Genomic DNA, 57,671 nt, shown 5'->3' on the forward strand with positions numbered 1-57,671 from the left:
TTATAGATGTAGTTTACAACTATTGCGATCATAAAAAGTATTAGTATTGCCGCTAGAGGAATACTATATTTTCTTATTTTACTGTATATTTTTTGTTGTTGCGGTATGATTTGTTCTTCTTGAATAGCAGTTAATTTAAATTTCTGCTTAGATTTTTCATATTGCGTCTCGATCGATATTATTTTTTCGGTAGAAGTAGGTTTACTGTTCGTAAGGAAAAGGTATAGATCGATTCTGCTTTCATCTTCAGCCATCAGACGATATAGATCATCTAGTTGTGGACCCGTGATAGTTTGGTCCAAAACTTTATGAATCAATTGTAGATATTGCTGATCTGTTGATGACATATTTTTAGGGTTTATCATGAAGACACATGAAAAGATCAATATCCCCAATATGAAATCTTATTTTTTTGATTTTAATAGATAATACAATTTTTCAATCGCGATCTGGATATGTCGATCTACTGTTTTTACCGCAATGCCCATCGTTTCTGCAGCTTGTTTATAAGTCATTTGGCAATCTTTTACCAATAGAAAAGCTTCTTTGGTTTTAGGCGAAAGTTGATCTATAGCTCGTTCTATCTCTCGAGTTTTTTCTTTCGATATGAGTAGAGCTTCTGGTGATAAGTCGTCCACTAGAGTGTCACAATACACTTCTGCAGGTTGGTATTGAATGATTTTGTTTCGCAATAGATTGAGACATTTATTCTTCGTCGCTCTGTATGTATAGGCAGATAGTGATTTGATCTGAACAAGTTTTGGACCCATATTCCAAATTTCCCAAAGAACTTCACATGCTACATCTTCAGCATGATATCCGTCTTTTATAATAGATGATGCATAGCCTTTTAGAACTTCAAAATTTTGCATGAAAAACTGTTTAAACACATCTTCATTGCGCATAATGGCAATTTTATGTTTTTGTTCTTCAGTGATTTCTTGAATGTCGTACATCGTTATGGGTTTTTGATTGGGCTTGACTAAGATAAACAAATCATACATAAAACGATTATTCTTGAAAAAATATTCTTTGCGCTGTCTCTTACTTAATGAAAAAAAATCAATCTACTATCTAGTTTTAACATCTACAAACTTATCTTTCTTTAAATCTTACGTACATTAAATAACACTGAAAATCTTTTAGTTATCTACATGTAATTTATCAATGGTTTGAGTATTTATCAAATATTCTTTTCAGGTTGTAAGTGTCCCAAAAAATCAAACAGCTTAAAACTGGACATAAATGTTTAGATTTAAGTAATAAGATGAAAAAGACACGTTTTACAGAAACCCAGATTGTAAGAGCTCTCAAAGAAGGAGAAGAAGGTAGAAAGACGGATGATATCTGCCGGGAGCTTGAGATTAGCAAAGCCACCTTTTATAACTGGAAAAGTCGTTACGGTGGCATGGAAGCATCTGATGTCAAGCGCCTGAAGGAACTTGAAGAAGAAAATGCACGCCTGAAAAAGATGTTTGCCGAGCTGAGTATGAACCATGATATCCTAAAAGAAGTCATCACAAAAAAAGGTTGGGGCTCCGGCAACAAAAACAGTTAACTCAGGAAATTGTCCTAGATCACGGTTTGAGTGTCGCCGGAGCCTGTAAATTGACAGGTATGTGCCGTTCACAATATTACTATGTTAGCAAGAAAGACGACAGTGCCGTGATGGCAGCATTAGATGATCTGTCCTCCAAACATCCTGTATATGGATTTCGAAAACTATATGCCTACTTGCGCAGAGAAGGTAAGCCCTGGAATCATAAGAAAGTATACAGGGTATATAAGCTGCTCAATATGAATAAGAAGAGACGTGTCAAACGTCGGCTTCCTGTTCGGCAGAAACAACCTTTGGAACAACAGGTCAGCATAAATCAAAAATGGAGCATGGACTTTATGAGCGATAGCTTGGCAAGCGGAAACAGATTTAGAACCTTTAATGTAATGGATGACTGTTCCCGTGAAATATTGTGTATCGAAGTAGCTACCTCTATTTCTTCTGTACGGGTCACCCGGGCACTGGAACAAATCATAGACTGGCGAGGTAAGCCGTTCTGTCTGCGTGTAGATAATGGCCCCGAATTCACCAGTCATCATTTTGATCTCTGGTGTAAAAGTCAAGGCATCGCGATTCAATTTATTCAGCCCGGAAAACCTATGCAAAACGGTTATATCGAACGTTTTAATCGAAGTTATCGAAAAGAAATTTTGGATGCTTATTTATTTTTCAACCTGGCAGAAGTCCGAGAACATACCCAAATATGGATGGATGAATATAATAACAACAGGCCTCACGAAGGACTTGGCAATCTTACACCAGCGGAATTATCAGAAAATATTAGACAAAAACAACAAATAAATAAATTAGTAACGTAAATTAGAAAAGTCCAATTCCAGCTGTAGGAAAAATGGGGTACTTACAAGGTATTAATGCTGTTTTGCAAATATAAAACGAGGAAAATTGCAATGTTGAATTGGGATAATACTAAATAAAGCTAGCATATTCAAGTAATACATTTGATAATGTATACTTAAAAATTAACCAATATTGTAAACCTTTTCTTTGTTGCCAAAGAAAACGAAACCAAAAAACATAAAAAAAAGTATGTTTTACTGCCTATTATGATCGGGCTTTCCCTACATAGTTGGGTTCAGGCTAAACCCACATTTATATCATTTAAAAATGATTTGGAATCGAATAATATAAATCAGTGACCTATTAAAGGAGTTCTCAAATCTACTAATGGAACAGTAATTGTCTGCGCTACTGTCACCAACCTCTCTACAGGTAAGACGACTCAAACAGACACAGTTGGGACATTTGAAATAGCTGGATTTATGGGCCAAAGTCTTAAAATCACAATGGTAGGTTATCATGCACAAATACTCAAGGTTGAATCAAATAAGATACAGATTATGTTATCTACAGCGGACGTATCACTCGCCAACACTAAAATACCTAATTTTAATTATAAATTCTATTTTGGACTTTTGATCAGGTTTGAAGTTATTCAATAATTTCGGTAGGCTTATGGATTTGCTATGATAACCTTTTTTATCTGATAAATATTTCTGAAGTTGAAATAGAGGTGATTGAGCAATTATTACTACTAAATATCGAAAATGTGTTACGTTAATATCGGTATAAATTGATTACATGTAATACTTAATCTGATCTAATTAAGTATTTGTATACCATTGATTTTATATGTATACAACCGGTCTTTCCATCATTGCTGCCACTATTATTTTTGTTAGATTATTTTTCTAGATAATAGATATATAATTCCAGCTGACCATTTTTCATGTCATAAAGATATTAGTAGATATTAAGTATTGAAATGTATCATTAATGGAGTGAAATTGTCGGCTATGGGATAAATAAAATATATACATATTTATTGGATCTCTCCATAGTCGGCTAATAAATAGATGTTACAGAGTGAATTTGGGTGTAAATTTTTTTATAAAAAAAATAGTTATTATAAAAATTATTGTATCTTAGAAATATTATGTACTACATAATTAATAAATTAATCATTTGTAACTAAAGCAGCTAAGATTAGAATAGACTGAAAAAGAAATGTGATAAGGAGGATTTTCTAGTTACAATTTATAGTGAACACATTTTAAATTTTTTAATAATCATTATGAACAAGAGAATCCTAAATTTTATGACAGCAAGTTCCTTGCTATTTCTTTGCAGTACAATAGTATCTTGCAACAAAGAACAAGTAGATCAATCAAGTAATCAAATGGTAAGTGTATCAAAAACAAATCCTGTGACGATTACTTCTTCTTTACAAAGCCTATCCGATTACGAGTTAATTTGGTCAGATGAATTTAATACAGTCGGTGGATTTGACGATAGTAAATGGAGTTATGCAGAACGTGGTACCGTTGCCTGGAACAAATATATGACGCACACTTCTGATTATGTTTCGCAAGATGGTAATAACTTATTATTGCGTATGGATAATGCTGTGATTCCAACAGATCCAGTCCCTTATCATAGTGGGGGAGTAAAATCTCAGAATAAATTCAGTATGACTTTTGGTAAGGTTGAGGTAAGGGCAAAATTTACGCAGGGTAGGGGTTCATGGCCAGCAATTTGGATGATGCCAGAGCCTGCAACAGCTTACGCTGGATGGCCAGGTTGTGGCGAAATTGATATTATGGAACATGTTAATAATGAGATGGTCGTACACCAGTCCGTACACAATGCTACAGTTACAGGTTCTGGGGGGGGCACAAGTGCTACACATTCTACGAGTTATAATGCAGCAGACTATAATATTTATAGTCTAGAGTGGAGCCCGGTTGCACTCAAATTTTATGTCAACAATACTTTGCAATATACTTATAACAAAGCCAGTGGAGCTACTTGGCAACAATGGCCATTTGATGTTCCATTTTATATAATTTTAAATCAAGCTGGAGGTGCTGGTTGGCCAGGAGCCATTACAAATGCAGATTTACCTTTTAATATGCAAGTGGATTATGTTCGTGTTTATAATCTGCCTATATTTTACAATGGTGGTTTTGAAACAGGCACACTTTCCCCTTGGACTTCTTGGGGTGGAAATGCATCTATTATCAACACCAATGTGCGTACCGGTTTAAAATGCATTCAATTATCAGGTGGGGCCAATGCTATAGAACAATATTTAACAGGTTTACAACCCAATACAACATATCGCTTTTCTGGTTATGGTAAAGTGTCTGCAGCTGGCCAACAGGTGTTGTTAGGAGTTAAAGGCTATGGCGGCACGGCTGTTAATGTCGCTTTTAATACGACCTCATATATCAATAACTCAGTTACATTTACAACAGGAGCGACACAAACTACAGCAACCCTATATTTTTATAAGGCAGGTTCTGGAACTGTTTATGGCGATGACTTTACATTGGAAAAATTATAATAATATCTTAAGTATTTAATATTTCATTCACTAAAACTCAATGAATATCAGCAGGTTTTAGTGAGTGAAATTTATCTCCTTTTAGGGGATTTTATCGTTGCATTCTTTTGCAGATGTACTTTTTAAAAAGTAGCAAGGAGCTCGCATGGAAATTCTTTTTGGCAAGAAATGTACAATAATTAAATCCTAACCTTTCCACTGTATAGTTAAACTAGCGGTTGTTAAAATGGTCATTGATAATTATGCTTGCTAGCTAGTCCAAATAGATCAAGTGTGGTTATATGAAAAAAAAGATCTGATTATCCTACAATTTTTACTTAGTATCAACTGACAAATAATTTGCATTAGCTATTTAGTTATTATATTTCTAATAATATCTTTTGTTCAAAGCATTAGTTATGAGTGTGTAACATATGTTGTGATTGATTTTACGTTGATATATAGTCTGGGCGTGACTTACATAAAGCTCAATTTAACCGATTATAAGTAATACGTATGTTAAAAACTAATTGTATTATGTTATGTATTAATATACATATTGCTTTATTTTTATTTAAAAATATTCATGGAAAAAAGAACAGTACTAGTATCTGGAGCCAGTATTGCTGGTCCAACTCTTGCTTTTTGGTTGTCTCGATTTGGTTTTGAAGTGACTGTAGTAGAGCGCGCTCCAGAATTGAGATTAGGTGGACAAAATATAGATGTTAGAGATGAAGCACAGAAAGTCGTACAACTCATGGGGTTGGAAGATAAAATCCTAGCCGCTAATACTGGTGAGTTAGGAATTCGTTTTGTCGATGCCGCTCATCGTATTAAAGCTGAGTTTCCAAAAGCAAATTCAGATTTTGGAACGGCTGAATTAGAAATCCTCCGAGGGGATCTTGCTCAAATCCTCTATCATGCAACCCAGGAAAATGTAGGTTATATTTTTGATGACCAGATTACGGTGTTAGAAGATCAGGGAAATCAGGTTTTAGTTACCTTTAAAAATAATGCGCCGCGCATTTTTGACCTCGTGATCGCGGCAGATGGAATCCGTTCCACGACACGTAAGTTGATGTTCGGAGATGAGCCACAAATCAAGTACATTGGCGTTTATTGTTCATATCTCACCATTCCTCGGATCGAGTCTGATGATGAATGGGCATATTGGTATAATGCACCTGGCTCGAGAGTATTAAACACAAGACCTGATAATGTGGGTACAACCCGAGCTTCCTTTTCTTTTCTTTCACCAGATAACGGCTATGAAAAATTAGATTTAGTAAAACAGAGAGAAATTTTGAAGGATAAATTTGCAGATGCCGGATGGCAAGCTCCACGTATTCTAAAAGCATTAGATCAAAGTAAAGATGTGTATTTTGATCGTATAAGTCAGGTAAAGGCTCCTCGATGGTCTAATGGAAGGTGCGCAATGGTTGGTGATGCGGCCTATTGCCCCACTCCAATGTCAGGAATGGGAGCAAGTCTATCCATTGTGGGCGCATATATATTGGCAGGTGAATTAGGACGACATAAAAATCATCAAGATGCTTTTGAAGCTTACGAAAAGTTGATGAGACCTTTTGTTGAAGATATTCAAAACTTACCTCCAGGAGTGCCATGGGTAGCACATCCTAAGACAAAGTTGGGCATCACACTTTTTAATGCTGCCCTTGGAATAGCATCAAGCAGGTTGGTGAAAAAAATTTCAAAAATTTTTGGAGGTAATGCCAAAAAGGATCTAAAAGAGCGTGTTAAATTGCCTAATTATAAATAAATAAGTTGTTAAATTTTAATGGTTCAATCTTTCTTTGTTTCCATATTAATATTTGGATAATAAACAGATACTAAATTTAATTTTTTAAGTCAATGCTTATATACTCTCCCAAATATCTGGTTTTAATTTTTGCCATGCTGGTATTGATCGTAAGTAAACTGAAAGGGCAGTTGATTAATAATAATGATATTGGGTATGTTGAAGATTACCAGAAATTACCAAGAATAAATTTTGTAAAATCCAATGTTGTGGAATATGAACAATGCAAATCACTAAATCAATTCGTAATACCTAAGATTAAGCAGAGCAAAACAAATTTTTATTTACAGACAAATACCGGTCAAATAAAATTTAAGAAAACACTACCGGATAAAAAAGATTTTAATGGATATGAATTCCTTGGATACTATCCTCAGCTTAATATGTATGCGATCACAGAGAATATCATGTCTGATGAATTAAGTTTTGGTTCACTTGCATTAATCGATAGTATAACAGGAAATTCGTATACGATTGTTTCCATAGGGGATGGGGCAGTTGAAACCCCTATCATATCTCCACGGGGCAACTATTTAGTTTATTATTATAATTGGCTATATGATGGCAATAGTTGTTTTATTGGGTTATTGCAGATGAATAGAAATAAGACACATATTCTTGAAGAGCATCAAAGTTTCGAGAGTAAAAATTTTATGATTGAAGGAATCCGTTGGTTGGACAACGATACGTTTATAGTAAAAACTTTTCAATCAAAAGATATCGATGGTGTTCACTTTAAAAAAATCAATTATTATAGAGCCAGTTTAAATTGATAATGGATCAAAGACATGTAATAGATCCGTTGGAATGTTACTATAAAATAAAGACGTAGTTCTCACATAAAAATGTATGTTAACATTTAAGCGTATTTTTTGTTAATAGAGTACTTATGGTAAATCAGAAGTTAACCGTTAAATTATAGATATATTGAATTATAAATATTTTATTATGAGAATTAAGTTGGCCATTTTATTATTGTCCGTTTTGTTTTGTGCTCCGGTTTTTGGTCAGATCAAAAGTATTTATGAAAAAACAGTAGATTCTTTAAATCAAATCGGCCAACCAGAGAAGATTATTCCATATTTAGAGATAGAAGTTAAAAAGCAACCTAAAGACGAAACTTTACTTCGATTAACGGGGTATCAATATTTGCAATTAAACAACTTAGAGCGTGGTGAGCATTATTACCGTCAAGCACTTATGGTCAATCCAGCATGTGCACGTTGTTATCTCAATCTAGGTCTGATTTACGCTTTTAAAAATGATTTTAATCAAGCATTAAACTATTTAGATAAAGCTGTGGCTAATGATTCAAACGATGATATGATTTTATCAAATCGAGGAAGAATAAAGGATATGATCGGTGATAAGATTGGTGCTTTAGTAGATTATGATAAATCAATATCAATTGCTCCTGATCGCGCGAGTAACTATGTGGAAAGAGGAAATTATCATTTAAATCATCAAGAAAAATCTAAAGCTTTGTTGGATTTTAATAAAGCGATCGAACTCGATTCTAAGCATTATAAGGCTTATTTTTTTAGAGGTAGATTGAAATTTGAAAATAACGACCTCTCTGCTGCATTGGAAGATATCAATCAAGCAATCTCCTTAGTTGCTCCTGATCCTCAATTATATAATTTTCGGGGTACTGTTTATAACCATTTGAAACAATTTGAAAATGCTTTGACAGATCTTAATACATCGATCCAACTTAATCCCAATGATGTTATCACTTATTTAAATAGAGCCGAAATATATTATGCGCTAGAAGATTTGGATGCATCCTGTCAAGACTATACAACAGCAAAAGCATTAGCTCTGGAGCAAAAGTTAGAGGATGCTGAATTATACAAAAACATGGAGGAATCAATGTCGACCTTTTGTGATTCCAGCAAAGCCAGTTATTACTATCAGCGCGGGGTGGCTTTTTATAACTTACAACAATATGAAAAAGCATTAAAAATTTACGATGCAGGATTACGGCAATTTCCTGATAACGCCATGATTTTATCTTTTAAAGGTAATGCACACTTGGCTCTGAAAGATTTTACTAACGCTACTTTAAATTATGATATTGCTTTAATTAATAAGGCGAGCTTGATGCTTGAATTTAAAAATAATCCTCGCTTTATCAATGCAAGCCAACAAGAACTTCAATCCTATTACGATGCTTCTTTAGCGGATATTTATTATCACGACGCGGAAAGTAAAGTGAATACTGGAAAATTGGATACCGCTTTAGTACGAATGAATGATGCCATTGCATTGATTCCAAATCTCAATGGATTTGCAAAAGAATTATATTTTAATAGAAGAGGCCATATCTATTTGTTGCTAGGGCAATATAATCAAGCTTTGGTTGACTTCAACCAAAGTATCCAAATCAATGGAAAGTATGCTCTAGCTTACATAAATAGGGCCATAGCCAAGGTAAGCCTATCCGAAAAACCAACCCAGTCAGCTATTATTATCCGTACTAAACAGCCTAACCAACCTTTCAGGATGAATTGGACAATTAATTCAAAAATACGTTCTGAAAAAGCAGATCTAAATCTTAAATCTGCTTTAGCAGATTGTAATAAGGCAATAGATCTAGACAAAAGCGATGGTTTTTCATATTATGTTAGGGGACAGATTAAACAGTTTTTAAATGATCCAACATGTTGCGCAGATCTTCTTAAAGCAAAAAAAATGGGTATTGTCGTAGAAGATGATTTGCTAGTTTCATGTAATCAATAATTCTAAATTAAAATAGTATAACCTAATCGTTAAATAATGAAAATTTTAAAATACTTTCTATTACTTTTTGTTGTCGTTGCTAGTCAAAGTATAGCACAAACAAAGTCTACAAAGAAAACTAGAATTAAAAGACCAGATATATTATAGCCCCGCCAGAAATTGTCATTCCTAAGGAATATAAAACGAGTGAAAATGTACCGCTTTTTGCTCTAGCTTTTGCTTGGCAAATAAATGCGGATACGACCTTAGCTCCAAATGTTATTTTTAGGGAAATTATCGAATTAAACGGTGACCAGGTAGACAGCAGAGTTTCCTTTAGAGATGTTGAAGTTAAATTGAAAAAGAGCGAACAAGAGAATTATAATGTACAGAACGACGTGCTATCTATGTTTGTCAAATTAGTTCAGTATGATGCAAAAATTGACCAGAATATGCTTTATCTCACGGATAGGAAGAACAAGATTTTGCGAACTTTTAAAATATTTTATGATCAGCATAACCATATCGAACGCTTGCAAGATCTGAACACAAAAAAGTTCTATGAATCTACCCCGTTCGAAGGTGCTTCACCTTCTATGTAAAAAAGTTAAAAATTGCTTTAATGTAAGTTGATGTCTAGTCATTATATTACAATTATAAAAAGCTTATAGGTTTGGGTATATTCCTCCAAAACAAAGCTAGACTTAGTTTGTTGTTTTTATATACATAAAATGATACTAGATATGCTTAGAGTTATTCAAAATCTACCAGACCATGTATTTGGTGTACGTGCAAGCGGAGAGGTCACAGCAGATGACTTAAAAAATGTTTTATTACCCGAGCTAGAATCATTAACTGATCGTTATAACGAGATCTATTATCTTTTACTGTTGGAAACAGAGGTGCAAAATTTTACAGCAGGTGCTTGGGTGCAAGATCTAATAGCGGGCTTGAAACATTTTACAGCTTGGAAAAAAATGGCTATCGTGACTGATCAAACAGCAGTAGAAAAATTTACGGATGCCTTTAGCTATATCAGTCCAGGAGAGGCTAAAGGTTATGAAATAAGTGAACTACAAGAAGCTATAGATTGGTTAAGCATAAAAAAGTAAGAAAAGTTTATCCATTTATTGTAGGAGTTTAGGCTATAGAAGTGCCTAGGATTTATAGGAAATAAATAAATGGAATACAATATAAATGGGTTACATCATGTGATGTAACCCATTTATATTTTGGGAAAATATTTTATAAATAATGATCCTGTCTATTGATTTATTTTATTGAAAACTAGTTTTTTAAGTTGATAAAAATTTCATTAGGAATTTTTTTTTATTTAAATTTATTAGATTAGAATAAACAAAATAAGAATTTAAATTACTGATAAAATAGCAATCAATGGAAAACGAATTAAATGATATTAATAAGTGTCCATTTCATAATGGAACAATGCGAAAAGCTGTTGCAGGTGGAGGTACAACAAATCAAGATTGGTGGCCCAATCAGTTAAAAGTTAATTTGCTACGTCAACATGCTACTAAGTCAGACCCAATGGGATCAGATTTCAATTATACGGAAGAATTTAAAACCTTAGATTTAGAAGCAGTAAAAAATGATTTAAAACAGTTAATGACACAGTCACAAGATTGGTGGCCAGCTGATTTTGGGCATTATGGGCCATTATTTATTCGAATGGCTTGGCATAGTGCTGGAACTTATCGAGTGGGTGATGGACGGGGCGGTGCTGGGCGTGGGCAACAACGATTTGCTCCGCTAAATAGTTGGCCCGATAATGTGAGCTTAGATAAAGCAAGACGTTTATTATGGCCTATAAAACAAAAGTATGGACGTAAAATATCTTGGGCAGATTTACTAATCTTAACTGGAAATATGGCTTTAGAATCCATGGGATTCAAAACTTTAGGTTTCGCAGGTGGTCGAGAGGATGTATGGGAAGCAGATCAAGATGTGTATTGGGGTTCCGAAAAAACTTGGTTAGGAGGTGATGTCCGTTATGCGCAGGGATCTGAAGGTGTTGCAGAGTCACATGGTGTATTGGTGTCTGATGATGATGCAGATGGAAAAATACACAGCCGGAATTTGGAAAATCCCTTAGCAGCTGTTCAAATGGGATTAATATATGTGAATCCAGAAGGTCCTGATGGCAACCCTGATCCAATTGCTGCCGCAAAAGATATTCGTGATACATTTGGTCGTATGGCTATGAATGACGAAGAAACCGTTGCCTTGATCGCAGGCGGTCATACATTCGGTAAAACACATGGTGCAGGTCCTGCTGACCATGTTGGTAAAGAACCTGAAGCTGCAGATCTAGCATCTCAAGGTTTAGGATGGGCAAACTCATTTGGATCTGGAAAAGGCGCAGACACGATTACCTCTGGCTTAGAAGTAACTTGGACTAGTAAACCCACAGAATGGACGAATCAGTTTTTTGAATATTTATTTGATTTTGAATGGGAATTAACAAAAAGTCCTGCTGGAGCACATCAGTGGATCGCTAAAGATGTTGGAGAAATTATTCCGCATGCTCATGATGCCACTAAGAAATTAAAACCAACCATGTTAACAACGGATTTGTCACTGCGTTTTGATCCGGAATATGAAAAAATATCTCGGAGATTTCGCAATAATCCAGACGAGTTTGCTGACGCTTTTGCTCGTGCTTGGTTTAAGTTGACCCATCGCGATATGGGACCTCGGTCACGTTACTTAGGACCAGATGTACCTCATGAGGAGTTTGTATGGCAAGATCCACTTCCAAAAATAGAATATATACAGATCGATGACGCTGATGTTCAGTTTTTAAAGACTGAAATTTTGAATACAGGTCTATCAATTTCTGAGTTAGTATCCGTAGCTTGGGCATCGGCATCTACTTTTCGTAATTCGGATAAACGCGGTGGTGCCAACGGTGCTCGCATCCGCCTTTTACCGATGAGTAATTGGGAGGTCAATCGGCCAAACCAATTGAATCAGGTTTTGATCGTGTTAACAGATATCCAGCAAAGGTTTAATCATGCGCAATTTGACGGAAAGCAGGTTTCAATTGCAGATTTAATTGTGTTGTCTGGCGTAGCTGCTATTGAAAAAGCAGCACAGAATGCAGGTCATGATGTGCAGATACCATTTAATCCTGGACGTACGGACGCTAGTCAGGAGCAAACCGATATGGAATCCATTGCATTTTTAGAACCACTTGCAGATGGCTTCAGAAACTATCGTAAATTAAAAAATAAAGCCATTTCAACAGAGGAGCTTTTAATTGATAAAGCTCAGTTGTTAAATCTTTCTGTTCCCGAAATGACCGTTCTAATTGGTGGTCTTCGAGTGTTAGACATCAATTATGATGGCTCTAAACATGGTGTCTTTACCTTGCGCCCAGGGCAATTAACTAATGATTTTTTCGTGAATCTGTTAGATATGCAGACAGAATGGAAAGCCATGGACGAGACAAAAGAATTATATTTAGGGACTTGTCGAAAAACGGGGCAACCAAAATGGACTGCTAGTCGAGCTGATCTCGTGTTTGGATCACATGCTGAGTTGCGAGCAGTGGCAGAAGTATTTGCTGAATCGGGAAATGAGAAATCTTTTGTCCATGCTTTTATAAAAGCATGGAATAAAATCATGAATGCTGATCGATTTGATCTGGTATCAGCATAAATAAAGATTTGATTTTAGAATTCGTATTATAGTTTTTTGATCTAAAATAATATTGAAATATGATCAATCCTAGTTTTTAACCTAAAAGTGCCTAAAGAATCTAGTTCTTTGGGCATTTTTTATGCTTCATTATTCCCCATGTTTTTAGAAAGAGCAATCCGATAAGCACAGCGTCTAGCACCAGCTACTATGTGGTCGGTACGGTGAATAGAAACACTTTCTCCTAAAACGGACTGGAAAATTTGTAATTCTGAATTACAAAACCCTTGACAAGCTTTTGCCGCTGCACAAATGGGACAATGATTTTCGACCAGTAGATATCCTTCTTCATCTTCAGAATAATCTGCCATATACCCCTCACGTGTACGAATAGCAACCAAACGGGCGATTTTAGAGTTTAGATCGGGTAGAGGATCGATCTCTTCATGATATCTTTTTTTACCTGTTACCTCGTTAGCATCAATAATCGTTTGTAAAGCATCCTTGCCCATTGCATCTTTGATGATTGTTAATAATTTAACAGTCAATTCAGCATGAGTGTCCGGAAATTTCCGATTTCCGATTTCTGAAATCGTAAAATACTTTTGAGGCCTTCCAACTCCTTTCGATTCTGTTTCAACTTCTATTAAGCCTTCTTCCATAAACTTAACGAGTTGTTGTCGAACACCTTCCTTAGTTATTTTTAATTCATGGGCAATGTCGAGTGCCGTTAGAGGCCCACGCATTTTCAGTAACATTAAAATTCGATTTGTCGTCATAAAATAATAAAACAAGTATTTAGTTGTTTTATTATTCAAAATTACTACTTTTGTTACACTTATCAAAATGGATAATTTTAAGCATAGACTTCCAATTATAAATTTGATGAATGTAAAGTAAGAATTGTAATATTTATTTTATGTGGATTGATACATCAAAAATACACCTTCCTAAACAAATAACTCAAGGAGTTCATTTTGCCTTTATAATTGTGGTTCCGTACTGGAATACGCTGAAGAGGTAATAACCCTCGCGCAAAAGATGAACATATAGATTTCATCATCTAAATATTTAAAATATCCCCAACCCCAAAACAGGTTTGAGCGGGGGAACGGGATAACTATGTCTTGTTATTAATAGCATGTTGTGGTCTAAAAATCTCATTATTAAATTTTTACATATTGTTTATTCAAAAATTATTACCATGGAAAAAACACACTTATATCTATTATTCTTTCTTTTTATAGGATTAATATCTTGTGAATCGAAAAAGGAGTCTCCTACAAATAAAATTTCTTCATATCCAGTGTTAACGTTAAATGCGCAGAAAGCGGATTTGTATGTTGAATTTCCAGCTACATTAGAAGGGATACAAACTGTTGAGATTCGATCCAAAATAGATGGTTACATCGAGGAGGTGTTTGTCGAGGAGGGTAGTCTGGTCAAGATAGGACAAAAGCTATTTAAAATTGATGCCAACCGTTTTGTCCAAGATGTTAATCAGCGAAAATCAGCGGTGCTAGCTGTCGAGGCTGCTTTGGAGACGGCTAGTATTCAAGTTTTGCGAACACAGGCTTTAGTCGACAAAAAAATAGTGAATTCATTTGAATTGACTACAGCAAGAAATGTGGAACGCGTGAAGAAAGCAGAGCTTAACCAAGCTAAAGCTGCTTTGTCCGATGCGCAATCACAATTGGCATTTACACAGATTGTAAGTCCAATTACGGGTATTGTAGGTCGTCTTCCTCTTAAAAAAGGTAGCCTAGTCAGTAGTAATTCTGAGATGGCCTTAACCACAATTGCCAATACAAGAGAAGTATATGCACACTTTTCATTAAGTCAGAAACAGTTAAATGGCTTTTTAGATCAATATACAGGTCGAAATATGGCTGAAAAATTGAAAAATATGCCTTCTGTTACTTTGAGAACAGCAGATGGAAATGATTACATGCCCCAGGGGAAAATTCAAAGCTTAAGTGGTGTGATGAGCAGGGAAACAGGTTCTGCTAATTTTAGAGCATTGTTTCCTAATCCTGAAGGACTTTTATGGAGTGGCGCCAGTGCGATACTTCGTATACCTACTACTATTGATCAAGCAATTTTGCTTCCTAAAAAAGCTGTTTTTGAAATCCAGGGAAATTACTTTGTTTATAAAGTAGGTCCAAAGAATATTGTCAATCACACTGAAATAGTGGTGTATCCAACCTCAACGGAACAAGAATATGTTGTGAAAAGTGGGCTTCATATTGGAGATATTGTCATTACAGAAGGTATTGGGACTTTAAGTAATGGGATGGAGATAAAACCGGCCCCTATTTCGAATAAATAAAATAGAAAAAAAATGTTAAAAAAATTCATAGAAAATCCGGTATTATCCACGGTAATATCGATTATAATTGTGATGCTTGGTGTTTTAGGATTGTTATCGCTACCCATTTCACAATATCCTGAAATTGCACCTCCTACAGTAGTGGTAACAGCCTCTTATCAAGGAGCAAATGCCAATGTGGTCATGAAAAGTGTCATTATACCTTTAGAGGAACAAATTAATGGTGTTGAAAATATGACTTATATGACCTCTACTGCCAGTAATAACGGAACAGCTGCTATCACTATATTTTTTAAACAAGGAACTAATGCAGATATGGCGGCAGTGAATGTCCAAAATCGCGTTAGTAAGGCAACTAGTTTATTACCTGCTGAAGTTATTAAATCTGGAATTACCACCAGTAAGCAGTTGAGTAGTACAGCATTTAGTTTCTTATTGTATAGTAAAGATGGAAAGTATGACCGTAAATTTCTCGATAATTACTTACGTATAAATATTATGCCTCAGATGAAGCGCGTAGAAGGGGTTGGTGCAGCAGAGATCTATAGTGATCAAGAGTATTCCATGCGTATTTGGTTGAAACCAGATGTCATGGCGACTCATGGTTTAATACCAGAAGATATTATAACTGCTTTGAAAGAACAGAATATAGAGGCTGCACCAGGTAAAATAGGAGAGAATAGCCGTCAATCTTTACAGTATGCATTGAAATTCACGGGTCGCCTTGAGGATCCAGAGCAATTTGAAAATATCATTTTGAAAAGTGGTGTATCTGGAGATTATTTACGGTTAAAAGAAGTTGCAGATGTAGAATTTGGTGCGCTTGATTATACGACTTCATTGATAACACAAGGTAAGCTCTCGTCTGGAGGAGCGATAAGTCAAATTTCAGGTTCAAACGCAAGAGAATTGATTATTGCTTGTGAAAATATTTTGAAAGAAGCCTCTAAAGATTTTCCTCCCGGTGTGGAGTATCATACTTTTTTAAATGCCAATGAGTTTTTAGATGCATCGGTTGAGAAAGTTATTTATACAATCATCGAGGCGTTTATATTGGTTTTCTTAGTTGTTTTTCTTTTTTTACAAGATTTGCGTTCTACCCTTATTCCTGCCATAGCCGTTCCAGTAGCTATTATAGGAACATTTTTTTTCTTAAAACTCTTTGGCTTTACGATTAATTTATTGACTCTATTTGCACTTGTGTTAGCTATTGGTATTGTGGTAGATGATGCAATTGTCGTAGTTGAGGCGGTACATGCAAAACTTGATCAAGGGGCTAAGTCTGCAAAAAAAGCAACTCTGCATGCCATGAGTGAGATTAGTGGAGCTATTGTTTCGATTACCTTGATCATGTCGGCTGTATTTGTTCCTGTTACTTTTATAACCGGTTCCGCAGGTGTCTTTTATAAACAATTTGGTTTAACGCTAGCTGTGGCTATTATTATTTCGGCGATTAATGCCTTGACTCTAAGTCCAGCATTATGTGCTTTATTATTGAAACCACATACAGCTGATGCTGAAAACCACAAAGGTTTTATTCCTAAATTTTTTACAGGTTTTAATATCGCCTTTGAAGTTGTGACTAAAAAATATGTAGGAGTGGTGCGCTTTTTAATACGACGCAAATGGATTTCTTTTGTTGGTATTGTAGCCTTTGCATTGTTATTTTATACCTTAATAAAAACCACGCCAACGGGGTTTGTTCCTAATGAAGATGGCGGTGCGATCTTTGGAAATGTTGTTTTACCTCCAGCCTCAACTTTGGAACGTACTGAAAAGATCGCTTTCGAGGTTGATAGTATCGCCCGTAGCATACCAGAAATTGAATTATCCTCGACATTGTCTGGAATGGATTTACTGCACGGTACCGGTGGATCTTATGGTGCCTTGTTCATCCGTTTAAAGCCTTGGAAAGAACGTAAAGGAAAAGATCAAAGTGCAGCAGCGATTGTTCAAAAATTATTTGAAAAGACAGCTCATATCAAAGGTGCAAGTGTTATTTTCTTTGCGGCACCGACTTTACAGGGATTTGGAAATAGCAATGGTTTTGAAGTGCAGTTGCAAGATAAAACAGGAGGAAGTTATTTGCAATTTAACGAAAATATTGATCAATTTATTACTGCCCTGAGCAAACGTCCAGAGATTAATTATGCGACGAGTTCATTTAATGTTGGTTTCCCTGAATTGGAAATTAATATCAATGTAGCGCAGTGTAAAACTGCTGGTGTGAGCGTCAATACCGTGTTGACCACTTTGCAAGGATACTTTGGTGGTATTTATGCCTCAGATCTTAATCGCTTTGGAAAGCAGTATCGTGTGATGATGCAGGCTGGAGCTGATTATAGAGCAAAGGAGGAAGATATCAATAAAATTTATGTGCGTACGATAAAAGGTAATATGGCGCCAATTGCTGAGTTTGTAACCTTGAAAAAAACTTATGGGCCAGAATTTATTCAACGATTTAACCTATTTACCTCCAGTACCATTACAGGAATCCCAAATGTGGGTTATAGTTCTGGCGATGCTATTAAAGCCATAGAAGAGACAGCCGCTCAAACATTAGATCGTGGCTATTCGTACGAATTTTCAGGATTGACGCGTGAAGAATTATCCAGCGGTAGCCAAACGGTTTTAATTTTTTCCCTTTGCCTTATTTTTATATACTTTCTTTTAAGTGCACAGTATAAAAGTTATATTCTTCCATTTTCAGTACTCTTGTCATTACCTATTGGTCTAGCGGGGGCATTTGCTTTTGCGCAATTATTTGGAATTGATAATAACATTTTTTTACAAATCAGTCTAATTATGCTGATTGGTCTATTAGCAAAGAATGCGATTTTGATTGTAGAATTTGCTCTTTTACATCGTCTGAGTGGTAGAACTTTGGTTCAGTCCGCTATTTATGGAGCAAAGTCGCGATTAAGACCTATTTTGATGACTTCCTTTGCTTTCATTTTCGGATTGATTCCTTTGATGTTAGCAACTGGAGCTGGTGCGCTAAGTAATAAGTCTATTGGGACTGCTGCAGTAGGGGGTATGTTGATTGGGACTGTATTTGGTGTTTTTGTAATACCTATTCTTTTTATAGTATTCCAAGGTTTACAAGAAAAGATTTCAGGTGTGAAAATATCCGATCAATCAGCTCGTGCCTGAGAAGATATATAATAAAAAATGACAATCACTTTTAAAATAAATTCAATTTAGATGATAAATATGCCTTATAAAATAATGGTGCTTTTTATGATCGGCCTGGTTAGTTGGAGTTCCTGCCAGATAACACGCCCATATGCATCACCAGAAAATAAAGTGAATGAACGTTATCATTCCCCTATGTCCAACCCTAAGGATACCACAGGTCAATCGTCTTTAGAGATCGATACCATGAATATGGCTACTTTAAAATGGTCTGAAATTTTTACTGATACCCTTTTGCAGGGATTGATAGCAGAAGGACTAAAAGCAAATATCGATATCAAAATAGCTGTTGAACGTATAACAGAAGCGCAAGTTAATTTACGTTTGCAAAAGGCAGCATTTTTGCCCTCATTGAACACTAATATATCTGCAAATTCTCAACAATATCCTACTTTTCAAAGTTTTGGTTTTCCCAGAAATAATACACAGTATGATGTGCGGTTAAGCACCGATTGGGAAATTGATATCTGGGGTAAACTAGGGAGTGCTAAACGTGCTGCTTTATCTCAGCTATTGGCTACTGATGCAGCAAAACGTGCTGTACAGACGCAATTGATTGCAGATATTGCGTCAAATTATTATGAACTATTGGCGTTGGATCAACAGTTGCTGATTATAAAAAAAACAGCTGAAAATCGGGCTGAGGATGCAGCTGCCATTGAAATGCTTTTTGAAAATGCATTGCTTAATGGAGTAGCAGTTGTACAAAGTAAAGCTAATTTTTATGAAGCTAAATTGGATATTCCAGATATTGAGCAAAAAATAAAAGAAAAAGAACATCGTCTTAGTTTTTTAGTGGCTCGAAATCCAGGTACAATCATACGTCAATCATTAAAGGAACAGCAGGTTGAATATGATCTAAAACCAGGTATTCCTGCACAACTCTTAGCGCATCGTCCAGATGTACAAATGGCAGAATTAAATTTCAGAACAGCATTTGAGGAAACGAACGTAGCCCGTACCTACTTCTACCCCGTTTTAAAAATAACTGCTTCTGGAGGTTTTTCAAATCTTGGTTGGAACCAATGGTTTTCAAGTAAAAGTCTTTTCGGTTCCATCGCTGGTGGTTTGACACAGTCAATCTTTAATAAAGGTGCTAATCAAGCACGTTTATCTACCGCTCAATCTAGACAGCAACAAGCTTTATATCAATTTGAAAAATCCCTATTGATTGCCAGTCAAGAAGTGTCTAATGCTCTTTTTGAATATGATACTGCTTTACAAAAAGAAAAATCGAGGAGAAAACAGTTGGATGCCTTATCCCAAGCACTTGAATTTAATAAGGAACTGTTTATAAACCATCAACAAACTAATTATACAGATGTGTTGGCTGCGGAACAAAATCTTTTAAGGGCACAATTGAAAGATATTGATGACCAAAGACAAAAATTATATGCGGTAGTTCAACTATATCGTGCATTGGGTGGCGGTTGGGATTAATTAGGATATGGAGAAGGTCTATTCGATTAAATTAAGGACTAGACCTTCCCCATTCTATATGATTAGATCCATCAATCTCGAGGTTGACACATCACATATAGAACTCTATTCTATCAATACACCTATGTAGTAATTGAAAGTGTCTATGGTGATATTTTCTTTAGTTAGATTGGGTATTTTTATTTCTTTGAAATGTTGATCCAGCATCACAAGCTGTTTTGGATTTTCGTTTGTACCGATATGGATGGGCATATGAAAGTCTTTTACTTCACTGATCCACCGCCCAAGTATTTTACCAGAAATATCCTTTCTTATTTCAAGTATCGGAATAGAAATGTGTTGTACATATTGTTCAAAAAACTTGGAGAGATCTATACCTGATTTTTCAATGATGTACTGAGCAATATCTTGATAGTCAACCTGCTGATGAAAGTACTTCGCATTTAATCCTCTCAAGATGGACCGCCATTTTTCATCATCATCAATCATTGTACGAATCATATTGAGCATGACTCCTCCTTTGGGATACATATCACCAGATCCTTCTTTATTAACATGAAATGGGCCCTGCATGGGCTTATCATTCTGTATGCCGCTGCGATTACCATGGACATAGGCCTGACTCGCTTCTTTTCCATAGAAATAATCTATAAATAAAGCTTCTGAGTAGTTAGTAAAACTCTCATGAATCCACATGTCGGCAAGATCTTTGGAGGTTATGTTATTGCCAAACCATTCATGTCCAGATTCATGGACTACAATGAAATCCCATTTTTTGCCCCAGCCAGTTCCAGAGGCATCTCGTCCACGATAGCCGTTTTGGTATTGATTGCCATAGGCGACTGCGCTTTGGTGTTCCATACCAGTATGTGAAGTTTCGACTAATTTGTATCCATCCTCATAAAATGGATATGGGCCAAACCAATGTTCAAATGCTTCTAATGTTTGCTTTGCATTTGTTTGTAAATGTTGTTTTTTCTGTGGTTGATTATTTTCTCTCAAGATATAATAATCAATATCAAGAGGACCTTTTTCACCCTTATATTTTTCTTTGAAATGAATGTAGTCTCCAATATTCAGAGCGACATTGTAATTGTTGATTGGATTGACAACCTTCCAATGATACTTAGTAAAGCCGTCCTTCATTTTTTCTATTTGGATTAATTTTCCATTGGAAACATTCATAAGCCCATTTGGAACCGCTATGGAGATTAACATACTGTCCACTTCATCATATTGATGATCTTTATTTGGCCACCAAACACTAGCACCCATTCCTTGACATGCCGTAGCAATCCAAGGTTTTCCATTGCTATCTTTTTTCCAATCAAAACCACCATCCCAAGGAGCGCGTGCTGCTTCTGTTGGATGACCCTCGTATGATACTATAAACTCATCTTCTTTGCCTTTGGTAATGGTTTCGGGAAAGTCAATAAAAACGGCATTGTATTCTCGTGTAAAAGGTAGTTCTTTACCACGATAAATAACCTTGTTCACTTTTAGATTGGCAAATAAGTCAAATTGTAATTGCTTAAAATCTTGTGTTGCCTTAAAACGAAATAGATTAGTTCCTGATATAAATTTACGATCAATATCAACTTTAACATCCAGATGATAATATTGAATATCATAACAGGTCCTTAAAGGAGTTAAATGACCTCGCAAGGAATCTGCTCGGGAAAATTCTTCCTTCTCTTTCATTAACTGAGCTGAAGCAGATTTTATACCTGCTGTAAATAAACAGCAACTGGTGAATAGATATATTAGTTGTCTTTTCATATTAAGATGATATGTTATGGAGCCTAAACTATTACTCATTATTTGAAATGAGTAATAGATTATACTTATTTAGTAATGATAAACACTTATAATTTGCTCTAATTTTATCGATTTTTCTAATTTTTTAATTCGGTTTGCTATTAAACTATTTTTTGAACATTTCTTATTGAATAGCTATCTTAAATATAGTGACATCATGGTATATCAATTGATTGTCAAAATTGGACCATAGAGAAGATGACTTGTTCATAATTTGTTACAATTTTTTAAATATATTATATTCTTACACCAAATAGACTAGGAATGAGATGATATAAAGTTCAATAATTTTCATGAGGTACAACAACAGAAAATTATCTAAGTAGATTTGTATATTAACATTATTCTTTTTTTTGGAAAAAAGATTCTCAGTATGATGAGTTTGTTGCATTAATCTATTCAATCACGTCGATTAAGTAAGTTTCCTTTTTATGATTTTTTAATTAAGTTTTTTGAATGTTTACTTGATTTTTGGGGATATTGAGATGTAGTTGTTATATTTAGATCAACCAAATAATAAATTTTTGTAAAGTTTAATTTTGAATATGCTATGAAAACTCTCCAATTTAACGTGCCAACAACCCAAGGACAAAGCTTAACAATACAAGAAGATGTAATGGATTCTTTCTATCCTCATTTGCACAGGCATCAAGAAGCACAATTGATGTGGATTAAAAAAGGTAAGGGCGTATTGGTTGTTGAGGATACTTTGCATCCTTTTAAAGAAAATGATATATTCTTTCTGGGAGCAAATCAGCCACATGTATTTAAATCGATGTCACAAGATGGCTTATCAAATGAATCTAGATCTATTTCTATTTTCTTTGATCCTAATGGTAAATTGAAATCTTTGTTTTCGTTAGGTGAGTTTGATTCTTTGAACCATTTTATTCAAAGTAATGCTCGCGGATTTAAAGTTCCTCACACTTATTTTCAACAAATCTCGGAAAGAGTAGTGCAATTAAAGGAAGCTGATGAGCTCGATAAATTGATGCAATTTTTTTATTTGTTACGCTCTTTAGCTATGATTTCAAAAGAAACAGAACCGCTTTGTGCAGAAAGAATTGAATTTAATCATGAAAATTCAAGTGGTGTAAGCCGAATTACTTTAATATGCAATTATATAAAGGAAAATTTTAAGAATGAACTTACTCTAGAAGATGTTGCCAATTATGCTAACCTTACCCCACAGGCTTTTTGTCGGTATTTTAAAAAACATTGTGGAGTAACCTTTGTATCTTACTTAAATCGTATTCGGATAAAAGAAGTCTGCAACCAATTAAATGAGGATCATTTGGAGAGTGTATCCTTTATTGCCTATAACTGTGGTTTCAACAGTATCACTAATTTCAATCGTGTCTTCAAACAGATAAGGGGATGTAATCCAAAAGAATATACGGATAATTATAAAAACACTGTTTCTGCAGAAATTTAATAAAATGCATCTTTAATAAATTGTGTTTTACAAGAGCATAATGATATTTAACATTTAGGGTTAAAATATGGCTGATCATTGTTAAGATAATGTTAAGATTCCAAGGATAGTATTGATAACTTAGTTTATACATATAAATCATAAACTTACATTTGAAACTACTATTTTATGAAGAAAACAGCTATTGCATTTCTAGCAGCTAACTTGTTGGTTAGTTCAGCTATTTATGCACAGACCGTACTCAAGGGTACGGTTGTCGGTCAAGATGGAAAACCAATCCCTGGGGTTTCCATTTCCTTACAGGACGGCACAGGAACACAAACTGGGCCAAATGGTGATTTTTCTATTTCTTACAAACAAGCGGGCACATTAAGTGTATCAGCAATTGGCTACGAGCGAAAACAAATTAATCTCAGTAACCAAACAAACCTCTCTATTACTTTAATCTCAAATACAGAAAGTTTGGACGAGGTCGTGGTGACAGCAATGGGTATTTCAAGAGATAAGAAATCTTTGGGATATGCCGTTCAAGAAGTAAAAGCCAAAGAATTGACCGATGCAGGACAATTAAGTGTCACAGGTGCATTGACAGGTAAGGTCGCCGGAGTACAGGTGAATCAATTTGGGGGAGCTGTAGGTTCTTCTGCAAGGATATCAATTAGAGGAAATACGTCGCTTTTAAATGATCAACAACCTTTGATTGTTATTGATGGAGTTCCTATTACTAACAATTCACAAAGAAGTGGGGATAACACCTATGGAGGGGTCGATTATGGTTCTGGTTTAAATGATATCAATCCAGAAGATATTGAAAGTATGACGGTCTTAAAAGGTGGATCAGCAGCGTTATATGGGATGCGAGGTGGTAAAGGTGTGATTATGATCACTACTAAGTCGGGTAAGCGGGCTAATAACGGTGTGCAAATCTCTTATGATGCTAATTTTAGTATGGATAGAGCTGCAACGATCCCCAAATATCAAAATTCATATGGACAGGGATCAAGAGGAGATGAATATAACTACCTACTGAGCGAAAGCGGATTAACTTACCAAGAATATGCCCTTAAAAATTCTTTTTCTTATGTTGATGGTGCAGGGGGGGGAGTAAATGATGGATTTGATGAATCTTGGGGACCACGTTTGGATGCAGGTTTAATGATTCCACAGTTTAATAGCCCGGTTGTGGATGGTGTAAGACAATCAACACCATGGGTATCGCATAAAAATAATGTTAAAGATTTTTTCCAAACAGGTTTTTCTCAAAATCATAATCTCTCTCTATTATCAAAAAGCGATCGTTCTTCTACACGAGCTTCCTTGTCTTTTAGGGATCAAAAAGGAACTGTTCCTAATACAGATCAAAAGAAATACACAGCTCAACTAAATAATGAATATAAAATCAGTGATAAATTAACCTTCGATATCATGTCAAATTATACACGAACTGAAAGTGATAATTTGATTATGCAGGGATATGATGGTGCTAATCCGATGAATGGATTGATTTGGTTTGGTAGACAGGTCGATATGAAGGATCTGAAAAAGAATTGGAATCAACGAGATGAGCAAGGTAATTATACCTATTATAATTGGAATTCCAACTATCACATGAATCCATATTATACGATGAATGAATCGCTAAATTCATTACAGATGAATCGTATTTTTGGAAAAAGTTCACTTTATTATCAACCCTTTGACTTCTTGAAATTTGAGGGACGAATTGGAGTTGATTATGCTAACGCTAAAAGGTTTGAGAGAAATTACTTTAATTTTGATCATTTGAATGGTAGTTTTAGCGAAAATAAAAATAACAGAACAGAGTTTAATGCTGATTTTATAGCAAATTTTAACAAACAATATGGAGATTTCAACGTATTAGCTACCGCGGGTGCGAACTACCGCGATTATCAAATGAATTTTAACACCTTGGGAGCGACAGGTCTCAATGTTTTAGGTGTTTATACGATCGCTAATAAAATTGGTCCTGCTGAAACAATAATGGATAATGAGCATAATCGTTCTAATTCTATTTATGGGCAGGCATCTGTTGGCTGGCGAGATCAATTATACGTTGATGTGACTGCTCGAAACGATTGGTCTTCCACTTTGACAAAATCATTCTTTTATCCATCAGTGAGTATGAGTTGGATTCCAACAACTTCTTTTGAAAGTATTAAAGGAGATTTCTTGTCATTTATGAAATTGAGATTAAATATTTCGGAGGTTGGTAATGCTACTGATCCTTATCGAAATAGAAATTATTATTATGCACAAACAGACGCATTCAATGATTTAGCTCAGATGTATAAGAGCATGACTTTTGCGATTGAAAATTTAGTGCCGGAATCTATCAATACTTGGGAAACAGGGGTTGAATTAGGGATGTTTAATAATCGATTACATGCAGATTTCACTTACTATCATAAAAATGCCAAAAATCAATTACTTCCTGTAAATACTTCCAATACGGTAAGTTTTACAAGAATGTTCTTGAATGCGGGTAATATTGAAAGTAAAGGTATTGAACTTCAATTGCGTGGTGATATCCTTAAGAAGGAAAATGGTTTAAATTGGAGTGCAACAGCAAACTTCTCAAAAGATAATAGTAAAGTAATAGAACTATATCCGGCACTTGATTTAAAAGATTATCAAATCGGATGGACCTGGGGTATCGCAAATATGGCCAGAGAAGGTCAACCTTGGGGAACACTAGTCGGGCCAGGGTATGATCGCGTTGAAGAAGATGGTCCTATGAAGGGAGCTATTAAAGTGACAAGTGCAGGTCTAGTTCAAAGTAAAGCTGCGCAAAATATAGGTAATGTTGTTCCTGATTTCTTAGCAAGTTTACGTAATGATTTTACTTATAAGGACTTTAGTTTTGGCTTTATGTTGGATTTTCGTAAAGGTGGAGACATTTGGTCACAAACGATGTCGCATGGATATACTACAGGTGTAGCAGAGATAACAGCAGCCAATGGAATACGCGAACGTGCAGTACTTGCAGGAAGAGATGTAATGACAAATGAACGCTTTGCGATGTCTGATGGTAAAGGTGGATGGATAGAAAATAATATTGAAACGACCGCTCAGGATTGGTATGAGGGTGGTGGTATTGCAGCTATGTATGTTTTTGATGGTTCATTTTTAAAATTAAGGGAAGCCTATTTTACTTATAATTTACCTCAACATCTTTATAGTCGTATCAAAGGAATTAAGAGGGCAAATCTATCTGTGATTGGATCTAATTTGGCTTTACTTTGGGTAGATAAGTCTAATACCATGAGAATAGATCCTGAATCTGGAGGTGTTTCTAGTGATTCTAGAGGAGTTGGTTTTGAACAAGCAACGGTTCCAAATTCTAGAAGTATTGGTTTAAAACTAGGATTTACTTTTTAACCTTTCTGCTGTTAGGCAAAATGATATTTCAATTGAATTAAAGAATCAGAAAAATGAAAAAACTACTATTTAATATAAAATTTGCTTCCATACTCGCGATAGTTTGTCTAGCAAGCTGTACAAAAGATTTTGAGAAAATAAATACAGATCCAGATGCGTTACCAGATGTTCCGCCTCAGAATATGTTGATCAATGTACTTCGTAATGCAGGAGAACAATTTGGTGGAGATATCGATGGCTACGGCACCTTTGCTGGTTATATTGTTAAAATTCAGTATCCAGACAACATGAGTGGATTAATTCCTACAAATAATTCTTATGGAAATCGATGGGCTGCTTGTTATTATAACATTACGCAGATGAATGATCTTCTAAAGAAAACTGAGGAACGAGCGCAAGCATTTAAGAATGTAAGAACCATCGCACGAATTTGGCAAAATTATATGTGGTCACATCTACTGGATGGATGGGGAGATATTCCTTATTCTGAAGCATTTAAGGGTATGCCAGAAGATGGCAGTTTATTAAAACCTAAATACGATAAACAAGAAGATATTTTTCCTGCAGTGTTAGCTGATTTAAAAAAGATTGCTGATGAAATGGATAAAGGGATCGGAGAGGATATTATTGGAAGTTATGATATTATCTATAATGCAGATAATAAAACACCATTAGATGTGGAGATGTTAAGATGGCAGAAGTTTTGTAATTCTTTGCGGCTTCGTATGGCTATGCGGATTTCATCAGTAGCACCCGCATTAGCTAAATCAACGATCGAAGAGATTGCTGGAAATAAAAGCAAATATCCAGTTCTGGAAACTAATGATGAAAACTGTTATTTGTACTATCCAGGTACATTACCCTATATGGAGCCTTGGTACAAATCAGGAATCAATGGTAAGCGTATCGATAACTGGGGTATGTTTGATATTTTTATCAATTATTTAAACGAAGTAGAAGATCCTCGAATTGCTTCTGTAGCACAAAAAACTATTTCAGGAACATATCTTGGTTATCAAAATGGATTAACAACATCTCCTAGCCCATTAAAATCGGTATCTTGGATAGGTGAACATTACATTAACAATGCGGGAGGATATACTCCATTTTATAGATCTAGTGAAACTTATTATATATTAGCTGAGGCAGCCATGTTAGGCTATAATGTTGGCACAACTGCTGAAGCGGCCTATAATAAGGCGGTCATGATTTCCATGGAAGATAATGGAGTTTCTACAACAGATGCTGAAGCATATTTAGCAGGTAAAGGAAAGTTTAATAATACAAAGGAGAGAATATGGTGGGATATGTGGGTTGCTTTATTTAAAGAAAATTATGAGGCATGGGCACTATATCGAAGAACTGGAATTCCTTCCACTAATTATCCTGCTTTAAATTCAGTATTTAAAGGAAAGCATACCGATCAACCATGGAGGCTGCCATATCCAAATAATGAATACTTATACAATAAGGTCAATACAGAAGCAGCAGCAACTGGCGTTGTTGACCAAGCTTGGGGTAAAAGACTTTGGTGGGCCAAAGATAATGGTAAAAATTAATTTCATGTGTATATGTTTATTGAAAAGCGGGGTGACGAAAGTCATCTCGCTTTTTTTAGTTCACTGAGGGAGGTGTTACAAAATTTAGTAACTAATATTTTGGTTAAGGACATTAAATGCTTTTGAGCCCTCTAAAATTTAATTTTTAAATAAGAAAAGAGCGATTCTTAGAATAGCTCTTTTGTATGAAAAAGGTTTGATAAAATTAATCCATCTTAATGGTCACCATATCCGACATCATCTAATTTGCCTCTGAAAACTTTAAATTGAATGATGAAATATACAATCACCAATACTGCTGCTACACAGAACCAACCTATCCCAACAGATAAACCATATTCGTGTGCGGATACATTCTGTATAGTTAAAGAAGGATTTACCGCATTAGTCGAAGGTAGTAATATGGGGAACATGGAAGCTATAGTAGATCCAAAACTTCCAAAAATAAATAAGGATGAATAAATAAAACCGGATAAATCTTTTGTAAATTTTTTAATTCTAAACTGTCCAAAAAGACCAACTGCAGCAATAAGAGGGAAGATCCACAACCAATAATAAGTTTCAAAATTATGTAATGATATTGGTTTCACATCATGCCATACGTAAGCGGATAATATTACTAAAAACAATAAAACAAAATTGAGTTTAAAAATTACAGTTTTTAGACGTATACTCAGGGTGCTTGATGTTTTAAGAATGATCCAATTTGCACCATGAATGGTCAGGGTCACAACTGCGACAAGACCCAATAATAAAGTGAACCAATCAATCACTCCTTGATGTTCGGCCAATGGATCAAATGTTGGATTCCATAAGGCTAAAAAGAAATAATGAGGTTCTTGAGTAGATACACCATTTTCAACCATACCAAGATTAACTCCTCGAACGACATTTCCTAAAGCTGCTCCAAAAAATAGAGCGAGTAATAGACTCGCCAAACCGAACAATTTATCCCACATCAATTCCCACATCCGGTTATGAACCTGTCCTCTTAATTCTAGACTGATCGCTCTAAAGATAAGCAACCATAACACAAGCATAAGGGGTAAGTAAAATCCACTAAAAGCTGAAGCATATAAGGTTGGAAAAGCGAAAAATAGTACCCCTCCCGATGCGATGAGCCAAACTTCATTGGCATCCCAAAATGGTCCAATGGAATTGGTTACAGCTTTTTTTTCTTCTTCTGTTTTAGCAAAGAAAAGATGAACAATTCCTGCTCCAAAATCGTAGCCATCGAGAATGACATAGATTCCGAGCATAATCATCAACACAACAAACCAAAATATTTCCATAGCTAATTATTTAAAGCAATTTGGGATTCAGGACCTTTTCTGATGATTTTTAATACCAGCATTAAAAACAATAATCCCAGTAGTATATAAAGTCCTACGAATCCTAAAAGTGTGAATAATGCATTTCCAGAAGAAACGGTAGGTGATACACCATCTACCATGCGCATCAGGTTATATACCAGCCATGGTTGCCTTCCTAATTCAGCTGTATACCAACCTGCAGTATTGGCGATATAAGGAAATGGAATCATAAACATGAGGATCCATAGTAGCCATTTCGTTTGAAATAGTCTATTCTTCCAAAGTAAAAAAGTAGCTGTTAACATGATCGCAATAAATATGGTTCCAAGACCAGCCATGATGTGGTAGCCATAGTATAATCCTGGAATATTTGTAGGGTGTATAGATTCATCAAATTCATTTAAGCCCTTAATTTCAGCATCCCAGCGTTGATAAGTAAGAAAGCTAAGGACATTTGGAACAGCAATTTTGTTGTCTAATTTTTTATTTAGCATATCAGGCTGACCGATAAGAACAATTTCAGAACCTCCTTTTTCCGTTTTGAAAATGCCCTCCATGGCGGCAAAAGTGACCGGTTGATATTTGACTACATTTTTTGCAGCCATATCACCTGTGGGGAATGCAACCACAATAGAAGATATGACTCCAAAAATAACTCCAGTCTTCACGAATATTTTTCCAAATCGACTATGCTTGTTACTCAGCAAGTAAAAAGCTCCCACTGCAGCAACAAAGAATGAACTGGTGATCAGAGAGCCAGCTTGATTGTGTAAATATGATGGCCAGAGCCAAGGATTATTGAATAGAGCTGTAAAGTTATTTAAGACAAACTTCCCATTTTCTACTATTTCATATCCCACAGGATATTGCATCCAGGAGTGTGTAGCGATAATAAGGAAACCACTTGCCCAAGATCCTATAAATACCATCAACCCAGAAAGAAAATGGAGTTTATGACCAAGAAGCTTTTCCCCAAATAGAAACATTCCTAAAAAAGAAGATTCTAAAAAAAAGGAAAACATACCTTCCATGGCTAATGTTTGTCCGATAATACCTCCCGTCAACTCAGAAAATTTGGCCCAATTTGTACCAAATTGAAATTCCATTGGTATTCCTGTAACCACTCCCATTGTAAAATTCAAGGCAAAGATTTTCATCCAAAATTTTGCAGCATGATTGTAGTCATCAATTTTTGTGCGTAAAAATTTCCATTTGAAGTAAACAATCATTAAAGATAATCCCATCGTCAATTGCGGAAACAGGTAGTGAAAAGTGATGGTAAAAGCAAACTGTAACCGATTGTAAAGTATCATGTCTTCCATACGACATTTTTGTAGGTTGAAATATAAATTAAATATAACTGTTTTTTACTTAAAACTCCATGTTAAAATGCTCTTTTTTATGGTATAATTTAAGGGTATATTAGTTGTTAAAATGTCTCATGAGTAAGCATTATTATTGAATAATTTCAAATATTTATTTTATATTTACCTATCAGTCAGGTTAAAATTGATTTGAGTGTAAACCTAAAAAAATCTCCAGGTTATAATTAAAATACAAAATAGTAAGCATTCAGATGTCTTTGTCAACATGTGCATGTATGATAATAGTATGTTTAATAAATTATAAATAAATATGAATAAGAATTTTTTAATGATAATGAGTAGTTGTATGCTGTTCTTTGCATCTTCAACTTATGGACAAACGAAAAGACAAAGCTCTTTCATACCAATTTTTGATGGAAAAACATTTAATGGATGGAAAATCCTTGGAGGAAAAGCAAAATATACGATTGAAGATGGTGTGATTGTAGGCGAAATGGTCAAAGGAGTTCCAAATTCATTTTTGTCAACAGAAAAGGAATATGAAGACTTTATTTTAGAGTTAGAATTTAGAATTGAAGGAACAGAAACTAATTCTGGGATTCAGTTTAGAAGTAATTATGATCCACAGGGAAATAATGGTCAAGGTCTTGTTTTTGGTAAGCAGATGGATATTGATCCAAGTGAGCGAGCATGGACCGGTGGAGTATATGATGAAGGTCGGCGAAACTGGCTTTATCCGCTGGATTTGCAGGAATCTGCTCAAAAAGCTTTTAAAGCAAATCAATTTAATAAAGTACGTATAGAAGCGATCGGTGATGAAGTCCGTATATGGTTAAATGATATTCCTACTGCTGCTGTCATAGATACACTCGATAGAAAGGGAATAATTGCATTGCAAGTGCATAGCGTACCAGATCGTTTGGTTGGTCAGAAAGTGTATTTTAAAAATATAAGAATTAAAACAGCAGGCTTGTCATTCACCAAATTGCCTCAAGATATGTTTGTTGTTAATCTCAAAAAAAACAATGTATCATCTCAAGAAAAGAAGTCTGGCATCAACTTATTGTTTAATGGTATAGATTCAAAAGGATGGCGTAGTATAGATGCAAATCATTTTCCAAAAAAAGGATGGGAAATTAAAGATGGTGAAATAACTGTTTTAAAAGCTAATGGAGGAGAGTCAACTAATGGAAGGGATATAATAACCGATAAACAATATAGCGCTTTTGATCTTTCATTTGAATTTAAACTAACTCCAGGAGCGAACAGCGGTGTGAAATATTTTGTTACGATGCAGGAGGAGACGAAAGGATCGGCGATTGGACTTGAATACCAATTGTTGGATGATGAAAAACATCCAGATGCTAAAATGGGTAAAAATGGTAATCGTACCATGGCATCTTTATATGATTTAATTCCTTCGCTGAAACATGTGCGCGCACCACGACCTATAGGTGAATGGAATAGAGGACGAATTATGGTTACACCAGACAATCAAGTCACACACTATTTGAATGGTATAAAAGTATTGACTTATAGACGAGGTTCGCCAGAATTTAAAGAACTTGTTGCAGGGAGTAAATATAAGGATTGGCCAAATTTTGGAGAGGCTGAAAAAGGACATATTCTGTTGCAAGATCATGGTGATGAGGTTCATTTTCGAAATATTAAAATTAAGGAATTGAAATAATGAAGCAATTATCAAGAAGAAATTTTTTACGTAACACAGCTTTTATAGGGGGTGGATTATTGATGTCAAACGCAGCTCTTGGAAATGTAAAATTAGCATCGGCAAATGAAAGACTGAATTTGGCATGTGTAGGAATAGGAAATCGAGCAGCAGAAGTGATCAAAGAACTTTACAAAACAGGTTTGTGTAATGTTGTAGCATTATGTGATGTTGATTTAGAAGCTCCACATACTTTGGAAATATTAAAGCTGTTTCCTAACGTGCCCCGATTTCGAGATTTTAGACAAATGTTTGATAAAATAGGTGGACAAATTGATGCGGTATCTATAGGTACTCCTGATTTTGCACATTTTGCAATTACCATGATGGCTATAGACATGGGGATTCATGTATACGTAGAAAAACCGATGGCGAGTACATTTTGGGAAACAGAGCTTATGATGCAAAAGGCTCAAAAATTTAATAAAGTAGTTACTCAAATGGGCAATCAGGGACATTCGGAACCCAACTATTTTCAATTCAAAAGTTGGCAGGAAGCTGGTATCATCAAAGACGTGACACGCATAGATGCACATATGAATTTTGCAAGACGTTGGCATACTTGGGATGCTAATATCAAAGGTTTTCCATATCCAGAACGCATTCCCTCGACGTTGGATTGGGATATGTGGCAGATGCAAACTTTAGGTCATGATTATAATAAAGACTTTGTTAACGGACAGTGGCGTTGTTGGTTTGATTTTGGGATGGGAGCTTTGGGAGATTGGGGAGCACATATCTTGGACACAGCACATGAATTTTTACAATTAGGTTTACCTCATCGTGTAGAAGCAGTGAAACTTTTGGAGCATAATTCTTATTTCTTTCCGAAATCATCCACGTTGAAATTCAAATTTTCCAAAAGAAAGCATATGCCAGCTCTTGATATCAATTGGTATGATGGATTGGACAATTTACCAGAAATACCATCAGGTTATGGAGGTTCTAGCTTGGATCCAAATATACCAGCTCCTAGTACGGGTAAAGTAGAAACTGTGAAGTTGAACCCTGGGAAAATTATATATACTAAAGATTTGATATTCAAAGGAGGTTCGCATGCAAGTATCTTAGAGATTATTCCAGAAGAGAGGGCTCGTGAGGTAGCAAAACTTCTTCCAGAAATACCGAAATCACCCTCTAATCATTTTGCGAATTTCTTGAACGCTTGTAAAGGGTTAGAAAAATCACGTTCAAGTTTTGAAGTAGCAGGTCCATTGAGCCAAGTGTTTTGTTTAGGCGTCATTGCACAAAGGTTGAATGCTAAGTTTGATTTCGATGCAGTTAAAAAAGAAATTCCTAATGATCGTTTTGCCAATGCTTTGCTCTATGGTCCTCCACCAGCAAAAGGATGGGAGCAATTTTATCGAGTATAAAATAAATTAGACCATCTAGAAAAGCAAGTAGTTGCAGGATGGTCTAATTTTCTTTCTTTCTTTCTTTCTTTCCTTCCTTATTTCTTCTTAAAATGGTTTTACTTCAGGACTATTGAGGATTGATTGACAAATCAAATTACTTATATTCTTATCTATATTTAGGATCTCGTCATGCTTTTATACATAGTGCAAAAAGTATTAAATGATTTTATGTATTGCTGAATAGTAACTTATGTCTAAATTCATTTGAGAAATGATTATGATATGTTGAGATTAAAATTTATAATTTAATTAAGCAACTATGTTGCATTTGAATCTTGTTTTATTATATTTGCAACATAGTTGCAAATGCTATAACGTTTAATGGTTGAATTATTAAACTGAAATCAAAATCAAATCATGAAAATTAAATTTATCAAAAGTACTACTGTATTCGTGTTAACATCCTTAGGTCTTTTAGTTGGTATTGTATCGTGTAAAAAAGACGATGATACTCCAATACTAGGTAAGGAAGTGAGAGCATCCTTACAATTTACTGAGCTTGAAGGAACTAAAGGAGCGGCTCACGGAGATCATTTCCATGGTGTAGCTACTGCAAAAGAAGGCGCTGTGATCAAAATAAATTTTGATGCTTCAGGTCAATCACTAGCGAGTAGTGCTATTAATCTAAATGCTGAGATTGCCTATAAGGTCGACTTAAAAGTTTACGATGAAAATGGAGGCGAAATCCAAGATACTTATGTCAAGAATCTCACTACAGCAAATGAATATAAAGCTTTCCTAATCGGCGATAAATCGATCGCAAATGCAAATTCAGAAACGAATGGTGGAGCGATTTTTCAACCACGTGATACAATTTATGCAGACGGAACAAAGGTAAATGGTAAATATGAAATGACAGGCTTGATGGCTTTTTTTACATTAGGGAGTGAAAACAAAGGAAATACGAAGAGATTATCGTACATCTTACGTAAAATAGAGCCAGGTGTTAAATCAAAGATTGAACGTGTAGATCTACTTGATCTGGCATATGCCACTAAATTCCAAGGCAAGAATATCTTAGAATTGAAATTTGATATCAAATAAGTACTCTAATGATTTTAACTTGAAAAGGAAATTATAGAAATAGGCTATCCATTTTGGATAAGCAAGTACAGATATAGGAGAGGAGCTGTCTAATCATTGCAGTGCCCCCAAAAAGTTAGACACTTTCTGGGGGCATTTTTATGAATAAGAAAAACAAGCACAGTTTTGAATTTAAGTTGAGCTGTGTTAGACAAATGGATGAGCATTATCGTTCTGCAAAGTCTTTGGGAGAAGAATTCGGGATTACGTATTCTTTGTTTGAGACGTGGTACAAAATATATAAGTATCAGGGGGAATCGGGGCTACTTCCCAGGAAAGGGAAAAGACACTTTAGTGCTTCTTTTAAGCTTTCTGTCCTTACTGCAATCCGAGAAGAAAGTTTATCTTTGAAAGAAGCCCGTGTACGCTTTGACCTTTCCTCGGATGCCCATATCATTGAATGGCAGAAAAGGCTGGACAAGTTTGGTCCAGAAGGATTGGAGGCACGGCCAAAAGGGAGACCCTTGATGACAAAGAAAGCAAATCCGCAGATCAAGCGAAAAGTTAGAAAAACGAATAAAGCGCTCACGCGTGAAGAGGAACTTTTGCAGGAGAATGAGTATTTACGTGCAGAAAATGCCCTGCTAAAAAAGCTCAGCGCCTTAGCTCAAGCCGAAAACAAGCGAAAGCCATAATGGAGCTAAGGCATCAATTTGATCTTGATATCCTGCTGAGTTGCGTTAAAATGGCAAGAAGTACTTTCTATTATCATTCCAAGAAGGAGGGACAAGCAGATAAATACGAACAGGTGAAAGCGCAAATCAACAAAGTTTACCATGTACATAAGGGCCGCTTTGGCTATCGCCGCATTACCCTGCAGCTCAAACGGGATGGAGTGGATATGAATCATAAGACCATTCTTAGATTAATGAGGGAAATGGGTTTGAAGAGTCTGATCAGGATAAAGAAATACAGGTCATACCGGGGTGAACTGGGCAAGATCGCCCCCAATATCCTCAACAGGAAATTCCAGGCTGAGGGGCCTTTGCAAAAATGGGCCACGGATATTACTGAGTTCAAAGTCAAGGAAAAAAAGCTGTATCTCTCCCCAATAATTGATCTGTTTAATCAGGAAGTTATAAGTTATGAAATTACTGACAGGCCGGTCTTTAAAGGGGTAATGGATATGCTCAAAAAGGCACTGCCCAAAGCAAGGGGGGCATCACAACTGCTTTTACATTCAGATCAGGGCTGGCAATACCAAATGCCTAAATATCAACAGTGGCTCAAAGAAAACGGAATCACTCAAAGCATGTCCAGAAAAGGAAATTGCCTTGATAATGCCGTAATTGAAAATTTCTTCGGAATTTTAAAATCAGAACTGTTTTATCTAAAACAATACGAATCAACAGAGAAGTTAAAAAGCGAAATAGAAGATTATATCTCCTATTACAATAATCAACGGATAAAACTAAATTTAAATGGAATGAGCCCGACAGAATATCGAGCTCATTATTACAAATCTAATTAACTAAATTTGTCCAATATTTTGGGGGCAGTCCATCATTTGGACAGCTCCTTACTTATTGCTCTTCTATTGAATAGTAATGGTTAGCTTTCTAATAGCAGATTAAAAACTTATAGATTATGATTTAATTCAATTAGTTATAAGAATTTTCCAATAGGGTAATAGCGTCAAATAGTACACCGGCTTCACCCCTAAATGTTCCTGATCCTTCAGGTTTGTTATCCTTTGTGTACCACTCATAGAATCCTTTATTTTTTATAACCCGATCCAGCATGGGTTTTATTTGCTCATAGGCTTCTTTTTCGTAACCATTTTTTACCAACTGTTGGATCATGCGACCTCCGAACCAAGTCCAATCCCCACCGTTTTGATATCCATATGGATACATCCCTTTATTTTTGAATGAACCTGCAGGATAAGTCGGATAGATCGTCAAGCCGATTGTGGCAGCACCAGAATCTTTCACATTTTTCACCATCTTATCTAAGGCTGTTTTTATTTGTTCCTTACTCAGCAAATTGGCTTCGATAGCAATAGCAGTACCACCATGATAGTAGATCTGATTCTCATCAAAATCTGAAGAAAATGGCGATCCATTGATATAGATATGAGGGATAAATTTTTGATTTTTCTTATCCCAAAGATGCTTCATTGTATTGGAAGCGATTTCATCGCGGATGGGTTTCCACTGGGATGCTTTTTCAGGAACGAGCTCTATATAATTGTCCAAAGCAATTAAAAACATCGCATTATCATAAACGTCTAATGCAATATGAGAATTTTCATCTAAATGCACACCCCAATCATGTTCAGGTTGTACGTCACCCCAATCAACTGTCGTTGCACCCCAAAGTAAACCATAAGTTTTATTGTATCGTTCATTCATTAAGAACTGGAGGGCATTTTCCATTTTGTCTTTAACGATACTATTACCCACCTTGTCCGATAAGAAAGATGTATCCTGTGATGCTTTCACATATTTGTAAACAGCCTGAATCAAAGAAGTTTCCTGATCTGTTTCTACGGTATTTTTATGCCCCGCATAATCTGGAGCTAATACATTTGTTATCGTATAGTAGTCAGATGTGCCATTTTTTAAGCTCGCTTTTTTAACAAAGCCATCTGCAATATTCCCATCAGGCCCCTGTAGTTTTAGAAATATAAGCAATTGATCTTTTATTTGCTCGTGAGGATGCACTTGTGTAGCTAAATTGATAAAGGTATTGTAATCTCTGATCCATACCTCTCCATATCCATCTCCAGCATTGAAACCGGATTTTATGGTATTGGTTGCCATATCTTTGACTAGTTGAAAACTACTGTCTTTTTTCATGTCGGCCTGCCAACTATTTTGTGTTCCTTTGCTTCCACTTGGATTGCAGGAAAATAAAAGGGCAGAGGAAGCTATTGCAAAAAATAGGTTTTTCATATTTTTAAATGTTTAGTTTAAAATTGGTTACATTTTGAATCTTTAATGTATGATTGGATCACTTTTGCCGGCTGTTTTCCAAGGTTACGAAGTGTATATGATCCTGTTGCAGCTGGAATGGCAAATGTCTCAACATAATTAAAAACTTCCCTCATACCATTTGCAGTTGTTAATTCCACAGCTTCACCCTCAACGAGCATCAGAATATGACACTGATTTTTTGTTTCAATCGTTACCTCTTGGTCAAAGTCATAGCGTACAACATCATAAAAATGATCCTCATGAGTAGCTAAGTGAACTTTTGTTGCTTGATCATCAATTTTGTGAGAAACAGGTTTCGCAATTAGGGTATCGTTGACTACTTGTCCTTTTCTTTCAAAATTAAGATTGTCAAAAGCACGGTCGATATTTAAAGGACGTGGTTTGCCATCCAAATCAGGTCTTACCCAATCGTACATTTTAAAGGTGAAGTTGTATGGAGTCGCACTGATTTCTAGAACTAAATTATCGATACCCGACGAATGTACAGTACCATGTGGAATCAAGAATAAATCATGCTTTTTAGATTCAAATTTTTGAATATATTGATCTACCTCAATGGCTTCTCCGGTTTTAAAACTATGTTCTAAAGCCGTGCGAAACTCATTTTTATTGATGTCGTCTTGAAAACCTAGGTATACTTGTGCATCTCCTTTTCTGTCGACAATGTAGTAGGTTTCATCTTGGGTAAAGTTTTCTCCAAATTGTGACTTTGCATACTGCGGGCTAGGGTGACACTGTATTGATAAATTTCCTCCATCAAAGGTATCTAAGAAATTGAATCTGATTGGAAAATCTACACCAAATCTTGGTTCAGCCAAACCCAGTACATTTTTTCTTTCAGTAAACATCAATTGATCAAATGAAATTTCCAAAAGCAGATCATTAAATTTTAATGATAAACCATTTTCAGGGACAATCATCTCGAAGGACCAAGCGTAGTTTTTTGCATTTTGATCTATTCCTGTTAGATGATCTTTCATCCATTGACCGCCCCAAACACCGGATTCAAATGTCGGTTTTACTCTAAAATAATTAACAGACATTTCATGCAAGGTCTGTCTTAAATCAGAACCACTCATCCAAGGTAGGGTTTCGTCAGATTGCTGGTCTGCCATGATTTCTATCCGAGATAGGATTGAATTTTTGTGGCTATTTAATGCTTGCCAATCCACAAAATAATATCGTTTGTAAATCTGTTTTGGATCTTTTGAACTGCTGCATCCTAAGTTCCATGCTTTCCCAGCTCTCATGCGCTGAATTAGGACACTTTTAGGCAAATCAACATACATAATTGAAGCTTGATTATCTAAAAGAGCTGCTCCAGGTCCGTAAAAGATGATATACTCTTGGTTATTTGCGAGCATATCATGGAATTTCGCTAATTTTTCAGCGTTAAAATAAGAAGATAATGGAAGAGGAGATTTTTTTCCAAATAAGGGATCATTTCCACCAAGATAAGGTGCTACCTGATTATTAATAATCTCTTCTGATAAAAGTGCTTCATCAATAGCGATGAAGCGCGGTTTAATACCACAATTTTCAAATTCTTTTGAAATATTTTCGATGACAAATTCCCAGTTTACTCCAACAAAACCATCGATGATATGTATCTTCTTGTCGTGAAGTATACGGGCCAGTTTTTGGAATGAGTTTGAAATTTCACCTGTAGCAGGGAAAGCGGGCATAATATTGTACTGTACCGTTGCTGAGTCTGTAGTGATATGCATGTTAAATTATTTTGTTGAAATCTGTTAAATGTATAGCTAACTTATTTACGGGCTTTATCTTTCCAATATTTCTCTATTTCTTCTAGAGGCTTACCCTTAGTTTCAGGTAAGAATAGGAGTACGGTTATAAAAGCAATCGCACAGAAGAATGCAAATAGCCAAAAAGTGTAGCGAGCTCCCCAAGCATCTAGGATGATGGGGGTCAATTGACCGATAATGGCATCTGAAATCCACATAACCAAGATACTGATACCCATGGCACGTGCTCGGATCGAATTGGGGAAAATCTCTGAAGCAACCACAAACTTTAAAGGACCGATAGAAAAGGCAAAGAAAAACATAAACGAAAGTATCGAAATGATTAAAGCCGTATTGTTAATCTCTTGATTTGTTGCAAATAGAAACCCGGTCACAATTAAGCTGAGGGTAGCCCCCAATGTTCCAAATACATATAGAGGTCTTCGTCCCCAGTTGTCAACTTTCCATATTGCAAAGCATGTGAATAGTACGTTTGCAAGTCCAAAGAACAATTGCGCATGATAGGAATTGCTCATCGAAATGCCCGAATCCAAAAGAATCGTCGGACCATAGTAAACAATGGCATTAATACCACTAAGCTGTGAGAATAGCGGTAAGAGTAAACCCAGTAAAAATGCTTTTCTGTAAACCGGAGAAAAAAGATCTTTTAGATTTCCTTTCGTTTCAGGTGGGCTATCTTGTAGATTTGGGAGATTAATTTTAGCACTTATTTCAGCTACCTCAGCGTTTCTTCCAACTTTTAGTAACCAACGTGGGCTTTCAGGAACAAAATATGCTCCAATAGAAAGTAATATTGCAGGTATTGCTCCAACTAAAAACATGATCCGCCACTGTCCATGGTTTTCCGAGGGAAGATGTTGAATAATCAGATAATTACTGATATAAGCGATAAGAATACCAAAAGTAATTGCAAGTTGATAGGAAGTCACTGCTCGGCCCCTAAATTGGCTGGGGGATATCTCTGCAATGTATAGCGGAACAACAATAGAGGCAATCCCCACACCTATGCCACCAAGACCGCGAAAAAGAATAAGCATCATATAGCTCGTGCTCAGTCCACAACCTATTGCGGATACTAAAAATAGAATAGATGCAACGATAAGCGCAGGCTTGCGGCCATACCTATCGCTAAAGCTACCTGTGAAAATCACGCCCACTATACAACCAATTAAAGCTGAACTGACAAATATGCCCTCTTGATTTGGGGTTAATCCAAAAAAATGCTTTACTAAAGGTAATGCTCCTGCTATAACGGCCATATCAAATCCGAAAAGTAGTCCCCCTAGCGACACGATACATAGAATAAGGATGAAAAATTTATTCATATTAAGGTTTTATAATTAGTATGTATATACATACAAACATATATTTATTTTTTTAATAATGCAAAAAATCTTACTTTAGCCTAAGTAATAAATATGATGAATCTTAAAATAGACCATAAAAGTCCGATACCATTACATATACAGGCCGAGAATTTGTTGCGCGAACTGATCAAGCAACCGGAATATATTGATGGGAAATTATTGCCAAATGAAATTGAACTGGCTAAGCGCCTGGCAATTTCACGTTCAACATTACGGCTGGCAATCAATAAGTTGGTTTACGAAGAGCTGTTAATCAGGAAGAAGGGGATCGGTACTAAGGTAGCAAGTGCCAAATTCAGTTCAAAGTCCAAAAATTGGTTAAGTTTCTCCCAAGAGATGAAAAATCGGGGTCTCGAGGTGAAAAATTTTGAACTTCATGTTAGTTGGGAAATTCCTGATAAAGCAGTTGCACAATTTTTTGATGTACCAGAAGATTTGAAGTTACTTAAATTAGAACGTTTGCGGGGCAAAAAAGACGATCCCTTTGTTTATTTTATCTCTTACTTTCATCCACGTATTGGGTTGACTGGAGATGAAGATTTTAAACGTCCGCTTTATGAAATATTAGAAGCAGATTTTCATATTGTAGCCGATCTGTCTCAGGAAGAACTGGATGCGATGCCTGCTAATAAATTTATCGCCGACAAGCTTGAAATAGCTATTGGTGCACCTATTTTGTCAAGGAAGAGATTTGTCTTTGATCAATCAGGAAGGCCTATTGAATACAATCTTGGATATTATCGTGCTGAGAGTTTTACGTATACCGTCGAAAGTAGACGCGATTATTAGTATATAAAATGAATCTGGATAATTAATTATCCAGATTCATTTGTAACAAAGTTTTTATTTTTTATCTAAAGTTTCTTTAGCCCAATCGTTCATTAGTAGAATCGCTTTGCTTAAAACTCCGGCAGAGCCTTTGAACTTACCAGAACCACTAGGAACATCATTTTTTCCATACCATTCGTAAAACCCTTTGTTTTTAACAACTCGGTTGATCATAGGTTGAATCTGTTGATAAGCCTCTTTTGTATAGCCGTTTAGTACTAATTGTTGGATCATTCTGCCACCAAACCAGGTCCAGTCACCACCATTTTGATAAGCATAGGGCTTTGACATCCAGCCTTTAAAAAATCCTTCTGGGTAAGTAGGGTAGATTGTAAGTCCAATACTAGGCATGCCAGATAACCGTACATTTTCTAACATTTGATCATTTACAATTTTAATCTGTTCCTTACTTAGAAGTCCCGATTCAATAGCTATGGTCGTTCCACCGTGGTAATGAATTTTATTTTCATCAAATCCTTCAGGCAATGGCGAATCTTTAGGATAAATATGTGGAATGAATTTATGTAGTTTCTTATCCCACAGATGCTTCATCGTATTGATCTCAATTTCATTTTTAAGACTTTTCCATTCAGCAACTTTTGGAGCATCAGGGAGTATATCAATTAGCGTTTTCAAAGCTATGATGTACATAGCGTTGTCATAGACATCAATGGCTTCATTGGATAGATTATTCCAGTCGCAACCAAAATCATCATGTGGTTGGACATCGCCCCAATCAGCTGTCATTGCGCCCCAAAGCAGTTTATATTCCTTATTGTACCGCTCTCTATTTAAATAATCCAGCATCAGTTGGATCCGATCTTTTACAAGTATGCCGCCGATGCTTTCTTCAAGGATACTATAATCTTTTGTTTTTGCGATGTACTTGCCAAGGAGTTGAATAAGCGAAGTTTCTTGATCAGTCTCTACGGTATTTTTAAAGCCTACATGTTCAGGGTCATTCACAGAGTAATACGGCGTATCATCATGCCAGGTGAAATCTTTTTTTAGCACGTAGCCATCTACCATTTCACCATTTTTCTGTTGCATTTTAAAGAATACCAATATAGCTCCTCTCACTTCCTCTTTAGTACGTTCCTCTAGTGCGGTTTCGATAAAAGTATTCAAGTCGCGCGCCCATATTTGGGAATAACCGCTTCCTGCATTAAAACCTTCTTTAATAACCTGCCTAGCTAAGCTGTCTACAAATATTAAATTCTTATCAGCTAAAATGGTTTTTGCGAGTTGAATATCCTCAGTTTTCTGTTTAGATGAACAGCTTGCTAATAAAAGTGCGATAGTAAAGATTGATATGCATCTTTTCATAATGAATTAAATTTGGTTTATTCTGTATGTGTATACATTCAAAAGTATGAAAAATCAACGTATGATTTCAATTTTTAATGCTTTAATTTATTTGGTATTCATAATTTTACAATTATTTTCCATTTCAGTAGATTTACTGTTTACTATTTTTTAAAGCTTAATTTCGAAGTATGTATATACATTTGAAATTTATTTTATAAGTTTGTGTGTAAACCTTAAATACGATGATAAAAAACATTTTCATATATTGTTTGGGAGTGCTGAGCTATATTTCGTGCTCCTACGCACAGCAAAAACAACATTTAACCCAATATGTTAAACCTAATATAGGTTCGGTTCATAGTCGGTATTTCTTTTATACTCCAGCGGCAGTACCTTTTGGAATGGCCAAATTAGCACCTAGTACAGATGGTAGTTATGGAAACCGCTCCGGCTGGGAGGCTGTTGGTTATGATGATAGACATCATTCAATAGCAGGATTTCCCCATTTTCATGAATTTCAAATCGGCGGAGTTGTCTTTGCACCAACAGTTGGGGAAATAAAAACCAATGCTGGTAAAGTGGATGTGCCCCATAGTGGTTACCTGTCTTCTTTTGATAAAGCAGATGAATTTGCCACTTCAGGATATTATCGTGTCAAATTAAAAGATTATGATGTTCAGGCAGAACTAACAGCCACAAAAAGGGTTGGGTTTCATAAATATACATTTCCTGCAACTGATTCAGCAAATGTAATTTTTGATATCGGTCATGTTATGGGAGAAAGTGGCCCTGTAATCGATGCTGAGGTCACTTACGATCAGCAACATGTATGGGGTTATGTGATAACAAGTCCGCTCTATGTGCAGAAATATCAAAAAGGAGCCGATATAAAAATGTATTTTTTTGCTGAGATTGATAAATTACCGGTCGCACATGGTACCTTTTTAGATTCAGAAACTTTTGCGGATAAAAAAACGATAAAAGGTAAAGGAGCAGGTCTCTATTTACGCTTTAAGACCAAAAAAGGGGAAGCGATTGAACTAAAGACAGGTCTATCCTATACTTCGATTGAAAATGCTAAATTGAACCTGCTTCAGGAAGCTAAAAAGTTAAATTTTGAGAAAGCGAAGAAGAATGCACTTCAGATTTGGGATGCCGAATTGGGACGCGTTCTTGTTGAAGGAGGTAAAATTGAAGACCGGACTAAGTTCTATACAGCGCTTTATCATGCCTTATTGGGAAGAGGCTTAGCCAGTGATGTCAATGGTGCATATCCTAAGAATGACGGTAGTATCGGACAGATTCCTTTAAATGGGAAAGGTATTCCGGTACATCATCATTATAATACTGATGCCATCTGGGGAGCTTTTTGGAATCTGACACAATTATGGTCTATTGCATATCCTGATTATTATAATGATTGGATCCAAAGTCAATTGCTCGTATATAAAGATGCAGGTTGGTTAGGAGATGGTATTGCTAATAGTAAATATGTGTCCGGTGTGGGTACTAATTTTACAGGACTTGCAATTGCTGCCGCATATAATGTTGGAATCAGAAATTATGATGTTGATTTAGCCTATGAAGCAGTTAGAAAAAATGAATTAGAATCTAAAGATCGGCTTCCGGGGGCAGGCAAACTGGATGTAGGAGTTTTTGTCAATAAAGGTTATTCCCCTTATATAAAAGATGAGACCGGCAATCCAGAGCTCTTAACTAATGGATCTCCATTTGGTGCTTCGCATACCTTAGAGTATGCCTTTTCAGCTGCAGCGGCGGCACAATTTGCGAAGTCTTTGAAACATGAGTCGGACTACAGTGTGCTCAATAAATTATCAAATGCATGGCGGACGTTGTATGATCCCTCAACCAAATTTATGAGACCTAAGGATGGTGAAGGAAGATTCATTCAAAATTTTAATCCCTATGAATCATGGCGTGGTTTTCAGGAAGGAAACGCCTGGCAATACACTTTTTATGTTCCACACGTTCCGCGGGAGTTAGTAAAACTTGTCGGTCAAGATTTGTTTAATCGACGTTTAGATAGCATCTTTACAATTTCGCAAAAGAATATCTTTGGAGGAGGCGCACATATTGATGCCTTTGCTGGGATTGAAAGTCTCTATAATCATGGCAATCAACCTAATTTACATATTTCCTGGTTGTTTTATTTCTCCGGACGACCGGATCTGAGTCAGAAGTGGGTGCGCGCAATCTGTAATGAGTTCTATGGTACAGAAGCAATACACGGTTATGGTTTTGGACAAGATGAAGACCAGGGACAATTGGGGGCTTGGTACGTCATGTCAAGCATAGGGTTGTTTGATGTAAGAAGCTTAACCAGTGAGAATCCATCTTTTCAAATTGGGGCTCCTCTTTTTGATCGCGTAACTATTGAGCTGCCTAAAACACTACGCAAAAATAAGTTTGAAATCGAGGTGAAAAACCAAGATACGAGTAGGATATATTTGGATAAAATTCAGTTGAATGGAAAGGTCCTATCTGGTTTAGAATTGCCATTTGAAGACTTGGTAAAAGGAGGGAAGATGAGCATTGTTTTAAAGAATAAATAATCATCATCATTCATATTGTGATCCATGATGGTCCGTATTCACTAATTGTGAATATGGACCATTTTTCGTTTTAATACATTGGATTTAAATTAGGGTTTGCGGGTGATGGATACAGCTACGTATTACATCATAACGATGTTCAAAGTACGCTAATCTGCTGAAAAGGTGCCCACTTTTTCATGAACTTTAATTTTAAGTATTGATGCCTGTTTTGTTGGTTAAATTGATAAAACTTGCAAAGATGTGTTAAGTTTTTGTTAACTTAACCTGGACGTAATCAAATTCTACATTTGATAATGTATACTTAACAATTAACCAATATTGTAAACCTTTTCTTTGTTGCCAAAGGAAATGAAACCAAAAACCATGAAAAAAAAGTATGTTCTACTGCCCATAATGATTGGGCTGTCCCTACCCAATTGGGCCAACAGTAAACCTGCATTTCTGTCTTCTGCCATTGATTTCGAATGGAAAGATCTAAAGCAAGAGACTATTAAAGGAAGTGTAAAAACTCCAAATGGTAGCCCTGTTATGGGCGCTTCCATTACGAACCTATCAACTGGTAAATCTACGCAAACAAATGCTGATGGGGCATTTGAAATTGCTGGAACCATGGGACAAAACCTTAAAATTACAATGGTGGGCTACCATGCACAAACACTCAAAATTGAATCGAATGTTTTAAAGGTAATGCTGCAAGAATCCGATCAATCATTGGACGAAGTTGTTGTAGTAGGTTATGGGAGACAGAAGAAAGTCAACCTGACGGGAGCAGTGACTCAGATCGATTCCAAATTTTTAGAAGATCGACCCGTAGCCAATGCAACACAAGCATTACAAGGTGCAGTTCCCAATGTAAATGTAACGTTTACCAACGGACGTCCCGGAGGTGGAGGAAATGTCAATATCCGTGGATTTGCTTCCATTAATTCCGCCAATGCACAGCCCCTTATTTTAATCGATGGAGTACCCGGAAATATCAATACCATCAATCCGAGAGATATTGAATCGATTTCGGTATTAAAGGATGCCGCGGCTGCGGCTGTCTATGGTGCTAGAGGTGCATTTGGAGTCATGTTGATAACGACCAAGAAAGGAAAGGCTGGGAAGATGAACATCAACTATAGTAACAACTTTGGTTGGGCAGGTCTTACAGTAAATACGGACTTTATGACCAATGGTTATGATGCCGCTAAATTGAACGATGAAGCTTTTGTACGCGCAACGGGTAACCGTTATACCGGTTACACCGATGAAGATTATGCCGAGCTATTAAAACGTAAAAATGACCCTTCATTACCATCTGTGGTGATTCAAAATAGAAATGGTAAGGATCAATATGTCTATTATGGCAATACAGATTGGTGGAATGAAATATACCGAAAGACACAAACTTCCATGGAGCATTCGTTGAATTTTTCGGGAGGTACAGATAAAATCGACTATTATATCTCTGGTAGATTATACGAGAAAGGTGGATTGATGAAAATCAATCAGGATAAATATAATGCCTATAATGTTCGCTCTAGAATCAATGCACAAGTTACACCATGGTTGAAAGTAAGTGCGAATACTCAATTAAATTATCAAAACTATACCTATCCAGGATGGAATTCAAGTCCTGATAACAATAACAATTTTATTTCAACAACCGTACACGCTTTGCCGTCGTATGTTCCTTTAAATCCTGACGGTACAGCAACTTATCGTACCGAGTTGAATAATTATAATATCGGTGATGGTATTTTTGCCGATTTGTTGCATGGCAAATCTAAAGGCGGTCAAGATCAATTTGAATTTATCAATATGTTTGAGGCTGTTGTTAAGGTCAATGAAGATTTGAATATTACCGGTAATTATACCTATACCCACAATCCGGTTCACAGTTGGAACCGCCGTACCCAAGCACCATGGTCCGTTTTCCCTGGGGTAGTAGATTTATTGGGTAATGATACATTTACAGAAAATATTGTTAATAATCCAAAACACTCGCTCAACATTTTTGCCAATTATAACAAGCAGTTAGGCGATCATCAAATTGGTGGAACAGTAGGTTTCAATCAAGAAACGACAGGCTATAAACGCATTGGTGGTACTGGTAACAATTTATTGTCAGAAGATCTGAACGATTTTAATTTAGCTACAGGACAGATGCAATTGCTGGGCGGAGCAAACACCTGGGCACTGAGAGGGTATTTTGCTCGTGTTAATTATAATTACAAAGGTAAATATCTCTTGGAAGTAAATGGTCGATATGACGGTACCTCTAAATTTCCTGTAAAACAACGAAATGGATTTTTCCCTTCTTTCTCAGGAGGATGGCGCTTGTCTGAGGAAACATTTATGGAGGGTGCAAAATCCTTTATCAATGAAGCTAAGCTTAGAGTCTCTTATGGAGCTTTAGGTAACGCTCAGGAAGCAGATGCGTACGGATACCTAGAATTGTTACGGTCAGGTCAATCTAACTATATTACGCAAGGGGCCAAATCACAATATTTGAGTATACCCCTGCCTACATCAGCCGATCTCACCTGGGAACGTACAAGTACACTGAACTTTGGTACAGATCTAGAATTTATGAAAAATCGGTTGAACGTTTCATTTGATTATTACATCCGAAATACATTGGATATGCTGATTCCCGGTAAGACTTTATCTGCTGTATTTGGTGCAGCTTCACCTAAAACAAATGCCGGCGATCTTCGAAATAATGGTTGGGAGGTTTCGCTCGCATGGAAAGATCGGGTGGATTTAAATGGAAAACCATTTGGTTATAATATCGGTTTAGGATTATCCGATTCTAAAGCTAAGATTACCCGATTTGACAATGAAAAGATGTTATTAAGCAACTACTATGTTGGCCAAGAATTAGGAGAAATCTGGGGATATAAGACCGATGGATTTTTCAAATCAGAAGATGAAATTGCGAACTGGAAAGTCAATCAAGATTATGTCGATAAGCAACGTTTAGCAGCGACAGGAGATTGGTCTAAGTTGCATCCGGGCGATTTAAAATTTGTAGATATCGGAGGTAAGTTGGATGAAAATGGTAAGAGTATCGGACCTGATGGGAAAGTTGATGCAGGTGATAATACCCTCACTAATCCGGGCGATCAGGTGATTATTGGTAATAGCCGCGCACGCTATACTTTTGGTGTTAATCTTGGTGCTAACTGGCAAGGTTTTGATGTTTCTGCATTCTTCCAAGGTATCGGAAAGCAAAATTGGTGGCCTGGCGCCAATGCCGATAAATTCTGGGGACCCTATTCAAGACCTTATTATTCATTTGTTCCAAAAGATTTCGAACAAGATGTTTGGACACCTGAGAATACCGATGCTTATTTTCCGATGTTACGTGGATATATTGCATTAAATGATCGTGGTTCACTAAATGTAAAATCAGATCGTTATTTGCAGGATTTGGCTTATATCCGTTTAAAAAACCTAACCTTAGGTTATACGGTACCACAGCATTTATTAAAACGATTGAAGTTGAGTAATTTACGTATCTATGCTTCAGGTGAAAACCTATGGACAGCAACGAAATTAAGGTCAAAATACATCGATCCAGAGCAAGCTGCTCAAGAAGCAAATGGACGTTCCTATCCCGTGTCTAAAACTATTTCCTTTGGTTTAGATTTAACATTTTAAAATATGAAAAAGACATTTTTAATATATGCATTGCTAGGTTTTGGTCTTGGATCTTGTAATAAAGACTACTTGGGACGAGAACCTGAGTCCAGTATAAAACCTGAAGATTCCTTTAAAACAGTGAAGGATCTAGGTTTATTTACCAAATCATTTTATGATGTTGCACTTCCTTCAGCAGAAGGGGTTTACAACGAATCTGTTGATAATATAGTTAAATCCACGTTGGATGATGAAATAACGGGTAAGCGAATTGTACCTGTAAGTGGAGGTGGATGGACATGGGATAATTTGCGTAATATCAATTTTTTTCTTGAAAACTGTTTTAAAACCGTACCTGAAAATTTAGCGGCGCCTTACGCTGCTGAAGCCAGATTTTTTAGAGCCTATTTTTATTTTGACAAACTGAAGCGTTTCGGAGATGTGCCTTGGTATGATCAAGTGATCAGCCAATATGACGAAGAGCAATTGTCACGTTCGCGCGATCCACGGACGTTAGTTGTCAATAATATTATGGCCGATTTGGACTATGCAATTAAGAATCTCGGTACCGAAGTCAATGATGAACAAGTAAATAAATGGACCGCATTGGCATTGAAATCACGGGTAGCATTGTTTGAAGGGACGTTCCGGAAATACCATAAGGAATTTAATTTACCGGATGCCGAAGTGCTGCTCAAACAAGCCGCTGCTGCATCGTATGAAATTATGGAGAGTAAGAAATACAGTATCTATAATGCGGCAGGTACAGACTCGTACGGTGCTTTGTTTAGAAGTGTCGACAACATCGATAAGGAGGTTATGTTGACAAGAAAATTCTCCGATGGACTACAGATCTGGCACAATGTTAATTATTATACCATCACGGCATCTTATGGTAAACCAGGTTTAGAAAAAAACTTAGTAAACTCCTATTTAATGAAAGATGGATCACGATTTACTGATAAACCTAATTATGATAAAATGACTTTTAAAGATGAGATTGTCGATCGCGATCCACGTTTAAGTCAGACAATCCGTACACCGGGATACAAACGTATCGGTGGGGCGGCGCCTGTTGCTCCAAATTTTGGTAATTCAGTCACGGGTTATCAATTAATCAAATTTGTCGGAGATGTCAAATACGATAATTTTAATCGATCCGTAAATCCGATGCCTATCTTTCGATATGCTGAAGTACTATTAAATTATGCCGAAGCTCAGGCAGAATTAGGAGTTATCAAACAAAGTGATTTGGATATGTCAATCAAGTTGCTGCGAGATCGGGTAGGAATGCCAAATCTAGATTTAGCCCAAGCTATAAGTCGGCCAGATCTTTACTTAGCACAAGATTACGATCCCAACAATGTTATGGGCGCTTTTAAAGGGGTGATTTTGGAAATACGGAGAGAACGTCGTGTAGAACTGGTCATGGAATCTTTCCGTTGGGATGATATCAGAAGATGGAAAGTAGGTCAAATGGTGACGCGTCAATTTAAAGGCATGTATTTTCCGGGAACTGGAAAATACGATCTTGATAATGACGGAAAGGATGATGTTTGGATCTATGAGGGAGACAAGCCCGTTGCGAAAAACATACAGTTGTTAAAGTTGGGATCGGAAATATTGTTAGAAAACGGTAACAGTGGAAATGTCATTATCAATAAACATATTACCAAGAAGTTTGATGAAGGACGGGATTATCTATATCCACTCCCAGTACAGGAGTTACAGTTAAATCCTAATTTAAAACAAAACCCTTTTTGGGTAAATTAATCTAATAAAAGTTCCTATCACAATCTATATATTTGTTGATAGGAACTTTTTTAAAACCAAACCTTTATGATGAAAATTACGCCAAAACCCCTATTGGTATTTTGCTTGTTACTTGTATTAACTACTGGTATTTTTGCGCAACAACAGGAGAATATCAACATTACTCATTTGCCTTATATCCAGGGGGTCACCAATAGTTCCGTTCATATTATCTGGACGACTAATAAACCAGCTACAGGTTGGGTGGAACTTGCACCGGACGATTCATCCCATTTTTATCACACAGCGAGACCAAAGTTCTTTGCTACCGAATATGGTTTCAAAAAAGTTGGAACTGTACATCAGGTTACCTTAACCAACCTAAAGCCGGGCACCGTGTATCGTTATCGGGTATACAGCCAGGAGGTTTTGAAGCATGTTGGCGTTCAGGTTGAATATGGGAAAATCGTTGCAACGAATGTCTATAAGGAAAAGCCTTTGTCTTTCCGGACACTCGGTTCTTCCTCGAGGACCCAATTTGCTGTGGTCAATGATATTCACGGACGAAATGAATTGCTCAATAAACTTTTAGATCTTTCCGACCTTCCGAAACAAGATTTTATTGTCTTTAATGGCGATATGGTTGATAATTTATTAAGCGAAAATCAGATGTTCGCAGGTTTTATGGATACAGCTATTAAACGCTTTGCAAGTGAAAAACCCATGTTCTATTCAAGGGGTAATCATGAAACCCGTGGTCCGTTTGCGATTGAATATCCACGTTATTTTCCAACACCGACAGGAAAGCTTTATTATCAATTTAATCATGGAGAAACAGGAGTCATCGTACTTGATTGTGGCGAAGATAAACCTGATACCGATATGGAGTACAGTGGCATTGTCGATATGGATCGCTACCGTACAGAACAGGCTGAATGGCTAGAGAGAGCAGTGGAAAATACTGAATTTAAAAACGCCAAATATAAAGTAGTTATCTGTCATATGCCTCCATTTGGTGGTTGGCATGGTGAACAGGAAATTCTGGATAAGTTTGTTCCCATTCTTAATCGTGCCGGTGTGCAGGTCATGTTGAGTGGGCACTTGCATAAGCATATTATCAAACCGGCAACAGCAGAGATCAAATTTCCAATTATAGTAAACTCAAATAATAATGTGTTAAAAGTTGATTTGACATCTGAAAAAGGAATTTTTCTAATTGTCGATCAACAAGGTAAAATGGTGGATGAGGTGGTTATAAAACCATTGCATTAACTTACACAATTTTGCTGGTCAAAGAACAGCAACATGAATTGAAAATAACAAAAAGCAATCACTGGAGATTTCCTATGGTTGCTTTTTTATCCTAAATAGTATCAGTTGTTTATCAAAAATAAAAAAATTCACCTGTACAGATTAAAACCAGATAAGCAGTCGACATTCATAATATATTACATGAGAATCATATTTTTATCCATTTAATAGATTTCAATACTTGGTTACATTTGTAGTAAGAGTTTAATTTATATTCACTAATTATTATGATAAAACAATACCTAGGAATTTTTCTATTCCTATTTTTTATACATTATTCTGCAACAGCTCAGGAACATCAGAAATTAGATGGGGTATGGCGTTTCCGGTTGGATGAAAAAAATGTAGGGCTGGCACAAGGTTGGCAAAAACAAGATTTAGATAAACGTATTGCTATTCCTGGGACAACCGATCAGGCCAATTACGGTGAAAAAACAACAGGTTCAGATTTTGGGATCTTGACCCGAGCCTATAAATATTACGGTCCCGCTTGGTATCAAATGGATTTTGTTGTACCTGCGAACTGGAAAGATAAACGTTTATATCTAAATTTAGAACGTGTGATGTGGGAGTCTAAGGTTTTTATTGATGATAAAGAGATTGCAACGTACGATGCGTTAAGTTCTGCACATCTTCATGACCTTGGATATGTATCACCCGGAAAGCACCGATTGACGGTACGTGTCAATAACGATATGATCCACAATATAGGAGACAAAGGTCACGTCTACACAGAATATACACAAAGTATTTGGAATGGCATGGTTGGTCAGGTAGAGTTGATTGCTAAAAATGCGATAAGATTACAAAATCCGCAAGTATTTACGAAGATCTCTCCAAAAAAGCTGCAGATAAAAGATACTCTCGTAAATGAAGGCGGGGAGCGTAGAAATCTTTCGCTATCCATCATATTATCAGATCGTAAGACGAAGGATAAAGTCTTTGAGACAAAAAAGAATATTGACGTGCGAGGCGTACGACAAGTATTGGATATAGAAGAGCAGATGCCGGATTTAGTGAAATTATGGGATGATATGAACCCAAATTTGTACACGCTTTCTATTCAAGTTCTAGATAAGAAAAACAATGTGTTGGACACGAAGGAAATGGAAATAGGCTTTCGTGAGATTACAGCTTCTAAGTCAAAAATAATGATTAATGGCAAACCTGTTTTCTTTCGCGGAAACCTAGATTGTGTCCATTTTCCTTTGACAGGATATCCAGCAATGCACGTTGAAGAATGGGAACGTATCTTTAAAATATACAAAGATTATGGTTTAAATCATGTTCGCTTTCACTCTTGGTGTCCTCCTGAAGCTGCATTTCAGGCAGCAGATCGCCTAGGGTTATATCTACAGCCTGAAGTAATATGGTTAGACTGGTGGATGGCCGCAGATAACCCAGGCCGTGAAGAGATGAATACAAAAGGCAGACCGCAAGGGTTGGGCAGTAATCCTTCGGCAGATGCTTTCACACAGAAAGAGATTTACCGCATGTTTGCATCTTACGGTAATCATGCTTCTTTTGCAACCATGTCTATCGGTAATGAGTTAGGCAATTCAAATTTCGATGTGATGGAGTCATGGCTAAAACCTTATAAGGAAAATGATAACAGAAGATTGTACGCAGTTTCATCCGCACGTAAGATCACGGATATGGACCAATTTATCGCGACACATTATATTGATAAGCTTGGTGGTACGCGAGGTATACTCGGAGCACACACCGATTGGGATTTTGAAAAAGTATACAGTCAGTCTAAAATACCTGTCATTGCACATGAAATTGGGCAGTGGCCCGTATATCCGAAATGGGATGAGATAAAAAAATATACCGGAGTATTAAAAGCGCGCAATTTTGAAGAATTCAGAGAGCAGGCGCGCAAAAACAATATTGAGGAGCAAAATGAAGAATTTGTTCAGGCATCAGGAGCATTGAATCAAATCATGTATAAACATGAAATCGAATCTTTCCTAAGAACGCCGTCTGCGGCAGGTATACAGTTGTTAAGTATGCAGGATTATCAAGGTCAAGGCGAAGCACTGATAGGTTGGTTGGACGTATTTTACGATAGTAAAGGAATCACAACACCCGAGAAATTTAGAATGCATAATGATACCACTGTTACCCTCTTGCGTATACCCAAATTTGTATGGAAGGCCGAAGAACCATTTTTAGCCAAAGTGCAACTGGCACATTATGGATCAACCGATATACAGGATGGTATCTACTGGAATATCAAAGATGAAGAGAGTCGTGTAATTGCAAAAGGTACCTTTGCGAAAAGAACATTTGCTAGAGGCACTTCAGATCTAGTTGGTGAAATTAAAACCAATTTATCTGCGGTTCAAAAAGCAGGTAAATTGACCGTAGAAGTTGGTTTGGAAAATAGAGCCAATAAAAATGAATGGCAGATATGGGTATATCCTACAGTTAAAAAAGAGGAAACGAAAAAGGTCTATGTTGCAAATAGGTTTGATGCAAAAACTGAAGAAGTCCTTAAAAATGGAGGGACGGTATTACTGGATGCTTCCGATCTTGGAAACTTAGAGACCTCCGATATCATCAGTTATTATCCATTGTACTGGTCATTAACGTTCTTCCCGGGGCAAGGGAAAAATACCATTGGTATGATCGTAAGAGATAAGCATCCTGCATTCAAAAGTTTTCCTACAGATTCACATAGTGACTGGCAGTGGCAGCATATTTATGGTGGAGCAAGAGCATTTTATATCAATGATTTTCCTGCCTCATACAGACCATTGGCACAACCTGTAGATGATTTTCACAGAAACAATAAGTTGGCATCTATATTTGAAATGAAAGTGGGGAATGGAAAGTTGTTGGTGACTGGTTTTAACATACAAGATGAAAAAAATATTGTAAGTCAGCAACTTCGTTCAAGCTTATTAGCTTACGCCGCTTCAGATGATTTTGATCCAAGTTTCGGTCGTGATGCCTCTCAGTTACGTAAAACGTTTACTTATATCGAGCCCTTAAAGACAGCTGTACCCTCTGAATTTTCAAAGGCAGTTTTATATGTAGAAGCAGGTAAATTGTCTAAGAAAATCAATCAAAATATTGGCTGGACAAAAGATCTCGATCAGAGTGAAAGTAAAAAGGGGACAACCTATACCGTTAAAGCCGATGGTGTTTGGAAGGATGAAACAAGTGCCGCTTGGCAGGGAAAGGAAATAGAGGTAGACGTAAAAGTACCACAAGGGATGATCGGTTCTCTATATCTGTTTTTCCATGACTGGAACAGTAATGGACGTGAAGCAGATATCAATTTCGAAGGACGTGACTATACACTCACCCGCCATGATAAAGAAGGCAAATGGGTCAAACTTCACGTTATGCGGGAAGATTCTAACGATGGTAATTTAAAGCTTAAGATAAAAGGAACGAAAGGACCTAATATTATGCTTTCTAAGCTGTCGCTTGTTGAAGATGTCGAATAATATATATCAACGTATTATAAAAGGCCTTCCCATTCGGAAGGCCTTTTTACGTATCATCCATGTATGATATGTCAAAATGGATATCTCGAATTAAAATTATCATATATTAACCTATTTGATAACGAAATTTAAATCAGTGTAGCACCTTGCAATACTTCAATAGAAATATTTTGTATTTAGTTTTGCTAAACATTTTATGTTTTTTAATATGTAATTGACTGTTTGTTAATGTAAAATTTACATTTAAGTTTACTTATATTAAATTTTTGTTTATAAATTTGAAGTTAATTCATGTTGTTTTTTGTATGCTATTTACATCTTTAAGTGGAATGATTTAATAATGGGAAGAACTACAATTAATGGCAATTAACGTAATTAAAGAACCAAATATTTATGATGAAAATGAAAAAAATAATCGCAACTAATTTATTGTTGATTTTGACCACTGTTTGTACAGCGCTAGCAGCTGGACCTAAAAGTAAACGAATAGTAATGATCGCATTGGACGGAATCTCTGTCGAAGGATTCAAGCAGGCACATACACCAAATCTTGATGCTTTAATGGCAGAAGGAGCATTATCAATGACTACTAGGGTGGTCATGCCATCCGTAACCCTTCCCAATTGGACCAGTCATCTTACTGGAAGTGGGCCAGAACAGCACGGAGTAGTAGATAATGGCTGGCAGATCGATAAATTCAAATTACCGGCAGTGGTAAAAGATGCTCAGGGTTATTACCCTTCTGTATTTACCGTTGTCAAAGAACAAATGCCAAATGTTAAAACTGCCTTTTACTATAACTGGATTAATCTCTTCTACCCACATAATCAGAAAAATTTTGATGAAGTTAGCTACTTAAAAGATGATGCCTATATTGAAAATTACGATAAAGCATTTAATTTTATTGTGAAAAATAAGAAAGATCCAACCCTTGTATTCCTTTACTCAGTACATACCGATCACGCCGGGCATAGTCATAAATGGATGTCTCCAGAATACATCAAATCGATTGAAGAAGCTGACGTGCAAATAGGCATATTTTTAGAGAAAATGAAAAAAGAAGGTCTATATGAGAGCACCAATTTTATGTTCTTATCAGATCATGGTGGTATTGAATATGGACATGGCGGTGTAAGTGTAGATGAGATGATCGTACCTTGGGGTATCACGGGGCCAAAAATTAAAAAAGGATTAACAATTGAAGAACCTAACAATACAGTAAATACGGCAGCAATGATCCTCCACTTGTTTGGTCTAAAAAAACCATTAGCGTGGACAGGAGAAGTACTAGAATCTGTGTTTAAATAAAGAATAATTTATATGAATAAAAGCTATCCGTAGACTAATCTAAACATCGTATGACAAAAGTTCCTTCATTTGGAAATAAAAAAATAAAGGGTTGAAAATAGTTCAGCCCTTTATTATTTCATGGTATAGATAAAATGTCGTTCAAGTGGGATAATCCATATATCCGCGACTATCTCCAACCCCAAATACAGTATTTATCCGTGATTTCATTAATCGTAGCTCTTGTCACTACAGGCATAATACAGTCTGGGTTTATCAATTCCATACACACCTAAACAAAATGCATT

General features: G+C 36.1%; 34 protein-coding genes and 1 pseudogene (1 of these 35 running past the window's edge). 25 read left to right on the forward strand and 10 right to left on the reverse strand.

What is annotated here, in order from left to right; all coding sequences use genetic code 11:
- Both MUB18_RS11300 and MUB18_RS11305 read right to left on the reverse strand, forming a co-directional pair.
- Positions 1 to 347 carry the beginning of a FecR family protein gene (locus tag MUB18_RS11300; protein ID WP_248753137.1) on the reverse strand. Its footprint begins 730 nt before the window's first position, so 347 of the gene's 1,077 nt are visible here — the first part of the coding sequence; its start codon is at positions 345 to 347; its stop codon lies beyond the left edge, outside the window.
- Positions 348 to 404: 57 nt separating this feature from the next.
- Complete coding sequence (locus MUB18_RS11305; protein ID WP_248753138.1) at positions 405 to 1,004, reverse strand: sigma-70 family RNA polymerase sigma factor; 600 nt, start codon at positions 1,002 to 1,004, stop codon at positions 405 to 407.
- A 263-nt stretch (positions 1,005 to 1,267) separates the two neighbouring features.
- On the opposite strand from MUB18_RS11305, the gene MUB18_RS11310 reads away from it, so the two are divergent.
- The 8 genes from MUB18_RS11310 (at position 1,268) to katG (ending at position 13,122) form a co-directional block, all read left to right on the forward strand.
- Positions 1,268 to 2,376 (forward strand): IS3 family transposase gene (locus tag MUB18_RS11310; RefSeq protein ID WP_411028101.1). Its coding sequence is split into 2 segments (ribosomal slippage): positions 1,268 to 1,520 and positions 1,520 to 2,376, totalling 1,110 coding nucleotides; the frame shifts between segments, so codons are not numbered across the junction.
- Positions 2,377 to 3,650: 1,274 nt separating this feature from the next.
- Positions 3,651 to 4,922: a family 16 glycosylhydrolase gene (locus tag MUB18_RS11315; protein ID WP_248753140.1), complete on the forward strand. Its 1,272-nt coding sequence runs from the start codon at positions 3,651 to 3,653 to the stop codon at positions 4,920 to 4,922.
- Positions 4,923 to 5,487: 565 nt separating this feature from the next.
- Positions 5,488 to 6,681, forward strand: coding sequence for an FAD-dependent monooxygenase (locus MUB18_RS11320; RefSeq protein ID WP_248753141.1), 1,194 nt, complete (start codon positions 5,488 to 5,490; stop codon positions 6,679 to 6,681).
- Between the two features lie 92 nt (positions 6,682 to 6,773).
- On the forward strand, positions 6,774 to 7,493 hold the full coding sequence (locus tag MUB18_RS11325) for a hypothetical protein (RefSeq protein WP_094772439.1): 720 nt from the start codon (positions 6,774 to 6,776) through the stop codon (positions 7,491 to 7,493).
- A 175-nt stretch (positions 7,494 to 7,668) separates the two neighbouring features.
- Positions 7,669 to 9,462: a tetratricopeptide repeat protein gene (locus MUB18_RS11330; protein WP_248753142.1), complete on the forward strand. Its 1,794-nt coding sequence runs from the start codon at positions 7,669 to 7,671 to the stop codon at positions 9,460 to 9,462.
- Positions 9,463 to 9,797: 335 nt separating this feature from the next.
- Entirely contained in the window at positions 9,798 to 10,043 is a 246-nt protein-coding gene (locus MUB18_RS11335; RefSeq protein WP_248753143.1) for a hypothetical protein, read from the forward strand.
- A 141-nt stretch (positions 10,044 to 10,184) separates the two neighbouring features.
- The gene (locus MUB18_RS11340) at positions 10,185 to 10,553 is read left to right on the forward strand and encodes an STAS/SEC14 domain-containing protein (RefSeq protein ID WP_248753144.1); all 369 of its coding nucleotides are present in this window, start codon (positions 10,185 to 10,187) and stop codon (positions 10,551 to 10,553) included.
- Between the two features lie 283 nt (positions 10,554 to 10,836).
- Positions 10,837 to 13,122 carry a catalase/peroxidase HPI gene (gene katG, locus MUB18_RS11345; RefSeq protein WP_094772441.1) on the forward strand — a complete coding sequence of 762 codons (2,286 nt, stop codon included), beginning with the start codon at positions 10,837 to 10,839 and terminating at the stop codon, positions 13,120 to 13,122.
- 119 nt (positions 13,123 to 13,241) lie between these two features.
- Here the strand turns inward: katG and MUB18_RS11350 are convergent, their stop codons facing one another.
- Positions 13,242 to 13,847 (reverse strand): helix-turn-helix transcriptional regulator, encoded by a 606-nt coding sequence (locus tag MUB18_RS11350; RefSeq protein WP_248753145.1) that lies wholly within the window; start codon positions 13,845 to 13,847, stop codon positions 13,242 to 13,244.
- Positions 13,848 to 14,305: 458 nt separating this feature from the next.
- Here MUB18_RS11350 and MUB18_RS11355 point away from each other — a divergent pair, with 458 nt between their 5' ends.
- The 3 genes from MUB18_RS11355 to MUB18_RS11365 are packed head-to-tail and all read left to right on the forward strand — an operon-like array spanning position 14,306 to position 20,065.
- Positions 14,306 to 15,430 carry an efflux RND transporter periplasmic adaptor subunit gene (locus MUB18_RS11355; RefSeq protein ID WP_248753146.1) on the forward strand — a complete coding sequence of 375 codons (1,125 nt, stop codon included), beginning with the start codon at positions 14,306 to 14,308 and terminating at the stop codon, positions 15,428 to 15,430.
- Between the two features lie 12 nt (positions 15,431 to 15,442).
- Positions 15,443 to 18,583, forward strand: coding sequence for an efflux RND transporter permease subunit (locus MUB18_RS11360; RefSeq protein WP_248753147.1), 3,141 nt, complete (start codon positions 15,443 to 15,445; stop codon positions 18,581 to 18,583).
- Positions 18,584 to 18,643: 60 nt separating this feature from the next.
- Positions 18,644 to 20,065: a TolC family protein gene (locus tag MUB18_RS11365; RefSeq protein ID WP_248753148.1), complete on the forward strand. Its 1,422-nt coding sequence runs from the start codon at positions 18,644 to 18,646 to the stop codon at positions 20,063 to 20,065.
- Between the two features lie 105 nt (positions 20,066 to 20,170).
- Here the strand turns inward: MUB18_RS11365 and MUB18_RS11370 are convergent, their stop codons facing one another.
- On the reverse strand, positions 20,171 to 21,844 hold the full coding sequence (locus MUB18_RS11370) for a M1 family metallopeptidase (RefSeq protein WP_045752916.1): 1,674 nt from the start codon (positions 21,842 to 21,844) through the stop codon (positions 20,171 to 20,173).
- Between the two features lie 589 nt (positions 21,845 to 22,433).
- Between MUB18_RS11370 and MUB18_RS11375 the strand changes: the two genes are divergently transcribed.
- The 3 genes from MUB18_RS11375 to MUB18_RS11385 all read left to right on the forward strand — a co-directional run bounded on the left by MUB18_RS11375 (position 22,434) and on the right by MUB18_RS11385 (position 28,276).
- Positions 22,434 to 23,318, forward strand: coding sequence for an AraC family transcriptional regulator (locus MUB18_RS11375; RefSeq protein WP_094772445.1), 885 nt, complete (start codon positions 22,434 to 22,436; stop codon positions 23,316 to 23,318).
- Positions 23,319 to 23,486: 168 nt separating this feature from the next.
- Positions 23,487 to 26,717, forward strand: coding sequence for a SusC/RagA family TonB-linked outer membrane protein (locus tag MUB18_RS11380; RefSeq protein ID WP_094772446.1), 3,231 nt, complete (start codon positions 23,487 to 23,489; stop codon positions 26,715 to 26,717).
- A gap of 53 nt (positions 26,718 to 26,770) precedes the next feature.
- A complete protein-coding gene (locus MUB18_RS11385) occupies positions 26,771 to 28,276 on the forward strand; it encodes a SusD/RagB family nutrient-binding outer membrane lipoprotein (RefSeq protein WP_094772447.1) in 1,506 nt (501 codons plus the stop codon).
- Positions 28,277 to 28,491: 215 nt separating this feature from the next.
- Here MUB18_RS11385 and cydB read toward each other — a convergent pair whose 3' ends face one another.
- Both cydB and MUB18_RS11395 read right to left on the reverse strand, forming a co-directional pair.
- Positions 28,492 to 29,568 carry a cytochrome d ubiquinol oxidase subunit II gene (gene cydB, locus MUB18_RS11390; RefSeq protein ID WP_045754720.1) on the reverse strand — a complete coding sequence of 359 codons (1,077 nt, stop codon included), beginning with the start codon at positions 29,566 to 29,568 and terminating at the stop codon, positions 28,492 to 28,494.
- 2 nt (positions 29,569 to 29,570) lie between these two features.
- Complete coding sequence (locus tag MUB18_RS11395; RefSeq protein ID WP_094772449.1) at positions 29,571 to 30,911, reverse strand: cytochrome ubiquinol oxidase subunit I; 1,341 nt, start codon at positions 30,909 to 30,911, stop codon at positions 29,571 to 29,573.
- Between the two features lie 313 nt (positions 30,912 to 31,224).
- Between MUB18_RS11395 and MUB18_RS11400 the strand changes: the two genes are divergently transcribed.
- From MUB18_RS11400 to MUB18_RS21990, 4 genes and pseudogenes are all read left to right on the forward strand, one after another.
- Positions 31,225 to 32,604 carry a DUF1080 domain-containing protein gene (locus MUB18_RS11400; RefSeq protein ID WP_248753149.1) on the forward strand — a complete coding sequence of 460 codons (1,380 nt, stop codon included), beginning with the start codon at positions 31,225 to 31,227 and terminating at the stop codon, positions 32,602 to 32,604.
- Positions 32,604 to 34,016, forward strand: coding sequence for a Gfo/Idh/MocA family oxidoreductase (locus MUB18_RS11405; protein ID WP_248753150.1), 1,413 nt, complete (start codon positions 32,604 to 32,606; stop codon positions 34,014 to 34,016). The genes MUB18_RS11400 and MUB18_RS11405 overlap by 1 nt, the downstream gene beginning before the upstream one ends.
- 399 nt (positions 34,017 to 34,415) lie before the next feature.
- Positions 34,416 to 35,102 carry a hypothetical protein gene (locus MUB18_RS11410; RefSeq protein ID WP_248753151.1) on the forward strand — a complete coding sequence of 229 codons (687 nt, stop codon included), beginning with the start codon at positions 34,416 to 34,418 and terminating at the stop codon, positions 35,100 to 35,102.
- A gap of 140 nt (positions 35,103 to 35,242) precedes the next feature.
- A pseudogene (locus tag MUB18_RS21990) lies at positions 35,243 to 36,612 on the forward strand (IS3 family transposase).
- Positions 36,613 to 36,742: 130 nt separating this feature from the next.
- On the opposite strand, the gene MUB18_RS11425 reads toward MUB18_RS21990, so the two are convergent.
- Genes MUB18_RS11425 through MUB18_RS11435 form a run of 3 tightly spaced genes read right to left on the reverse strand, consistent with a single transcriptional unit; the run spans position 36,743 to position 41,171 of the window.
- Positions 36,743 to 38,038, reverse strand: coding sequence for an amylo-alpha-1,6-glucosidase (locus tag MUB18_RS11425; RefSeq protein ID WP_248753154.1), 1,296 nt, complete (start codon positions 38,036 to 38,038; stop codon positions 36,743 to 36,745).
- 17 nt (positions 38,039 to 38,055) lie between these two features.
- Positions 38,056 to 39,807: a class I mannose-6-phosphate isomerase gene (locus MUB18_RS11430; protein WP_248753155.1), complete on the reverse strand. Its 1,752-nt coding sequence runs from the start codon at positions 39,805 to 39,807 to the stop codon at positions 38,056 to 38,058.
- Between the two features lie 41 nt (positions 39,808 to 39,848).
- Entirely contained in the window at positions 39,849 to 41,171 is a 1,323-nt protein-coding gene (locus MUB18_RS11435; protein ID WP_248753156.1) for a sugar porter family MFS transporter, read from the reverse strand.
- 93 nt (positions 41,172 to 41,264) lie between these two features.
- Between MUB18_RS11435 and MUB18_RS11440 the strand changes: the two genes are divergently transcribed.
- Complete coding sequence (locus MUB18_RS11440; RefSeq protein WP_248753157.1) at positions 41,265 to 42,002, forward strand: GntR family transcriptional regulator; 738 nt, start codon at positions 41,265 to 41,267, stop codon at positions 42,000 to 42,002.
- A 54-nt stretch (positions 42,003 to 42,056) separates the two neighbouring features.
- Here the strand turns inward: MUB18_RS11440 and MUB18_RS11445 are convergent, their stop codons facing one another.
- Positions 42,057 to 43,367 carry a hypothetical protein gene (locus tag MUB18_RS11445; RefSeq protein WP_248753158.1) on the reverse strand — a complete coding sequence of 437 codons (1,311 nt, stop codon included), beginning with the start codon at positions 43,365 to 43,367 and terminating at the stop codon, positions 42,057 to 42,059.
- 224 nt (positions 43,368 to 43,591) lie between these two features.
- Here MUB18_RS11445 and MUB18_RS11450 point away from each other — a divergent pair, with 224 nt between their 5' ends.
- From MUB18_RS11450 to MUB18_RS11475, 6 genes are all read left to right on the forward strand, one after another.
- Positions 43,592 to 45,922: a GH92 family glycosyl hydrolase gene (locus tag MUB18_RS11450; RefSeq protein WP_248753159.1), complete on the forward strand. Its 2,331-nt coding sequence runs from the start codon at positions 43,592 to 43,594 to the stop codon at positions 45,920 to 45,922.
- Between the two features lie 366 nt (positions 45,923 to 46,288).
- On the forward strand, positions 46,289 to 49,573 hold the full coding sequence (locus MUB18_RS11455; protein WP_248753160.1) for a SusC/RagA family TonB-linked outer membrane protein: 3,285 nt from the start codon (positions 46,289 to 46,291) through the stop codon (positions 49,571 to 49,573).
- A gap of 3 nt (positions 49,574 to 49,576) precedes the next feature.
- Positions 49,577 to 51,325, forward strand: coding sequence for a RagB/SusD family nutrient uptake outer membrane protein (locus MUB18_RS11460; protein WP_248753161.1), 1,749 nt, complete (start codon positions 49,577 to 49,579; stop codon positions 51,323 to 51,325).
- A 66-nt stretch (positions 51,326 to 51,391) separates the two neighbouring features.
- On the forward strand, positions 51,392 to 52,576 hold the full coding sequence (locus tag MUB18_RS11465; protein ID WP_248753162.1) for an FN3 domain-containing metallophosphoesterase family protein: 1,185 nt from the start codon (positions 51,392 to 51,394) through the stop codon (positions 52,574 to 52,576).
- 266 nt (positions 52,577 to 52,842) lie between these two features.
- Positions 52,843 to 56,076, forward strand: a complete 3,234-nt coding sequence (locus MUB18_RS11470) for a sugar-binding domain-containing protein (RefSeq protein ID WP_248753163.1) — start codon at positions 52,843 to 52,845, stop codon at positions 56,074 to 56,076.
- Positions 56,077 to 56,469: 393 nt separating this feature from the next.
- Positions 56,470 to 57,384, forward strand: coding sequence for an alkaline phosphatase family protein (locus MUB18_RS11475; RefSeq protein WP_248753164.1), 915 nt, complete (start codon positions 56,470 to 56,472; stop codon positions 57,382 to 57,384).
- Positions 57,385 to 57,671: the final 287 nt, after the last annotated feature.

Source organism: Sphingobacterium sp. PCS056, assembly GCF_023273895.1.
In the GTDB taxonomy this organism is placed as follows: Bacteria; Bacteroidota; Bacteroidia; order Sphingobacteriales; family Sphingobacteriaceae; genus Sphingobacterium.

Coding starts and splice junctions, on each gene's coding strand:
- MUB18_RS11305 (WP_248753138.1), bottom strand. CDS start 1,004: ATGTATGATTTGTTTATCTTAGTCAAGCCCAATCAAAAACCCATAACG.
- MUB18_RS11315 (WP_248753140.1), top strand. CDS start 3,651: ATGAACAAGAGAATCCTAAATTTTATGACAGCAAGTTCCTTGCTATTT.
- MUB18_RS11320 (WP_248753141.1), top strand. CDS start 5,488: ATGGAAAAAAGAACAGTACTAGTATCTGGAGCCAGTATTGCTGGTCCA.
- MUB18_RS11325 (WP_094772439.1), top strand. CDS start 6,774: ATGCTTATATACTCTCCCAAATATCTGGTTTTAATTTTTGCCATGCTG.
- MUB18_RS11330 (WP_248753142.1), top strand. CDS start 7,669: ATGAGAATTAAGTTGGCCATTTTATTATTGTCCGTTTTGTTTTGTGCT.
- MUB18_RS11340 (WP_248753144.1), top strand. CDS start 10,185: ATGCTTAGAGTTATTCAAAATCTACCAGACCATGTATTTGGTGTACGT.
- katG (WP_094772441.1), top strand. CDS start 10,837: ATGGAAAACGAATTAAATGATATTAATAAGTGTCCATTTCATAATGGA.
- MUB18_RS11350 (WP_248753145.1), bottom strand. CDS start 13,847: ATGCGTGGGCCTCTAACGGCACTCGACATTGCCCATGAATTAAAAATA.
- MUB18_RS11355 (WP_248753146.1), top strand. CDS start 14,306: ATGGAAAAAACACACTTATATCTATTATTCTTTCTTTTTATAGGATTA.
- MUB18_RS11360 (WP_248753147.1), top strand. CDS start 15,443: ATGTTAAAAAAATTCATAGAAAATCCGGTATTATCCACGGTAATATCG.
- MUB18_RS11365 (WP_248753148.1), top strand. CDS start 18,644: ATGCCTTATAAAATAATGGTGCTTTTTATGATCGGCCTGGTTAGTTGG.
- MUB18_RS11370 (WP_045752916.1), bottom strand. CDS start 21,844: ATGAAAAGACAACTAATATATCTATTCACCAGTTGCTGTTTATTTACA.
- MUB18_RS11375 (WP_094772445.1), top strand. CDS start 22,434: ATGAAAACTCTCCAATTTAACGTGCCAACAACCCAAGGACAAAGCTTA.
- MUB18_RS11380 (WP_094772446.1), top strand. CDS start 23,487: ATGAAGAAAACAGCTATTGCATTTCTAGCAGCTAACTTGTTGGTTAGT.
- MUB18_RS11385 (WP_094772447.1), top strand. CDS start 26,771: ATGAAAAAACTACTATTTAATATAAAATTTGCTTCCATACTCGCGATA.
- cydB (WP_045754720.1), bottom strand. CDS start 29,568: ATGGAAATATTTTGGTTTGTTGTGTTGATGATTATGCTCGGAATCTAT.
- MUB18_RS11395 (WP_094772449.1), bottom strand. CDS start 30,911: ATGGAAGACATGATACTTTACAATCGGTTACAGTTTGCTTTTACCATC.
- MUB18_RS11400 (WP_248753149.1), top strand. CDS start 31,225: ATGAATAAGAATTTTTTAATGATAATGAGTAGTTGTATGCTGTTCTTT.
- MUB18_RS11405 (WP_248753150.1), top strand. CDS start 32,604: ATGAAGCAATTATCAAGAAGAAATTTTTTACGTAACACAGCTTTTATA.
- MUB18_RS11410 (WP_248753151.1), top strand. CDS start 34,416: ATGAAAATTAAATTTATCAAAAGTACTACTGTATTCGTGTTAACATCC.
- MUB18_RS11425 (WP_248753154.1), bottom strand. CDS start 38,038: ATGAAAAACCTATTTTTTGCAATAGCTTCCTCTGCCCTTTTATTTTCC.
- MUB18_RS11430 (WP_248753155.1), bottom strand. CDS start 39,807: ATGCATATCACTACAGACTCAGCAACGGTACAGTACAATATTATGCCC.
- MUB18_RS11435 (WP_248753156.1), bottom strand. CDS start 41,171: ATGAATAAATTTTTCATCCTTATTCTATGTATCGTGTCGCTAGGGGGA.
- MUB18_RS11440 (WP_248753157.1), top strand. CDS start 41,265: ATGATGAATCTTAAAATAGACCATAAAAGTCCGATACCATTACATATA.
- MUB18_RS11445 (WP_248753158.1), bottom strand. CDS start 43,367: ATGAAAAGATGCATATCAATCTTTACTATCGCACTTTTATTAGCAAGC.
- MUB18_RS11450 (WP_248753159.1), top strand. CDS start 43,592: ATGATAAAAAACATTTTCATATATTGTTTGGGAGTGCTGAGCTATATT.
- MUB18_RS11455 (WP_248753160.1), top strand. CDS start 46,289: ATGAAAAAAAAGTATGTTCTACTGCCCATAATGATTGGGCTGTCCCTA.
- MUB18_RS11460 (WP_248753161.1), top strand. CDS start 49,577: ATGAAAAAGACATTTTTAATATATGCATTGCTAGGTTTTGGTCTTGGA.
- MUB18_RS11465 (WP_248753162.1), top strand. CDS start 51,392: ATGATGAAAATTACGCCAAAACCCCTATTGGTATTTTGCTTGTTACTT.
- MUB18_RS11470 (WP_248753163.1), top strand. CDS start 52,843: ATGATAAAACAATACCTAGGAATTTTTCTATTCCTATTTTTTATACAT.
- MUB18_RS11475 (WP_248753164.1), top strand. CDS start 56,470: ATGATGAAAATGAAAAAAATAATCGCAACTAATTTATTGTTGATTTTG.